Here is a 55620-nt window from a genome sequence, read left to right on the forward strand (position 1 = left end):
GCAGCCCGGTCTGGGCCGCCATCAGCCCGGACGTCGCGGTCTTGAGCGTCACGTTGAGCGACATCGTCTAGCTCTCCGCCCGGCAAAGGCTGCGCGACCCGGCGGATTCTGCCGGGAAAATCTTAGAAGGAACGCGGCGCGCGCCGGGAAAAGTTCTTTGTTATCAACGCCTGCTTCTGAGCCGTCGACGGGTGTCGCATGGTTAATCGCAAGGAGCGGGCCAACGGCCAGACTGTCATTCGAGATCGGCAGGGAACGCCCCAGCGGGCGCCGATCCGGCCCGGCAAATTCCGCCGCGGGGCCGTGCGGCACCTCGACCGGACCCGAAGTTTCTTCGCTGAAACAAGGGACTAGGAGAGTGGCGCGAAGGTTGCTGCGGCTGCCGTGAACGTCTTGGCGCAGCAGGCGCCGTGAACCGCTTCCTCGCAGGCCGACCTTGTCCGCGTCTCCGATCAACATGCTCGCCTTCGCCCCGCCGGCCGCCGCGCCGGCCGCCGGCGCCGCTGCGCCCGATGCGGGCGCGGTGTTCGAGGCGCTGATGGCGGCCCTGTTGGGCGAGACGCCGGTCGAAGCGGCCCCGGCGCCGGCGGCCCCGGCAGCCGTCACCGAAGCCGAGGGCGAGACCGAGGGCGATGAGGATCAGCCCGAGGGCGAGGGCGAAGGCCTGGCTCTGGAGGCGCCCGCCGCGGCCATGAGCGCGGCGATGGTCACCGTCCTGGCGCAGGCCCAGACGTCCCCCGCCGGGCCGGGCCTGCCGGCCGGCGACGCCCCAGCGGCCCCGGCGACCCACGTTGCACCGCAGGCCGGGCAGCCGCCGTCCGTCGCCGGCGAAGAGACGCCGGCCGAGGATGTCGAGATCGAGGCCGAGGCCCCTGCCCCGTTCGCCGGCGGCGAGGCCCTGGAGGTCGCGATCACCCCGAAGCCCCACGTCCGCACGCCGGGCCGGCCGACCGCCACGCCGGCCGCGGCGACTGCACCCCCGGCTCCGGACGCCGCGTCGGCCGACGCGTCCCCGCCGCCCGCGGCGAACGCCCAGGCGGCCGCCAAGGATTCGAGCGGCCCGACCCCGCCGGCGGCGGCCCAGGCCCTGGCGCACGCCGCCGCGCCGTCGCGGGTCGCCCAGGCGGCGCAGGCCGCGCCGGTCCAGGCCCCCGCCGCCAGGCCGGCCGAGGCTGCGCCGCGCGGCGACAAGGCCGCCAAGGTCGAGGGCAAGGTCGGCGATCGGGCCGAGGCCTTCGCGACCGCCGCCGGCCCGGTGCGCGGCGCGGCGCCGACCCAGACCGCCGACGCCGTGGCCGCGACGGACCGCCCGCAAGGCGCCGAGCTGGCCGCCGCCGAAACCGCCGAGCCTGAAGCCGCCGCGGCCGCCGACACCCCCGACGCGGTCGTCGTCGCCGAGGCCGACGCTCCGGCGGCGAGCACGCCGGCGACCGGCGCCCACACCGCCCCGACGCCGGTGCGCGGCTCGCCCGAGACGGTCGCCGCCCTGTCGGCGCAGATCCTCAAGAAGCTCGACGCGCGCACGACGCGGTTCGACGTCGAGCTGGACCCCCTGGGCCTCGGCAAGGTGGACGTGCGGGTCGAGATCGGCGCCCACGGCCGGCTGACCGCCGCCCTGTCGTTCGAGACGCCTCAGGCTGCGCAGGAGCTGAAGGCCCGGGCCGGCGAACTGCAGCGGGCGCTGGAGCAGGCCGGGTTCGACCTGTCGGGCGGCATGTCGTTCGACGTCGCCGGCGACCAGGGCCAGGCGCGCCAGCACTTCGCCGAGCCGTCGCAGGACAACGGCGCAGCGTTCCGCGGCCGGGCGTTCCGGGCAGCCCTGGACACCGCCGGCGAGGCGGACGCCGCCCCGGCCGGCCGGCTCAACCTGCGGCGCGGCGTCAACGCCGGCCTCGACGTGCGGATCTAGGAGCAGCCCATGGCCGTCGCCGGAATTGGAGCCCAGACCGACGTCACCGCCGGGGCGCGCACGCGCCTGGCGGAGAACTTCGACACCTTCCTGACCCTGCTGACCACCCAGCTGAAGAACCAGGATCCGTTGTCGCCGATGGATTCCAACCAGTTCACCCAGCAGATGGTCCAGATGACCGGGGTCGAGCAGCAGCTGCTGACCAACGACCTGCTGAAGCAGCTGGTCGGCAACACCAACTCGGGCATCTCGACCGCCGTCAGCCTCATCGGCCGCGAAGTGAAGGCGGTCAGCGACAAGGGCGTGCTGCAGAACGGCAAGGCCTCGTGGACCTACGATCTCGACCGCGACGCGACCGAGGTGAAGGTCGAGATCGTCGACGCCAACGGCAAGTCGGTGCATTCCAAGACGCTGTCGGGCGCCGACCTGAAGGCCGGCGACCACAAGTTCACCTGGGACGGCAAGGACCTGTCGGGCCAGCAGCTGCCGGACGGCGGCGACTATCGCATCCTGGTCAGCGCCAAGGACAGCGCCGCCGACACGGTGCCGACCACCATCTATGTCGAAGGCATGGTCGCCGGGGTCGAGCAGACCGACGGCCAGACCCTGATCACCGTCAACGGCGCGAAGGTGCCGTGGAACTACGTCACCAGCGTCAAGCTGCCTGAAGAGGCGGCCGAGGCTGAAACAACCCCGAACCCCAACAACAACCCCGCCGGCTGAAGTCCGGCGGACGCGACGGCCGAAAGGCGCCGTTCCGCATCCGCAGTACGCGGATCACCCAAAGAACAGAACGGAACGAACCAATGAGCATCAATTCCGCCATGCTGGCGGGTGTGTCCGGGCTGGTCGCCAACTCCTCGGCGATGGCCGCGATCTCGGACAACATCGCCAACGTCAACACCATCGCCTACAAGCGTAGCCAGGTGAATTTCGGCAGCGTGGTGACGGCCCAGATGGCCGGTCGCTACTCGGCCGGCGGCGTCACCGGCACGACGCGCCAGTACATCAGCCAGCAGGGCCTGGTGCAGACGGCGACCTCGCCGACCGACCTCGCCATCTCCGGCGACGGCTTCTTCGTCACCACCCAGAAGGCCGAGGGCATCACCAGCGCCGACGCGCGGCTGTTCACGCGCTCGGGCTCGTTCGCGGTCGACGCCGACGGCTATCTGATGAACGACGCGCGGCTGTTCCTGCAGGGCTGGCCGATCCAGTCGAACGGCACCTTCGACATCAACCCCTCGGATCTCGGCAAGCTGCAGCCGATCAACGTGCGCGGCCTCGGCTCGGCGGTCTCGCAGACCACCGAGGTGAAGATCGCCGCCAACCTGAACAAGGACACCACGGTGTCGGCCGCGGTCTCCGGCGGCACCTACGACGGCACGACGGTCGAGAGTATGGCCGACTACGCCGACGACCCGACGACCGGCACCCAGCCGGACTTCACGCTCGAGATGAACGTGATCGACTCGACGGGCGGCAACCGCAAGGTGGCCATGGCCTTCCTGCGCGGCAACGACCCGACCAAGCCGAACGTCTGGCACGCGGAAGTCTACGCCATCCCGGCCGGCGACATCGACAACGGCGCGGGACGGCCGGGCCAGCTGCTGGCCGGCGACATCGCCTTCAACCAGGACGGCACGATCAACCTCGCCAGCGCCGACACCACCCTGTTCACGGCCACCGGCGGCGTGCCGCGCCTGACGCTGAACGCCTCGGACTCGGCGACCGCGCCGCAGTGGGCCGAGGGCCTGGGGATCTCCGGCCAGACGGTCGACCTCGACCTCGACAAGCTGACCCTGCTCTCCGAGCCGTCGACCGTGCGGTCGGTGAACTCGGACGGGGCCGGCGTCGGCAACGTGGTCGGCGTCGAGGTGGACGAGGAAGGCATCGTCACGGCGGTGTTCGACAACAGCCAGGTGCGGAAGATCGCCAAGATCGCCATCGCCACCTTCCCCAACGCGGACGGCCTGCAGGCGGTGAGCGGCAACGCCTATCGCGCCTCGGGCGCGGCCGGCCAGCTGGTGATCAAGGAGCCGGGCATCGGCGCCGGCCGCATCGCGCCGTCGAGCCTGGAAGCCTCGACCGTCGACCTGTCGGCGGAGTTCACCGGCCTGATCTCGACGCAGAAGGCTTACTCGGCGTCTTCGCGGATCATCACCACGGCCGATCAGATGTTGGAAGAACTGATCAACATCAAGCGCTGATCAACCTCTCTTAATCTGAGTTAACACCCAAATTGTTAAGTCGTGTTTCAAAATCGTACACGGGGGCGAGCATGATTAGCTCATTATTTACTCTCGCGATTCAGCGGGCGTTAGCACCCACCGCCTACCTTCCCCATCAACAGTGATGGTGGGAAAGGCGTAAAGCCATGTTGCAACAACAGCAGCAGACGCGGACCAACAGCCGCGGTGAAGCCTATGTCATCGGCCCGACGGGCGCGCCGCTGACTCTGAAGGACCTGCCGCCGGCCAACACCGGCCGGTGGGTGATCCGGCGCAAGGCCGAGGTCGTGGCCGCCGTGCGCGGCGGCCTGATCTCGCTCGACGACGCGCTCGAGCGCTACGGCCTGACGGGCGAGGAATTCACCGCCTGGCAGGCGTCGATCGACCGCCACGGCATGGCGGGCCTTCGGACCACGCGTCTGCAACAGTATCGCTGAGCCGACCTTCCCCCGGACGGTTCGCGAAGTTCCGGCCCCGCCTCGATGAATGGCGGGGCCGTTTTCGTCAGGGCGGGCTCATCGCCCGGTCGGAGAGCTTGCGGACGGTGACGGCGATGCGCTCGCGCTCGCCCTCGGCGCGCTCGACGAGGAGGCGGGCGACCTGGGCGTCGTCGTGGAAGGCGTAGCCCTTGATGGCGTCGAGGATGGCCTTGGCCAGGTTGTCGAGGTCGATCCAGGGCGGGTCGCCGAGGTATTCCATGCGGATCTCGACGCTGAACTCGCCCCACGCCGGCCGCGAGCCGCGCCAGGCCTTGCGGAAGAACTCGTAGATCAGCGGCTTGTAGTACTTGGCCTGGGTGGTCAGGCCGTCGACCACCACCTCCATCGTCCCCTCGCCCTCGCGGGCCCGGACCTTGCCGTGATGTGTCCAGCCGTCGTCCATTGCGGCGTCCTTAGCCTTGCGCTCTCCCGCCGTCTCGTTAAACCGACCCCGCCCCGTTTGGCTGGAGACCGAGATGACCGCGACGCGCACCGAGACCGACACCTTCGGCCCCATCGAGGTCGCCGCCGACCGGTACTGGGGCGCGCAGACCCAGCGCAGCATCCAGAACTTCAAGATCGGCTGGGAGCGCCAGCCGATCCCGGTGATCCGCGCCCTGGGCGTCGTCAAGCGCGCCGCCGCCGAGGCCAACATGGCGCTGGGCCGGCTGGATCCGGCGATCGGCGCCGCCATCGTCGCCGCCGCTCAGGAGGTGATCGACGGCAAGCTGGACGACCACTTCCCGCTGGTGGTCTGGCAGACGGGGTCGGGCACCCAGTCCAACATGAACGCCAACGAGGTGATCTCGAACCGGGCGATCGAGATGCTGGGCGGCGAAATGGGCTCGAAGACGCCGGTCCACCCCAACGACCACGTCAACATGAGCCAGTCCTCGAACGACACCTATCCCACCGCCATGCACGTGGCGGCGGCGGACGAGGTGGCGCGGCGGTTGATGCCGGCGCTGGAGCACCTGCATGCGGCGCTGAAGGTGAAGACCGAGGCCTTCGCCCACATCATCAAGATCGGCCGCACCCACACCCAGGACGCGACGCCGCTGACGCTGGGCCAGGAGTTCGGCGGTTATTCGCACCAGGTCGCCATGTCGGTGCGGCGGATCAAGGAGACCCTCTACGGCCTCTATGAACTGGCGCAGGGCGGCACGGCGGTCGGCACCGGCCTGAACGCGCCGGTCGGCTTCGCCGAGAAGGTGGCCGAGCGGATCGCGGCGATCACCCACCTGCCGTTCGTCACCGCGCCGAACAAGTTCGAGGCCCTGGCCGCCCACGACGCGATGGTGTTCAGCCACGGGGCGATCAATTCGGCCGCCGCGGCCCTGTTCAAGATCGCCAACGACATCCGCTTCCTGGGCTCCGGCCCGCGTTCGGGGCTGGGCGAGCTGGCGTTGCCGGAGAACGAGCCGGGCTCGTCGATCATGCCGGGCAAGGTCAATCCCACCCAGGCCGAGGCCCTGACCATGGTCTGTGCCCACATCATGGGCAACCAGACGGCGATGACGGTCGCCGGATCGCAGGGCCACTTCGAGCTGAACGTCTTCAACCCCGTGATGGCCTACAACTTCCTGCAGTCGTGCCGCCTGCTGGCCGACGCGGCGGTGTCATTCGCCGACAACATGGTGGCCGGCATCGAGGCGCGGGAAGACAACATCAAGGCCAACCTCGAGCGGTCGCTGATGCTGGTGACGGCCCTGGCGCCGAAAATCGGCTACGACAACGCCGCCAAGATCGCCAAGCTGGCGCACAAGAACGGCACCACCCTGCGCGACGAGGCGGTGGGCGGCGGCTATGTCTCGAACGAGGAGTTCGACGCGGTGGTGCGGCCGGAGCAGATGATCAGCCCCGGCTGAGGCGGCCTTACTCGGCCGCGTAGACTTCGGCGTCGGCCCACAGGTGGGCGCGGTAGGCGTCGAAGCACTGCTGGCCGCAGATCAGGCGCATCATCGCGCCCTCCGCGAGATAGCGGGCGCAACCCGGATTCTCCTCGACGAGCGGAACCAGGGCCTCGGCGTTCCAGGCCTTGGAATGCTCGACGTCGAGCTGGGCGTGCAGGACGAAGTACTTGCGCTGTTCCGGCGGGCGACCGAGGCGCTTCAGCCCCTGCGCCACCGCGCCGACGCGGGTCGGGGCGGTGAGCTCGACGACGCCGAGCGCGCCGACCGAGTGGTAGGCGTATCGTCGGGTGGTCGCAAAAGCGGTCATGGTGTTGGCCAGGGCCAGGGACGGCCAACAGGTGCCCTCGATGGTCGGCGTCAGTTCCAGGCCGGCGACGGTTCTGTCGAGCATCGGCCCGTGCATGCCGCCCAGGTGGCCGCGGCCCATCTCGTCCCAGTAGTTGCGGGCCAGTTCGAGCTTCGGGCGGGCCGGCATCTTGACCTGGGTCATGGCGACGAGGTCATCGAACCCGGCCTCACCGGCCGCTTCCTGGGTCAGGAACCAGCGCATCTGCTCGAGGTCGGCCTCGGTCTCCAGCCAGGCGAACAGCGGATCCCACTGGCCCGGGCCCTTGTCCTTGAGCCCTTCGAACCAGGCGATGAAGCCGTGCGGGTCCTCAGGAACGTCCGCGACAAGCGGAGCGATCTGGGCGCGAAAGCCCTCGACGAAGGCGCCTTCGAGCCGCTGCATCCGGCAGTCGTCGCTGACCTCGGCCTCCCAGTCGTCATGGGGCGCGCCGACCGCCAGCCGGCGCCTGTTCCACTGCGCCAGGCCGACATGCAGCGCCTGAGCGTTGGGGAACTCCGGCGTAAACCGACCCGCACGCGCCAAACCGATACCCGAATACATATACGCACTCCCTCGTCGGGTCGAAGAAGCGTACGGCGCGCTAAGCGGTTCCGATTGCGTAGCTTTTGAGGCGGCGGGCCAACGGCCCGCGCCGGCGCGTCAGGCCCGGCGGCGGACCGCGAAGTCGGCCAGCTCGACGAGACCCGTGCGCCAGGGGCCGGCGGGCAGGTCGGCGAGGGCCGCCTTGGCGCTCTCGGCGTAGCGGGCCGCGAGGTCGAGGGTGCTGTCGACGGCGCCCGTCTGGCGCATCAGCTCGCGGGTCCGCTCGAAGTCGGCCCCGGTCTGCTCGCGCCGGTCGACGGTGCGGATCCAGAACTCACGCTCGTTCGGCGTGCGGGCCATCACGGTCAGCAGCGGCAAGGTGGCCTTGCCTTCGCGGAAGTCGTCGCCGGGGTTCTTGCCGAGGCCCGCGCTCTCGCCCGAATAGTCGAGCGCGTCGTCGACGAGCTGGAAGGCGATGCCGACATCCTGGCCGTAGCGACGCAGGGCCCTGCGGCCCTCGGTCGAGGCGCCGGCCGACACCGCGCCGGATTCGGCGGCGGCGGCGAACAGCTCGGCGGTCTTGGCCTTGATGATCTCGAGGTAGAGCTCTTCGGACAGGTCGAGGTCGTGGGCGCGGGTCAGCTGCAGCACCTCGCCCTCGGCGATGACGCGGCTGGCGCGGGCGAGGATCTCCAGGGCCGGCATCGAGCCGGCGCCGACCATCAGCTCGAAGGCGCGGGCGAACAGGAAGTCGCCGACCAGGACGCTCGAGGGGGCGCCCCAGATCAGGTGGGCGGCGACCCGGCCGCGGCGCAGCTCCGAGGAGTCCACCACGTCGTCGTGCAGCAGGGTGGCGGTGTGAATGAATTCCACGGCGGCGGCCAGCTTCAGGCAGGCGTCGTCGCGGGCCCCGGCGAGGCGGGCGGCGGCGACGGTCAGCAGCGGACGCAGCCGCTTGGCCGAGCCGGCGATCAGGTGGTCGGCCAGGGCCGGGATCACCGGCACCGGACTATCCATATGCTGGCGGATCAGCCCGTCGACGGCGGCCATGTCAGGAGCGGCGAGCGCGATCAGCGCGTCGAGCGACGGCGGCTTTTCGGCGACGGCCGTACGGGCGGCATCCACGCGGTTACTTTAGCTCCTGACGGCCGGCGGCGGGGCCTCCGCCGTTTGCCGGGACAATGGTGACGCGCTAGGGCGTGGTCAAGCGAGCCCGCCTTCAAGCACAGACTGGCCCGGACGGGAATGGACGAGATCACCGAAGCCGCCATCACGGAGGACCGGGTTCTGGGCGGCCGGGTGCGGCTGCGCCAGTCGGCGCGCGGCTACCGGGCCGGGGCCGACGCCGCCCTGCTGGCGGCGGCCTGCGGCGCGGGCCCGGGCGAGCGGGTGCTGGAGGCCGGCTGCGGGCCCGGCGGCGCCCTGCTCGCGGCGGCGGCGCGGGCCCCGGCGACCGCCTTCGTCGGCGTCGAGCGGGATGGCGCCGCCGCGGCCCTGGCGCGGGAGAACGTGGCGCTGAACGGGTTGGACAGGCGGGTCGAGATCGTCACCGGCGACGTCGCCCGGCCTTTCGCCAAGCTAGGCCTGGAGCGGTTCGACGTGGCGATGGCCAATCCGCCGTTCTTTGACGACCCCGGCGCGATGCGGGCGCCCTCCCCGGCCCGGCGCGGCGCGTGGATGGCCGACGATGGCCTCGGCGCCTGGACGCAGTTCCTGCTGAAGGCGACGCGGGAGCGCGGGCGGATCATCCTCATTCACCGGGCCGACCGGCTGGCCGACATCCTGGCGCTGCTGGCGCCGAAGGCCGGGTCGTTCCAGGTGCGGCCGATCCACCCTTTCGCCGACGCCCCGGCCAAGCGCGTGCTGGTGCGGGCGGTCAAGACCGGCAAGGCGCCGCTGCAGCTCCTGCCGCCGCTGGTGCTGCACGAGCGCGACGGCGGCCACCACCGGCCGGAGGTCGACGCGATCCTGCGCGGCGAGGCTGGGGTGGAATGGGGCTAAGCCGTTCCTCCTCGGCGGGCGGTCCCCTCTCCCGTGAACGGGAGAGGAAAGGGTCAGCTGATGCCCAGTCGGGCGCGATAGCCGTCGTGGACGATATCGTGCCACTCGGGGTGTTTGGTGATGTAGCCGGCCATGAAGGTGCAGAGGGGAATGACCTTCAGGTCGTGCGAACGGGCGTAGCCGAGCGCCGCCTTGGCGAGGGCCGAGCCGACGCCGCGGCCTTCGAAGGCTTCCGGCACCACGGTGTGCGGCAGGATGATCCCGTGGTCGACGAGGCTGTATTCGGCGAAGGCGGTGTCGCCGTCGAGGGTGACCTCGAACCGCTTGCTTTCGGTGTTCATCACGACGTCGGGGATCTGGGACATGAGGGCTCCGAGTTTGCGGCCATGTTGACCGTCATGGCGCCATGCGCCAAGCTTACGGCTGCACGTTCAACCCGCGAGAAGGAGGATCCGATGTCGAAGCCCATTGCCCGCAACGCCCTCCGCCGCGTCGACGTGCTGCCCGCCTGAGCGGGCGATCCTCTCTCCAATAAGCTGAGCGACAGGATCCTGCGGTCGACGCCGAACCGGCATTGCGACCTCATCAAGGATTCCAGAATTGCTCACTTCCTACGGCTGGACCGAACGGCGCCAGCATGACTTCCAAACCCACGCGGCGAACGGGTTGGTCCCCGGCCGCGTCATCGTCCAGCAGCGCGAGCGCTATCGCTTGGCCACCGAGGCCGGCGAGATCGACGCCGTCGCCGGCGGCAAGCTTCGCCACGAGGCGGAACTGCCGGTGGCCGGCGACTGGGTGGCCGCAAGTCCCCCGGCGACCGGCGCGGGGGGCGGCCCGGCGGTGATCCGCGGCGTGCTGCCGCGGACCAGCGCCTTCGTACGCCGCGCGGCCGGCCCCGGCGGCGGCGCGCAGGTGGCGGCGGCCAACGTCGAGACGGCGTTGCTGGTGGCCTCGCTGAACGCCGACCTCAGCCTGCGAAGGCTGGAGCGCTACCTGGCCATCGCCTACGAGAGCGGCGCCGATCCGGTCATCGTCCTGACCAAGGCCGACGCCTGTGACGACGTCGCGGCCCTGACAGCGGAGGTTTCGGCCATCGCCTTCGGGACGCCGGTGCTGGCGGTTTCGGCGGTGACCGGCGAGGGACTGGCGCAGTTGTCGGCGCAGCTGACGCCGGGACGCACGGCGGTGCTGCTCGGCTCGTCCGGGGTCGGCAAATCGACCCTGGTCAACGCCTTGGTCGGGGCCGAGCGGATGGCCACCAAGGCCATCATCGAGGCGGGCGCGCGGGGCCGACACACCACCACCCACCGCGAGCTCGTCCGCCTGCCGGGCGGCGGGCTGATCCTCGATACGCCCGGGATGCGCGAGCTCGGCCTGTGGGACGCCGAGGCGGGGCTGTCGGCGGCGTTCGACGACGTCGAGCAGCTGGCCGCCGGCTGCCGGTTCGGCGACTGCCGCCACGCGGGCGAGCCGGGCTGCGCGGTGCAGGCGGCGATCGCGGGCGAGCGGCTGGCCCCGGAGCGCCTGGCCAGCTGGCGCAAGCTGCAGAAGGAGGCGGCCTACGAGGCCCGGCGCGACGATCCCCTCGCCGCCCAGGCCGAACGCCGCCGCTGGGCCGCGATCCACAAGGAGGCGCGGGGCTGGATCAAGGCCAAGCGGGACATCGGGGATTAGCCGGGACTCCGCTTCTCCCGCTCCGCTTCGCGGGGATGAGGAGGAGATAGAAAAAGGCCCGGGAGCGATCCCGGGCCTTTTGAGCGTCAGCGGTGTTGCGCGGCCTAGTTGCGGGCCGTGTCGACCAGCTTGTTCTTGGTGATCCAGGGCATCATGGCGCGCAGGCGCTGGCCGACTTCCTCGATCTGGTGCTCGGAGGCGCGGCGGCGGGTCGCCTTGAAGGACGGCTGGCCGGCGGCGTTTTCCTGCATGAAGTCGCGCACGAAGCGGCCCGACTGGATGTCCTCCAGGACGCGCTTCATCTCGGCCTTGGTCTCGGCGGTGACGATGCGCGGGCCGGTGACGTACTCGCCGTACTCGGCCGTGTTGGAGATCGAGTAGTTCATGTTGGCGATGCCGCCTTCGTAGATCAGATCCACGATCAGCTTCACCTCGTGCAGGCACTCGAAATAGGCCATTTCCGGCGCGTAGCCGGCCTCGACCAGGGTCTCGAAGCCCGCGCGGATCAGCTCGACGAGGCCGCCGCAGAGCACGGCCTGTTCGCCGAACAGGTCGGTCTCGCACTCTTCGCGGAAGTTGGTCTCGATGATGCCCGAGCGGCCGCCGCCGATCGCCGAGGCGTAGGCGAGGCCAAGGTCCATGGCGCCGCCGGTCGCGTCCTGGTGGATCGCGATCAGGCAGGGCACGCCGCCGCCCTTCTGGTACTCGCCGCGCACGGTGTGGCCCGGGCCCTTCGGCGCGACCATCAGCACGTCGACGGTGGACTTGGGCTCGATCAGGCCGAAATGGACGTTCAGGCCGTGGGCGAACAGCAGAGCCGCGCCGTCGCGGATGTTCGGCTCGATCTCGGCCTTGTAGATGTCGCGCTGCAGCTCGTCGGGAGCCAGGACCATGAGGACGTCGGCCCACTTGGCGGCTTCGGCGACGGTCATCACCTTGAGGCCGTCGGCTTCGACCTTCTTGGCCGTGGCCGAGCCGGCGCGCAGGGCGATGGCGACGTTCTTGGCGCCGGAATCGGTCAGGTTCAGCGCATGGGCGCGACCCTGGGACCCGTAGCCTACGATGGCGATCTTCTTGTCCAGGATGCGGGAAATGTCGGCGTCGCGGTCGTAGTAGACGCGCATGAATCGTTCTCCTGAGACGTAAGAAGGCCATCCCTCGCGCACGGCGGGGACGGCAAAGCGCGGGCTTTCCAGCGGTTTTTTGCGCAAAGGTCAAGGGAACCCGCGCGGGCGGCGACGGATTTGCGCGCGCGCAATGTCGCGCCGGCCTCGCGGCGATGTCGCTTCGGGCCGCCAACCGTGGCAGTTGGGACGCATGATCGAGGTCACGCCCGCCATCTTCCTCCTCGACGACGAGGTCGCCTGGAAGGCGGTGCGCGCCTCCGGGCCGGGCGGTCAGCACGTCAACAAGACTTCGACGGCGGTGGAGCTGCGCTTCGACGTGCGGGCCTCGCCCTCGCTGCCCGAGCCGGTGCGGGCCAGGCTCTACCGGCTGGCCGGCTCGCGGCTGACGCAGGACGGGGTGCTGGTGCTGGTGGCCCAGGCGCGGCGCTCGCAGGAGCTGAACCGGCAGGAGGCGCTGGGCCGGCTGCTCGAGCTGATCCGCAAGGCCGCCGAGCCGCCCCCGCCGCCGCGCAAGAAGACCAAGCCGACCTACGCCTCGAAGCTCAAGCGGCTGGAGGGCAAGTCCAAGCGCTCGGGAGTGAAGGCCATGCGCGGGCGGCCGCGCGGCGACGACTAGCGGCGGGGCGGCCGCAATTTGGGGTCTTGAGGCTCTGGCGCCGTTTGGTCCCATTGGCGTATAGATTTGCCCTCATGCGTAGCTTCCGTCTGACCGCCGCCGTCCTTTCGACGCTCGTTCTCGGGGCCTGCGCCTCGACCCTGGGCGGCGCGCCGCCGGTCCGAGGCCCGGCCGGGCCGGCCGAGTTCCGCGCCGCGGACTTTGCCTGGGCGCAGAAGCCGGGCCGCAACGCCATCGCCGGTCATTTGACCTTCCGCCGCGGCCAGACGCGGTTCAGCTGCGCCGGCGCCGGCGTGGTCCTGACGCCGGACACTCCGTGGTCGCGCCGCCGGATGGCCGTGCTCTACGGACCGGGCGACCATGCCGCCCTGCCGGCCGACGAAGTCCGCGCCCGCACCCCCAATGCGCCGGCCGGCGACGTCGGGCCGTTCATCAAGCGCACCACCTGTGACGCCAACGACCGCTTCAGCTTCGCCGGCCTGCCGGACGGCGGCTGGTTCGTGATCACCCTGGCCCGGCCGGTCGGCCAGCCGCAGGCCGAGGGCTACGCCCTGATGCGCCGGGTGTCGACACGCGGCGGCCGCACGACCCAGGCCGAGCTCTGATCACCCGACTGCGCGAGCGCCTCAGCCCGATCCGGGTGCTGCTGGCGCTCGGGGGATTGAGCCTGCTGCTGCTGGTTTTCCTGACGCCGCCGTTCCAGACCCCGGACGAGCAGCAGCACCTGTTCCGCGCCTATCAGCTCAGCGAACTGGACCTGACCCCGAGCCGGGTCGGCGGCGAGATTCCGACGTCGCTGGGGGACCTGTCGGCCGACTACCTCGGCAGCCGGGCCCTGCACCCGGCCCCGCCGCCGCGCGCGCCGCCGCTACGGGTGACCCTGGGCGAACTCGACCGGCCGCTGGCGGCGGAGCGGACGACGTTCGCGACCTTCCTCGGGACCTATCTGCCGACCGTCTACCTGCCGCAGGCCCTGGGCGTGGCGGCCGGCAAGGCGGCGGGGCTTGGCCCGCTCGGCCTGCTCTATGCGGCGCGGGCGGCGAACGCCCTGGCGGCGCTGGCGCTGGTCGCCCTGGCCCTGCGGATCGCGCCGACCGGCCGCGAGGCGCTGCTGGCCATCGCCCTCTTGCCCGGCTCGCAGATCGTCTTCGCCTCGGCCTCGCCGGATGCGGCGACCATCGCGGCGGCGATCGCCTTCGCCGCCCTCGCCTTCCGGATGGCGCGCGCGGTGCGGGCGAGCGCCGGAGCTTCCCTGGCCCTGGGGGCGGCGCTCGGCGCCGTGCTGGCCGGCAAGTTCGTCTACCTGCCGCTGCTGGTCGCCGGCGCCGCGGTCGTGTTCGACGGGCGGGCGGGCGCCCCGGCCGCGCGGCGGCGGGCGGCGCTGGTGCAGGCGATCGTCGCCGCCACGCTCGGCGTGCTGGCGGTGATCTGGTTCGTCGCCGCCGCGCCCGCCGGCGCCGCGGCCGGGACCGCCTCGGTCGGGCGGCTCGACGCCCTGGTGTCGGCCCCGCTCGGCTTTTTCGGCATGCTGGGGGCCAGCCTGACGGACCAGGCCGCGGACATCGTCATGTCGGCCCTGGGCGTGCTCGGCTGGCTCAGCCTGCCGCTTCCCAAGTGGGCTTATGCGGCGAGCGCGTTTGCCGCCGTCGCGAGCCTGGTCGCCGGGCGCAAGGCCGAGGGGATGGCGCCGCTCGCGGGCCTCGCCTGGTTGCTGCTGGCGCTCGCGTCGGTCGTGCTGATCGGCCTAGCCCTTTATCTGCAGTGGACAGCAGCCGGCGCGGCGCGGATCGGCGGCTTCCAGGGCCGCTACTTCCTGCCGCTGGCGCCGTTCGTGGCCCTCCCGGCCGTGGCGGCGCTGTCGCGGGTCGGCGGCCCGAAGCTCCGGGATGGCGCCTACGCGGCGCAGCTGGCGCTGCTGGCGGCGGGCACGGCGGCGATGTTCGCGACCCTGATCGGCGGGTTCGGCGTCCTGCGCTGAACCGACCGGCCGCGAGGCCGTTGATCTCTCCACGAAGGGCGACGAAGCCCTCAGGTGGGAGAGTCTTCCAATGCGTTCGATGATCTGCGCGGCCGCCGTCCTGGCGCTGGCCTCGCCAGCCTTCGCGGCCGAGCCGAAGCCGGCGGTCAAGGCCGCGTCGGCCGAGCAGTTCGCCAAGCCGGCGAGCGAGCGCGGGCCGATGATGGCCCACGGCTATTCCGAGCAGGCGCGGCGCATCGCCGACTGCCTGGCGACCTACCCCGGCTACGACCCCAAGCTCGACCGCGTCGTCGTCCGCCCGGGCGTCGTCCGCCGTTGCCAGCTCTAGGCCGGCAAGCTCGGCCCTAGGAACCCGGCAGGGTTCCTTCGGCGTTTCCCGGCCGCGCGAGGGGTGCGCCGAGGAGAAGAGAGCATGCGCAAGATGATCAGCGCTGCGGCCGCGGGCCTCGCCATTGCAGGCGGCGCGGCCATGATGAGTGGAGCGGCTGAGGCCCAGCCTTACGGCTACAACTACGGCTACGGCCAGCCCGGCTACTATGGCTACAACAACGGCTATGCGCCGTACGGGTCGTACGCCCCGTACTCGGGCTACAACAACGGCTACAACAATCGGTACTACGGCAACCGCGACCCGCTGAGCGCGGGACTCGCCGTGCTGGGCTCGGTGCTGGGCGGAAACGGCTACGCCGGCGGCTACGGCTATGGCGTGCCGGTCGACCGCTACGGCCCCGACCCGAACGGCATGATCGGCCCGGACGGGCGGCGGATCAAATGCAAGCTGCGGCGGAGCTACGACAGCTACTACGGCGGCTACGTCACCCGCCGCGAATGCCGGAGCCGGTGAACAAAGACGCCCGCGGCTTTCGCCGCGGGCGTTCCCGTCAGTGGACTTTCGCCTTGCCGATGACGACGCCGTCCTCGGCGCCGCGGACCTCGATCACCTGACCATCCTCCAGCTCGCCGGCCAGCAGCTTGCGGGCGATGGGATCGACCAACTCCTTCTGGATCACCCGCTTCAGCGGCCGGGCGCCGTAGACCGGGTCGTAGCCGCGCTCGGCCAGCCAGTGCAGGGCCGAGCCGTCGAGGTCGATGGCCATGCGGCGGTCGGCCAGCAGCTGTTCCAGGCGCTTCAGCTGGATGCGGACGATGTTGTCCATCTCGGCGCGGCCGAGGCGCTTGAAGAGGATGATCTCGTCGATCCGGTTCAGGAACTCCGGCCGGAAATGGCGGCGGACCACATCCATCACCGCCGGCCGCGCGGCCTCCACGTCATCGCCCTCGGCCAGGTTGGCCAGGTGCTCCGAGCCCATGTTCGAGGTCATGATGATGAGCGCGTTGCGGAAGTCGACCGTCCGGCCCTGGCCGTCGGTCAGGCGGCCGTCGTCCAGCACCTGCAAGAGGATGTTGAAGACGTCGGGGTGGGCCTTTTCCACCTCGTCGAACAGCACGACCTGATAGGGCCGGCGACGCACGGCCTCGGTCAGGGCGCCGCCCTCGTCGTAGCCGACGTAACCGGGGGGCGCGCCGATCATCCGGCTGACGGCGTGCTTCTCCATGTACTCGCTCATGTCGAGACGGGTGACGGCGCTCTCGTCGTCGAACAGGAACTCGGCTAGCGCCTTGGTCAGCTCGGTCTTGCCGACGCCGGTGGGGCCGAGGAACAGGAAAGAGCCGATCGGGCGGTTGGGGTCCTTGAGGCCAGCCCGCGCCCGGCGCACGGCGTCGGAGACGGCGACCAGCGCCTCCTCCTGGCCGACCACGCGGCCGCGCAGCTTGTCCTCCATCTGCAGGAGCTTGTCCCGCTCGCCCTCCAGCATCTTCTCGACCGGCACCCCCGTCCAGCGTGAGACGACGGCGGCGATCTGTTCGGGATCGACCACCTCCGGGGCCATGGCGTCGTCGCGACCCTCGGCGGCCTCGGCTTCGGCGAGGCGTTTCTCCAGCGACGGGATCTCGCCGTAGGCGATCTCCGAGGCGCGCTGCAGGTCCCCGCGGCGCTGGGCGCCGACGAGTTCTGCGCGAAGCCGGTCGAGCGCCTCACGGGCCTGGGCCGCCGAAGAGACCTTGTCCTTCTCGGCGCGCCAGCGGGCGGTCATGTCGGCGGACTGCGCCTCGAGCTCGGCCAGCTCCTCCTCGAGCCGTTCCAGGCGGGCCCGGGAGGCGGCGTCGGTCTCCTTCGACAGGGCCTCGCGCTCGATCTTCAGCTGCACGGCGCGGCGGTCGATCTCGTCGAGCTCCTCGGGCTTGGAATCGACGGCCATGCGCACGCGGCTCGCCGCCTCGTCGACGAGGTCGATCGCCTTGTCCGGCAGAAAGCGGTCGGTGATGTAGCGGTTCGACAGGGTGGCGGCCGCGACGATGGCGGCGTCGGCGATGCGCACGCCGTGGTGGACCTCGTACTTCTCCTTGAGGCCGCGCAGGATCGAGATGGTGTCCTCGACGGTCGGCTCCTGGACCATCACCGGCTGGAAGCGGCGGGCCAGAGCCGCGTCCTTCTCGACGTGCTTGCGGTACTCGTCGAGCGTCGTGGCGCCGACGCAGTGCAGCTCGCCGCGAGCCAGGGCCGGCTTCAGCAGGTTCGAGGCGTCCATGGCGCCGTCCGACTTCCCGGCCCCGACCAGGGTGTGCATCTCGTCGATGAACAGGACGATGGAGCCCTCGGCTTGGGTGACCTCGTTCAGCACCGCCTTCAGCCGCTCCTCGAACTCGCCGCGGTACTTCGCGCCGGCGATCAGGGCGCCCATGTCGAGGGCGTGGAGCTGCTTGTCCTTCAGGCTCTCCGGCACGTCGCCGTTGACGATCCGCAGGGCCAGGCCCTCGACGATGGCGGTCTTGCCGACGCCGGGCTCGCCGATGAGGACCGGATTGTTCTTGGTGCGGCGCGACAGGACCTGGATCGTGCGACGGATCTCCTCGTCGCGGCCGATGACCGGGTCGAGCTTGCCGTCGCGGGCGGCCTGAGTGAGGTCGCGGGCATAGCGCTTCAGCGCGTCGTAACCTTCCTCGGCCGAGGCGGAGTCGGCGGTCTTTCCCTTGCGCAGGTCGGAGGCGGCGGCCTCCAGCGCCTTGGTGTCAGCGCCGGCGGATTTCAGCGCCGCGGCGGCCTCGCCGCCCTCCTTGGCGATGGCGATCAAAAGCCGCTCGGTGGTGACGAAGGCGTCGCCGGCCTTCTTGGCCCCGGCCTCGGCGTCGGCGAAGACGCGGGCGCTTTCGGGTTTCAGGTAGAGCTGGCCGGAGCCGCCCTCGACCTTGGGCAGCTTGCCGAGCGCGGCGTCGACGGCGCGATCGGCCTCGTCGGGCCGGCCGCCGGCGCTCTGGATCAGGGCGCGGGACAGGCCGTCCTTTTCCTCCAGCAGCACCTTGAGGATGTGCTCGGGCGCGAGCTGCTGGTGACGGCGGGCGAGCGCCAGGCTCTGGGCCGACTGGATCGCCTGCTTAGCGCGGTCGGAATAGACATCGATATTCATCAGGTCCCCTCGTAGGCGGATGGGCCTTAAGGCCGCCTTCGTGGAAGCACGGCCCCAGCCTCGCCTGATCTAGTGTGGCATTGGGGCCACACAAGGGGGTTCAGGTCAAATGCTCTACCCTAGGGGTTTCGCCGGGCAGGTGTAGACGCGGGTGACGTAGCGGACCTGTTCGCCGGCGGTCCAGATGAGGTGTTCGATGCCGGTGATCTCGTGGACGAGGCCGGGGTTGGAGCCAGGGACGTCCAAGGGCTGGAGGCGGTCGCCGCGGGCCATCGGCGTGAAGGGATCGTCGCTGTCGATCTTCCAGATCAGGTCGTCGGCGCCGCCGGGGCCGTAGAGCTCAAGGCTGTAGCGCTTGAGCTGGTCGGTGTGAAAGCGACTGGTCATGGCCGGACAACGCCGACCGCGCGGCCTAGTTCAGCTGCGGCTTCTTCGGCGGCGCGGGCGGCAGGGGGGCGACGGGGACGCCGTCCTCCACCAGCTCGCGGACCTCCTTGGACGTCGCCTGACCGTAGATGCCGCGCTCTTCGGAGCGGCCCTCGTGGATGGCGCGCGCTTCGGCGGCGAAGGCGTCGCCGACGTCGTCGAAGTTCTCCTCGACGTGGGCGCGGACGCGGCCCATGGCCTCCATCATCATCGCCTGCATCTGGGCGGGCGTCTGGGTCGGGGCGGTCTTCTTCGTCCCGGCGACGGCGGGGGCCATGATCTGCTTGGTCACGGCGCGGGTGGCGCAGATCGGGCATTCCAGCAGGCCGCGGGCCTGCTGGTCGTCGAAATCGGCGGAGGAGCCGAACCAGCCTTCGAAGGCGTGGGCCTGCTCGCAGACAAGGGCGTAGCGGATCATGCCGGCGACTTGGGGAGGGTGAAGTCGCGGGCGTTGGCGAGAGCCGGAATGGCGGCGCGGGCTTTGGCGACGGCAGCGAGATCGAGGTCGGCGAACAGCACGCCGGGCTCGTCGTGGTCGAGGACACCGAGGATCTCGCCCCATGGACCGACGGCGATCGAGCGACCCCAGGTGCCGCGGCCGTCCTCGTGGAAGCCGCCCTGGGCGGGCGCGAGGACGAAGCTGCCGGTCTCGATGGCGCGGGCGCGCAGCAGGATCTCCCAGTGCGCCTCGCCGGTGGGGCGGGTGAAGGCGGCGGGGACGCAGAGCACCTCAGCGCCCGCGAGCGCGAGGGCGCGATGCAGGGCCGGGAAGCGGACGTCGTAGCAGATGGTGAGGCCGAGCTTGGCCCCCGCCGCCTCGGCGACGACGGCGCAGGCCCCGGCCTCGTAGGCCTCGGACTCCCGGGCCGTCTCGCCGGTGGGCAGGTCGACGTCGAACATATGCAGCTTGTCGTAGGTGGCGACGATCTCGCCCGACGGGGTGATGAGGAAGGCGCGGTTCGCGGCCTTGCCATCCGCGCGCCTGACCAGGGCCGAGCCGATCAGGATCCAGACGAGGTGGCGACGGGCGGCCTCGCGCAGCCCCTGAATGACGGGATCGTCCTCGGCGGGGCGCAGTTGGGCGAAGAGCTGCGCCTTGTCGCGCTGGAGGATGTTGGTCCCCTCCGGCGTGGCGATCAGCTGGGCGCCGCCGGCGACGGCCTGTTCGACCAGCGGCAGGACATGCGCCAGCGCCGCCGCGTGGGTGGCGGGCGTGCGGGTCTGGATGAGGGCGACCTTCAGCGTCATCGCCCCTCACCTAGTGCGGGCGGGGCGGTCGGGGAAGAGCGGGCGTTACGCCGCGTCGCGAAGCAGGGGGTCGAGCCGGCCTTCGCGGTCGAGCGCCAGCATGTCGTCGCAGCCGCCGATGTGCTGGTCGCCGACGAAGATCTGCGGGAAGGTCGCCCGGCCGGACCGCTGCATCATCTCGGCCTTCTTCTCGGGATCGAAGGCAGCCTCGATCTCGGTGAAGTCGACGCCCTTCTTCTCCAGCAGCGAGACCGCGCGGATGCAGTAGGGGCAGTAGGGCTTGGTGTAGATGGTGACGTGGGCCATGGGGCTCTAACAAAAACGGTTGTTGCCGGGTTTCATATGGTGAGTCCCTCGCGGGCTTGAACCCGGGCCACCACGGCGACGGCGACGTGCGCCGCGCCAGCGGCCTTGAGGGCGCGGGCGCAGCCCTCGGCGGTGGCCCCGGTGGTCATCACATCGTCGACCAGCAGGATGCGGCGGCCCTCGACCTGGCGGCGGCGGCTGTCGGGGACGTGGAAGGCGCCGGCGACGTTGCGGCGCCGGCCGCCGCCCGACTTGCCGCCCTGGGTCGCGGTGGCCCTGGTACGGACCAGGGCGTCGGGCAGGAAGGCGAGGCCGGTCATGGCGCAGAGCGGCCGGGCGATTTCGGCGGCCTGGTTGTGGCGGCGGTGCAGCAGTCGCATCGGGTGCAGCGGCACCGGCGCGACGGCGTCGGCCTCGTCGAGCAGGTCGCCGGCGGCGCGGGATATCCAGCGGGCCATCAGCGGGGCGAGGTCGAGGCGGTCGGCGTGCTTGAGCTTGAGGATCGGGTCGCGGGAGACCTCGTCGTAAAGGCAGGCGGCGCGGGCGGCGTCGAAGGCGCGCGGTTTGGCCAGGCAGGCGGCGCACGGGGCGCCGATGTCGTACTCGAACGGCGCGCCGCAACCGTGGCAGACCGGGCCGTCGAGGAAGTGGATGCGGCTCCAGGTCTCGGCGCTCAGGCCGCCGCTGGCCGAGGCGGCGCCGTCGAGGCTCAGCGGCGGGAAGATCAGGTCGAGGGCGCCGCGCCACAGCGCCTTTGCGCGCGGGCCCGGTTTCAATCGCTCGGCGAAACCGCCATCTTCCGCGGCCATGTCCGCCCCGCCCCGCATTTTCGACCGCACCCTGCACCGCCACCGCCTGGACCGGGCGGCCCGGGACTTCGGCGCCGCCGACTTCCTGCACCGGCGCGCCGCGCTCGACCTCGCCGAGCGGCTGGAGCCGATCATGCGCGACTTCCCGCTGGCGGTCGAGCTTTCGGCCCGGCGGGGGGCGTTCGCCGAAGCGCTGGCGGAGAGCGAGGCGGCGGGGCGGGTCGGGCTGCTGATCGAGGCGGACCTGTCCGGGGCGATGCTGGCCGGACGGCCGGGCGCGCGGGTCGTCGCCGACGACGAGCGACTGCCGTTCGCGGCGGAGAGCCTCGACCTGGTGGTCTCGACGCTGGGGCTGCACTGGACCAACGACGTGGTCGGGGCGCTGATCCAGGCGCGGATGGCGTTGAAGCCGGACGGGCTGTTCCTCGGGGCCTTCCTCGGCGGATCGACCCTGACCGAGCTTCGCCAATCCCTCGTCGCCGCCGAGGCGGAGATCCTCGGCGGGGCCGGCAACCGGGTCTCGCCGTTCGCCGACGTCTCGGACGCGGCGGGGTTGTTGCAGCGGGCCGGCTTCGCCCTGCCGGTGGCGGACGTCGACCGGGTGCGGGTCACCTACGACCACCCGATCAAGCTGCTCTACGACCTAAGGCGGATGGGCGAGACCAGCGTGCTCGTCGAGCGTCACCCGCGCAAGCTGACGCGGGCGCTGATGAGCCGGGCGTTCGAGATCTACGTCGAACGGTTCGGCGACGCGGACGGCCGGGTCGGCGCGACCTTCGAGATCGTTACTTTGACCGGCTGGGCGCCGCACGAGAGCCAGCAGAAGCCCCTGCAGCCCGGGTCGGCGAAGATGCGCCTGGCCGATGCGCTGGGGACGGTGGAGCACAAGCTCGGGCGGGAGTGACCGCCCCTAGAGCCCCAGCCGTCCCGCAACCTCCTCTCCGATGGCCAGGGACGAGGTGAGGCCGGGGCTTTCGATGCCGAACAGGGCGACGAGGCCGGGGATCCGGTGGACGTCGGCGCCGTCGATGCGGAAGTCGCTGTGCGCGTCGTTCGGGCCGTGGATCTTGGGACGGATGCCGGCGTAGTCGGGGCTCAGGCTGTCGTCGGGCAGACCGGGCCAGAATTTGCGGATGTAGCTGTAGAACCCCTCGGCGGCGTCGGGACTGACGCTGTAGTCGAGGTCGTCGACGAAATTCAGATCCGGACCGAACACCGCCTGGCCGCCGAGGTCGCGGCGGTAGTGGGTGCCAAGGGCGCCGGGGATCGGCGGCGGGTAGATGAGGCGCTGGAACGGCGCCTTGCCGGCGAGCCGGAAGTAGACGCCCTTGCCATAGTGGGCCGGCGGGATCAGCTCGGCCGGAAAGCCATCGATGTGGCCGGCGACGCCCTGGGCCGAGAGGCCCGGGGCGGTGACGAGATAGCGGCAGGTCAGGGTGGCGGGTTCGGCCCCGCCGGCCCGGACCTCGAAGCCGCCGCCAGCCAGCGGCCGGGCGGCCTCGAAGGGCGTCGAGAGCACCACCGCCCCGCCGGCCTGTTCGATCTCGCCCTGCAGGGCCAGCATGTAGGCGTGGCTGTCGAAGACGCCGCTCTGCGGCGACAGCAGCGCGCCCTCGCAGGCCAGCTCCGGCTCCAGCGCCAGGGCCTCGGCCTTGGAGAGCTTGCGCATGCCCTCGACGCCGTTGACCTCGGCCTGCTCGAAGATGGCGTCGAGGCGGGCGACCTCGTCCGGCCTCGTCGCCACAACCAGCTTGCCGCAGCGGTCGTAGGCGACATGGTGGGCGTCGAGGAAGGCGTAGAGGGCGCGGCGGCCTTCGACGCAAAGCCGGGCCTTCAGCGAGCCGGTGGGATAGTAGAGGCCGCCGTGGATGACCTCGGAATTTCGCGAGGAGACCCCCTGGCCGATGGCCGCCTCCTGCTCCAGGACGGCGACGACGAGGCCGCGCTTGCCGAGGGCGTACCCGCAGGCGAGGCCGACGGCGCCCGCCCCCACCACTACGGCGTCGAAATCGAAATCGCTCATGCCTCACGGCTAACGCGCGAGACGGGCAAACGCTACCGCACGGCGGCTATTGGCCGACGGCTTCCTGGGCGGACGCGGCCTTGGCGCCGGTCGTGCGCTCGCCGGAGGTCATGGTGACCGGCGCGGCCGGGTTGTTCACGAGGTTCAGCGTCTCGCGGATGTAGCTGGCGTGGGTGACGATGCCGATCTCGAGGCGCTCGTTGTTCAGCTCGACCTGCTGGGTCAGGAGGCCGGCGATGAACTTGGCCTCGCCTTCGGCGCCCGGGCGACGGCGGGAGTTGTCGGCCATGAACACCGGGCCGCCGGAGTTGCCGGGGAACACCGAGAAGTCGAGCAGGAAGGTCGGGAACACCTTGGCCGGGGCCACCGGGAAGGAGGCGACGCGGCCCGAGCGCAGGATCGGGAAGCCGGCCTGGTTGGCCGACAGGCCGCGCGGGAAGCCCAGCGCCATCATCTCGTCGCCGGCGCCGACATGGAAGCGCGCGAAGGTGTCGTCGGCGGCCAGATAGTCGGCCGGGATCGCCGCCTTGGCGAACTCCGGCGGCGCCGTGATGGCGATCGCGGCGACGTCGCGCGTCGGGTGGCGGGTCCAGATCGGCGCGCCCTTGGCGTCGCGGATGGTCAGCGGCTGGGGTGAGTAGTTCCAGCTGCCGTCGGCGTTGGAGATGCGATAGCCGATCCGGGCGTTGGCCTTCGGCATCTTCTCCAGGACGTGGTTGGCGGTGACCAGCACGACGCGCGGCTTGCCGTCCGGCGAGGGCGAGGAGATCAGGAAGCCGGTGCCGACCGTGCGCGTGCCATCGCCGAGCGGTTGCTCAAGCTGAACCGTCGCATGGATCAGATCGACAGAGAGATCCACGTCCATGGATACCCCGACCAGAATTGAAGCCGAACCCCTCGCGTCTGCGCGCGATCTCGATGGCCTGTGTAGTGAATCAGACTCCGGGTGGGGCGCCAAGCGGAGAGGTCATGGTGAAGGCGCGTTGAAACGACGCGATGCCGAAGGCCCTCTCCCTACCCTCTCCCTCTCCGCTTCGCGGGGGGAGAGGAGGTGAACGCGGAGATCCCGCCTCCTCTCCCCCGAGCGCAGCGAAGAGGGGGAGAGGATAAAGGAGAGGGCCAGCCTTGAGCCCGCCGCCTGCGCGGGTCATCTAGCGGTGATGAGCCTTCCCGCACCTCCCAAAGCCAAGAAACAGACCGTCACGCTGGAGCAGCTGGGCCGCGTCCGCACCGACGACTACGCCTGGATGAAGGACGAGAACTGGCAGCAGGTGCTGCGCGATCCGAAGGTGCTGCGGGCCGACATCCGCGCGCATCTCGAAGCGGAGAACGCCTACACCAAGGCGATGCTGGCCGACGCCGAGGCGCTGCAGGCCGAGCTGTTCGCGGAGATGAAGGGGCGGATCAAGGAGGACGACAGCAGCGTCCCGGCGCCGGACGGGCCTTGGGAATATTACGCCCGCTACGTGACGGGCGCCGAGCATCCGGTCCACGCGCGCCGCCTACGCGGCGGCGGCGAGGAAGAGGTGCTGCTGGACGAGGAGGCCGCCGCCAAGGGCCATGCCTATTTCCACGTCGGCGCGGCGAGCCACAGCCCGGACCACGCGCTCTACGCCTACGCCGTCGATACGCAGGGATCGGAGTATTACGAGATCCGCGTCAAGGACCTGGCGAGCGGCCAGGAGGTCGGCACGCCGATCGCCAGCGCCTATGGCGACTTCACCTTCTCGCCGGACAGCGCCTTCATCTTCTGGATCTGGCGCGACGAGCAGGCGCGGCCTTCGAAGGTGTTCCGCCGGCCGTCCGGCGGCGGCGAGGACGTGCTGGTCTACGAGGAGACCGACGAGGGCATGTTCCTGGGCGTCGGGACCAGCTCGGACGACAGCCACGTCCTGATCCACGTCGGCAACCAGGAGACCACGGAAATCCGGCTGATCCCGGCCGGCGATCCGACGGCGGAGCCGCTCGTCGCCGAGCCGCGGCAGGTCGGCGTGAAGTACGAGATCGACCATTGGAGCGACCGCTGGGTGATCCGCACCAACGCCGACGGCGCGGTGGACTTCAAGCTGTGCGTCTCGGAGGCGGCGGTCCCGGCGCGGGCGACCTGGCGCGACTGGATCGCCCATCGGCCGGGCCACTACGTCACCGGGTTCGCGGCCTACGCGAACCACCTGGTGCGGGCCGAGCGGGTCGAGGCCCTCGACCGGCTGGTGGTCACGGCCAGGGACGGCGCCGAACACGTCGTCGCCTTCGACGAGGAGGCCTATGCGCTGAGCCTCGAGGCGGGGCTGGAGTACGACACGACGACGACCCGCTTCGTCTACCAGTCGCCGACGACGCCGCGGCAGTGGTTCGACTACGACATGGAAAGCCGGGCGCGGACCTGGCGCAAGACCCAGGAAATCCCCTCCGGCCACGATCCGGACAGGTATGTCGCGCGCCGGCTGCAGGCCACGGCGGCGGACGGCGCGCAGGTCCCGATCACGGTGCTGATGCGCAAGGACACGCCGCTCGACGGCTCCGCCCCGGTGATGCTGTACGGCTACGGCTCCTACGGCCATGCGATGGAGCCGAGCTTCTCGATCCGCTCGCTGAGCCTGGTGGACCGGGGCTGGATCTGGGCCATCGCCCACATCCGCGGCGGCTCGGACAAGGGCTGGGGCTGGTTCCTGGACGGCCGCCGCGAGACCAAGACCAACACCTTCACCGACTTCGTCGCCTGCGCCGAGCACCTGATCGCGCAGGGTTATGGAGCGAAGGGCCGGGTCGCGGCCTATGGCGGCTCGGCCGGCGGCATGCTGGTCGGGGCGGCGGCGAACCTTCGGCCCGACCTCTGGGGCGCGGTGATCGCGGCGGTGCCGTTCGTCGACGTGCTCAACACCATGAGCGACACCTCCCTGCCGCTGACGCCGCCGGAATGGCCGGAGTGGGGCAATCCGATCGAGGACGCGGACTCCTACGACCGGATCGCCGGCTACAGCCCCTACGACCAGGTGAAGGACGCGGCCTACCCGCCGATCCTGGCGACCGGCGGCCTGTCGGATCCGCGCGTAACCTATTGGGAGCCGGCCAAATGGGTCGCCAGGCTGCGCGACCACCAGCGGGGCGAGGCCCCGATCCTGCTGAAGATCAACATGGAGGCCGGCCACGGCGGCGCGTCGGGGCGGTTCGATTTCCTGAAGGAGATCGCCCTCGACTACGCCTTCGCGGTCTGGGCGTTCGACAAAGGCTGGGCCAAGGCGTGAACATCCGCGACGCGACGGCGCAGGACGCGGCGACGCTGGCGGCGATCTACGGCCACCACGTCCTGACCGGCGTCGGCACCTTCGAGGAGGTCCCGCCCGACGCCGCGGAGATGGAGCGCCGGCGGGCCCGGGTCGGCGAACTCGGCTTGCCCTATGTGGTGGCCGAGGCGGCGGGACAGGTGCTCGGCCTCGCCTACGCCGCGCCGTTCCGGCTGCGGGCCGCCTATCGCTACAGCGTCGAGGACAGCGTCTATGTCGCCCCCGAAGCCGTGCGGCGGGGCATCGGACGGTTGCTGCTGGCCGAGGTGCTGGCGCGCTGCGAGGCCCTCGGCGTGCGGCAGGTGATCGCGGTGATCGGCGACAGCGGCAACGCCGGCTCGCGCGGGCTGCACGCGGCGCTCGGGTTCGAGCCGGCCGGCGTCGCGCCGGGCATGGGCTGGAAGCATGGCCGCTGGGTCGACGTGGTGTTCATGCGCAAGTCGCTGAACGGCGGAGACCGCACGCCCCCGGACGGGCCGGGGCTAAGCCTCTAATCCCGCGCGCGCTGGTCGAGGATGTCGCGCACCCGCACGGCGAGCTGATCGAAGGTGAAGGGCTTGGTGATCAGCTGGACCCCGGGGTCAAGGCGGCCGTGGTGGACGATGGCGTTGCGGGAGTAGCCGGTGGTGAACAGCACCTTCAGTCCCGGCCGTAGTGCGCGGGCCTCGTCGGCGATGGCGCGACCGCTGCGCCCCGGCAGGACAACGTCGGTGAACAGCAGGTCAATCCGCGCGTCGCTGGCGAGGATCGGTATGGCGTGGTCGGCGTCGGGAGCCTGGATAACGACGTAGCCGAGCTCCTCCAGGATCTGGATGCTGTAGGCGCGGACGTCGTCGTTGTCCTCGACCACCAGGACGGTTTCGCCGTCGCTGCTGCGGGGGGCCAGGACCTCCGGCGCGGCGTCCTTGCGGCCAGCGGGCGCGTGGAAGCGCGGGAAGTAGAGCCGCACGGTCGTCCCCTGGCCCTCCTCGCTGTAGAGCGTGACGTGACCGCCCGACTGTTTGACGAAGCCGTAGACCATCGACAGGCCGAGCCCGGTGCCGCGGCCGACCTCCTTCGTCGTGAAGAACGGCTCGAACACTCGGGCGAGGGTCTCCGGAGGCATGCCCGTGCCGCAATCGGTGACGGAGACCATGACGTACTGGCCGGGGATCACCTCGCTGTCGTGGGCGGCGTAACGTTCGTCGAGGTCGGTGTTAGCGGTCTCGATGGTCAGCTTGCCGCCGCCGGGCATGGCGTCGCGGGCGTTGACCGCCAGGTTGATGATGGCGCTTTCCAGCTGGTTCTGATCGACCTCGACGGTCCACAGGCGGGAGGCGAGCACGCCTTCCAGTTCGATCTGCTCGCCGAGCGTCCGGTGCAGGAGCTCGGTCATGTCGCGGACCATGACGTTGAGGTCGAGCGGCTTGGGGTCGAGCGGCTGTCGCCGGGAGAAAGCCAGCAGCCGGCCGGTCAGGCCGGCGGCGCGCTGGGCGCCCTGCAGGGCCATGTCGAGCGCGCGGGTCATCCGCGCCTCGTCGCCGGGCCGGCAGCGCCGGATGGTGTCGAGGCCGCCGATGATCACGGTCAGCAGGTTGTTGAAGTCGTGCGCCACGCCACCCGTCAGCTGGCCGACAGCCTCCATCTTCTGGGCCTGGCGCAGGGCCTCTTCGGCCTTGCCACGCTCGGCCACCTCTTCGGCGACACGTTCCTCGAGGCGGGTGTTCAGGGCGTGCAGCTCGCGCTCGGCGCGGCGCAGGTCGGTGACGTCGATGATCACCCCGGCCAGCAGCCGGGCGCCGTCGGCGCGGGTGTGCAGATCGCCGAGCGCGACGACCTCGCGCCGGTCGCCCTGGCCCACGACGCGGTACTCGGCGCGGTAGGGGGCCCCCTGGCCCACGGATCCAGCGATGGCCTGCTGGACGGCGGCCCGATCATCCGGGTGGATGCCGGCGATGAAGGTGGCGAGCGGCAGGCCGGCCGCCTCGGCCGAGGCCGGATCGACGCCGTACAGTTCGGAGATCGGGCCCAGGACGGCGACGCGGTCGGTATCGATCTCCCACTCGAAGACGCCGACCCCGCCCGACGACAGGGCGATGGACAGCCGCTCCTGGGTGATGAGGAAGCGCTGCTCGCTGGCCCAGATGGCGCGGTCGGCCTCGCGTCGCACGGCCGCCATCTGGATGTTGGCGTTGACGCGGGCGAGCAGCTCGCGGGCTGCGAACGGCTTGACCAGGTAGTCGTCGGCGCCGGCGTCGAGCCCTTCGACCTTGGCCTCCTCGCCGGCCCGCGCCGACAGCATGATCACCGGCACGCCGCGGGTCGCGGGCTCGGCGCGGATCGCCTGAAGCAGGCCAAAGCCGTCAAGGCCCGGCATCATCACATCGGTAAGCAGCAGATCCGGCGGGGCGGCGCGCGCGGCGGCCAAGGCGGCCTGGCCGTCCGCGACGCCCTCGACCGCATAGCCCTGCGCTTCCAGAAGCCGGCTCACGTAGGCGCGCATGTCCGCGTTGTCGTCGGCCAGCAGGATGCGCTTCCCGACGCCCGCCTCGCCGTGGTCGGGCGCGAGCGCGCCAAGGCCGGGGGTCGTGAGCTCGCCCGCCGCCTCGAGCCGCGGCGCCTCCTCGGGCAGCCAGCGGAGGGCTTCCTCGAGATATTCGTGGGCGCGGGCGAGGCCGGCGGCCGCGGCGGCGTCCTCGCGGATCTGGTCGGCCGGCAGGTGGCCGCGGCCGAGCGGCACGGTGATGGTGAAGGTCGTCCCCTTCCCCACCTGGCTTTCGGCGCGGATGTCGCCGCCGTGCAGGCGCACGAGCTCGTGGACGAGGGCGAGGCCGATGCCGCTGCCCTCGAAGCTGCGGCCTTGCGCGCCCTCCACGCGGTGGAAGCGCTCGAAGAGGCGCGGCATCTCCTCGGCCGGGATGCCGATGCCGGTGTCGGCGACAGTGACACAGGCGCTCTGCTGGTCGTCGGACGGGGCGACCGTCACCCGGATCGCGCCTTCGAGCGTGAACTTGAAGGCGTTGGAGAGAAGGTTGAGCAGCACCTTCTCCCACATCTCGGGGTCGATGAAGGCGGGCTTGCCGAGCGGCGCGACCACCACCTGGAAGGTCAGGCCGGCCTTCTCGACCGCCGAGCGGAAGCTGGAGGCGACCTCGGCGGTGTAGGCGGCGAGGTCGACCGGGGCGTAGGCCGCGCGCACCCGCCCGGCTTCGATGCGCGAAAAGTCGAGCAGGCTGTTGACCAGCCGGAGCAGCCGGGTGCCGTTGCGGTGGGCGAGCGCGACCTGAGCCTGCATCTCGCCTGCGTCCATGCCGCCGGCGATCACCTCCTCCAACGGCCCGAGCATCAGGGTAAGCGGGGTGCGGAACTCGTGGCTGACGTTCGAGAAGAAGGCGGTCTTGGCGCGGTCGAGCTCGGCGAGGGCCTCAGCCCGGCGCCGCTCCTCCTCGTAGGCGTCGGCGCTGGCGATGGCGGCGGAGATCTGGCCGGCGACGAGGCCGAGGAAGCCGCGGTAGTCGTCGTCGAACTGGCGGTGCGGATTGAGGCCGACGACGAGGACCGCCTCGCGGCCGGTGTCGCTGCTGGCCGCGACCGGCAGCGCGACGGCGTCGGAGGAGGCCAAGTCCCAAGAGCCGGTGGCGACGATGCCGCGCGGGGCGAGCGGCAGAACCTGGAGCGTGTGTCGGCTGGCCACCTCGCCGATCGGCCAAAGGCTCGGGTCTTCGAGGGCGATGGCGAGCGGCGCGCCCGGCGAGCCCGGCGCAAGACCGGTCGCGGCGGCGAGCTCGGCCTGAGCCCGGCCCGGCTGGATGACGTAGAGCAGGGCGAAGGTCAGGTCCCGCGGATTGCGCCCGAGGGCGGTGATGGCGCTGTCCGCGGCCTCGCCCCAGGCGCGGGCGTTGACGGTCTCGGCGGCGAGGTCGCGCAGCATGGCGACCTGGCGGTCGCCGATCACGCGCTGGGTGTCGTCGCTGTTGGCGCAGATGATGCCGCCGGGCAGGCCGTCGTCGCCGCGGACCGGGCTGTAGGAGAAGGTGTAGTAGGTCTCTTCCGGATAGCCGTTGCGCTCCATGATCAGGAGCTGTTCCTCGACGAAGGTCCCTTCGATGCCGCCCATGGCGGTGGCCAGCATCGGGCCGATTTCGGGCCAGATCTCGCGCCAGACCTCCCGCGTCGGCCGGCCGAGCGCCCAGGGGTGTTTGCCGCCGATGATCGCCTTGTAGGGGTCGTTGTAGAGGTAGATCAGGTCTGGGCCCCAGCCGATCCAGATCGGCTGGCGCGAGGTCAGCATGATCGAGACGGCCGTCTTGAGGCTCTGCGGCCAGGTCTCCGGCGGCCCCAGTGACGTGTTCGCCCAGTCGTGATTTCGGATCAGCGCTCCGAGTTCACCTCCGCCCGCGAGAAAGCTCAGCGCCGCGGGACCCGCTTGCGAGCGGGGCGGAAGGGTGTCGGTCATCTGTTGATTGGCGTCCAACGACTTGGGGCCAACCGATCTAAACGCAATTGTTAGTGCGCGCTAGTGTCGCAACGACAGTTTTCACAACCGTCAATGGCAGCGCTTGTTCTTGTCCGCAGCGCGGCGGCTCAGGCGAAAGACTTCCGGCGCGGCAGTGCGGCCGCGCGGCGTCGGGATCCGAGGTTTTCGTGAGATCGAGGAAGTGGCTGGGGAACTAGGACTCGAACCTAGAATGACGGTACCAAAAACCGCAGTGTTACCATTACACCATTCCCCAGCAGGAATGGGCGGGGGCGGCCCCCGCGAGAGGCGGTGAGATAGCGCACGAGTCCGCGCGATGCAACGGCCTCATGACCTGTTCCATGGCGTCTTGCGAGCCCCGAAACACTCCCCTATAAGCCCCCTCCTCAAGTCGGAGTGTGGCTCAGTCTGGTAGAGCACCGCGTTCGGGACGCGGGGGTCGCAGGTTCAAATCCTGCCACTCCGACCATCTTCTCCCGCCGCCGGCCCGGCGCGGGATCCTCTCCTGAAAATCGCATCGACACAGGCGCCCGACGACGACGCCTGGGCGGGCGACGGGAGATGCGGCCTTGGATCACGACCACACCCTTTTTCACCGCGACGACGTCGTCGCCTTGCGCCACGACCTCGCCCTCAGTTTGCGGGCGGCGGCGCATCACGGCCTGGGCGAAGGGATCTGCAACCACTTCAGCGTGATGCTGGGCGGCAACAGCGGGCTGTTCCTGATCAACCCGCACGGCCTGCACTGGGCGGAGGTCGGACCCGACGACATCGTCCTGGTCGACGAGCGCGGGGAACGGGTCGCCGGCGCGCACGGCGTCGAGCGGACGGCGATGTTCATCCATGCGGCGGTCCACAAGCTGGCCGGCAAGACCTGCGTCCTGCACACCCACATGCCCCATGCGACGGCGCTGACGGTCACGCCGAGCGGCAAGCTCAACACCAAGCTGTCGCAGAACGCGATGCGGTTCCACCGCCGGGTGGCGTTCGACGCCGACTACAACGGTCTGGCCTTCGACGAGACGGAGGGCGAGCGGATCGCCGCGGCCCTGCAGGGCGCCGACGTCGCCTTCCTGGCCAACCACGGGGTGGTGGTCTGCGGCGAAAGCCTCGCGGCGGCTTATGACGACCTCTACTACCTAGAGCGCGCCTGCCAGCTCGAGGTGCTCGCCCGATCGATGGGCGGCGGGCTGGCGGAGGTGAGCGACCAGGTCGCCGAGGCCACCGCGGCGCAGTTCGCGCGCGATCGCGACCAGTCGCGGCTGTTCTTCGAGGCGCTGCGCCGCGAGCTTCCGCTTCCCTAGGTCGCGGCGGGGAGCTGGGTCAGGCTCCAAGCCGCCCCGGCCACGGCGATGCTGACGGCATAGGGCACCACCGCCCTACCCCCGACGGCGCGGCCGCTTCGGCTGAGCGCCCAGACGGCGAGTCCCTGCACGAGGCTGGCGGCGGCGAAGGCCAGGAAGAAGGTCGACAGGGTGTGAAACGGCAGCCAGGCGCAGCAGGCGGCCAGCAGTTTCAGGTCGCCGCCGCCGAGCGCGCCGCGCAGCCACAGGACGCCGGCCGCGAGACCGACGATGGCCACCGTGGCGAGACGGCTGACCAGATCGCCAAGGCCGTCGGGCGGCGCGAGCAGCAGAGCGGCGGCCGCCAGCAGGGCCGGCAAGGCGTTCGGGATGCGGTAGCTGCGGACGTCGGAAATCGCCGCCGCCGCCAGGATGGCGTTGAACACGACGAGGGCGACGGGCGTCATCGGTCAGCCCGAGGCGAGCAGCTGGCGCACGATGCGGATGATCAGCGGCGTGAAGATGACGTTCATCAGCGCCGGGAAAATGAACAGCACCAGCGGGAAGGCGAGCTTGACCGGCAGTTCCGAGGCGCGCCGCTCGGCGTCGAGGTAGCGGGCCTGGCGGGTCTGTTCGGCGAACACCCGCATCGTCTGGGCGACGCTGGCGCCGAGGGCCTCGGACTGCACCAGCATGGTGACCAGCGAGCCGATCTCCTCCGAGGCCGAGCGGGTCGCCAGCCGGTTCAGGGCGGCCGAACGGCTGGAGCCGGCCTGGATTTCCGACAGGGTGATCGACAGCTGCTCGCTGATCACCGGGTGCAGCTCGCGGAACTCGGTCTCGACGCGCTGCATGGCCGAGCTCAGGGTGCCGCCGGCCTCGAGGCAGACGACCATCAGATCGACGGCGTCGGGCAAAGCCAGGGTCAGGGCGCGGCGGCGCTCGGCGATGCGGCGACGCAGCAGCAGGTTGGGCAGATAAAGGCCGGCGCAGGCGGCGGCCATGATCGCCAGCAGGCCGACGGCGAAGGCGTCGGAGCGGAGCAGGAGCACGCCGGCCATGGCGGCAAGGCCGAAGCCGAAGGCCGTCGCCACGCGGATGGCGAAGAAGGCCTCGACGGCGTGCTGGGCGTAGAAGCCGCCCTGCACCAGGCGGGCGCGCAGGGACTCGCGCTCGACGCCGTCGAGACCGCCGCGGCCGGCCACCTCGCCGATCCGCGTGAGGGCGTCGATGACCGCGCGCGACGCCTGGCCGTCGCGGCCGGCGCCGCGGACCACGCGGGCGAGGCGCAGGTTGCCGGGGGCGTAGCTCAGGGCGATCAGGCCGATGGCGACGCCGAGGATGAGCAGCGACAGGGCCGCGGCGCTGATGATGAACAGCAGGTCCATTGCAGGCTCCTCAGATCTTCAGATTGACCATGCGCCAGATCATCGTCGCGCCGATCGTCAGGGAGACGGGCGCGAAGGCGATCATCGGCCAGAACAGCGGGTCGTCGGCGACGTCGGTGAAGAAGCTCGGCCGGACCAGCATCAGGAAGGCGGCCAGCGCGAACGGCAGGCCGGTGACGACCCAGAAGCTCATGCGGCCTTCGGCGGAGATGGCGTGGACCTTGCGCCGCAGATGGTCCTTGGCGCGGATCGCCTCGGCCAGCTTGAGGAAGACTTCGGCGAGGTTGCCGCCGCTTTCGCGGGTGACCTGCAAGGAGGCGGTGAACAGGCGCAGCTCAGGCAGCGGAAAGCGCTGGAGCATGTTGGCGAGGGCCTCGTCGCGGTCGAGGCCGTAGGTCATCTCCTCGATGACCATGCGGAACTCGGCGCCGATCGGCGCCGGCATCCGGTCGCCGACCACCGTCATCGCCGTGGTTACGGGATGGCCGGCCTGGAGGCTGCGGGCGATCAGGTCGACGGCTTGCGGCAGCTGGTGGAGGAAACGTCGGCGCCGGGCGCCGATCATGGCGCGCAGGACGAGCCAGGGGCCCGCCGCCGCCGTCGCGCCAGCCGCCGCCAGGCACAGGAGCCGCGGGGCCCCGGCCATCGACAGTGAGACGAAGAGCGCCAGGAAGACGCCGATCACCGCGAGGGCGAACCAGGCCGCGCCGAACGGCGCGTCGGCCTGGTCGAGGCGGTCCTTCAGGCCCGGGAACCAGCGCGCGAGGGCTTCGGAAACCTGCGACGGCGACCGCGTCGCCGACTGCTGTCGCGCGCGGGCCCGGGCCTTTCCGAGCCGCCGGGCGACGTCGCGCTCCTCGCCGAGGCCGGAGCGGGCCAGGCGACCGATGCCTTCCACCGCCAGCAGCACGGCGACAAAGGCGGCGGCGTAGACGACGAATTCAAGCAGCCGGATCATTGCAGGCCCTCCCCGCCTTCGGCGAGGACCCCCGGGACCGGCAGGCCTTGGGTGGCGAAGGTCTCGAAGAACCGGGGCCGCACGCCGGTCCATGCGAAGTGGCCCAGGATGCGGCCGTCGGGGCCGACGCCGGTCTGCTCGAAGCGATAGATCTCGTGCATGGTGATGACCTCGCCCTCCATGCCTTCGATCTCCTGGATGCTGACGACCCGGCGCGAACCGTCGCTGAAGCGGCGGACCTGGACGACGACGTCGAGGGCGCTGGCGATCTGGGCGCGGATCGAGCGCGGCGCGAGGTCGAGGCCCGCCATGCCGATCATCTGCTCCACACGCGCCAGGGCGTCGCGCGGCGTGTTGGCGTGCACGGTGGTCAGCGAGCCGTCGTGGCCCGTGTTCATCGCCTGCAGCATGTCGAAGGCCTCGCCGGACCGGATTTCGCCGAGGATGATCCGGTCGGGCCGCATGCGCAGGGCGTTCTTGACGAGATCGCGCTGGGTGATCTCGCCGCGCCGCTCGACGTTGGGCGGCCGGGTTTCCAGGCGCACGACGTGCCGTTGCTGCAGCTGCAGTTCGGCGGCGTCCTCGATGGTGACGATGCGCTCGGCGTTGCCGATGTTCTGGGACATGGCGTTGAGCAGCGTGGTCTTGCCGGTGCCGGTGCCGCCGGAGATCAGAATGTTGAGCCGCGCCTCGACGAGGCCCTTGAGGAGCTCGGCGGCGGGCGCGCTGAGCGTGCCGTTGGCGACCAGGCGGCCGAGGTCGAAGGGTTTGCGGGCGAAGCGGCGGATCGACAGGATCGCGCCGTCGAGGGCGATGGGCGGCACGACGGCGTTGACCCGCGAGCCGTCCGGCAGGCGGGCGTCGACCATCGGCTGGGACTCGTCGACCCGGCGGCCGACGCGGTCGACGATCCGCTCGATGACCCGCATCAGGTGCGGCTCGTCGGCGAACTTGACGGCGGTCAGCTCCAGCCGGCCGTGGCGCTCGACGAACACCTCGCTGGAGGTGTTGACCAGGATGTCGGAGACGTCGGGGTCGCGCAGCAGCGGCTCGAGCGGACCATAGCCGAGCAGCTCGTAGAACAGGTCCTCGTTCAGGCGGCGAAGCTCGGTCTCGCTCATCGGCCGGGCGTCCTCGCGCAGGGCGGCGGCGAGGCGTTCGGAGATCTCGGCGCGGACCTCGTCGGTCGGACGTCGGTCGAGGCCGGCGAGGTTCATGGACTCGATCAGCCGCCGATGCATGTCGGCCTTGAGCTTCAGATAGGGCTCGTCCGGCTCCGCCTGGGCGCGGCCGGGGGCGGCGGTCGGGACCACCTCGAGGGCCGCGATCGGCGCGGGGCCCGGGGCCGGCTGCGGGGTCTGGGTGAAGGACAGTCTCATGCCGCCGCTCCCATGGCTTCAGGTTGGGTGTGCTTGTGCGAGGAGGAAGAGTGGAACGCGGGCTGGGCGACCTTGGCGGCGAGGCCGCGCAGCTCGCGGGCCAGCCGGGCGTTGGGGAAGGCGTCGACCAGCAGCACGCCACGGTCGAAGGCGCGGGCGGCGCTGGCGTCGAGGCTGAGCACCGCATCGACCGGACGATTGAGCGACTTCGCGATCCGGCTCGGCTTCTCGAAGGCGTCGACCATGTTGGCGAGCTTGTTCATCACGAAGAGGGCCGGCGTTTCGATGGCCGCCGCCTCCAGCCCGTCGAGGATGCGCTTGACGCCGATGGCGCCCTGCACAGTCGGCGGCGCGACGAGCACCAGGCGGCTGGAGTCGCGGAGGATCTGGATCGTCCAGTCGGTCCAGGCGACCGGCAGGTCGACGACGGTGAAGTCGTGCAGCTGGGCCGACTGGGCGACGATGCGGGCGGCGAAGGCCGGGCTCAGCGCATCGAGGGGCACGACGTCCGGCGGCGAGGCCAGCAGCCGCAGGCCCGAATTGTGGTCGACCATGGCGCTCTGCAGCAGCCGGCCGTCGAACCTCTGTTCGGCGCGCAGGACGTCGACGACGGTGCTGCGCGGCTCGAGGTCGAGGGCGAGGTCGGCGTCGCCGAACTGCAGATCGAGATCGAGCATCGTCGAGGTCCGCCGCGGCGCGCCCTTGCGCTCCGGCCGCCCGAGCAGGGCCGCCAGGTTCAGGGCCACGGTCGTCGCCCCGGCCCCGCCGCTGGCCCGCAGGACGGTGATCACTTCGCCGCGCCGGCCCGGGTCCGGCCCGGCGGCCTGGAGGATGTCGTGCAGGGCGCTTTCGAAGGCGTCAGGGGCGAAGGGCGCGGTGAGGACGTCGGCGGCGCCGGCCCGGAACAGGCGGCGCACGGCCTCGGGATCGGCGACCCGGGTCGCGGCGATGACCTTGCCGTCGCCAGCGGCGGCGGCCAGCCGGGCGAACCGCTCGGTCGACTCGATCGAGCGGACGTCGACCTCGACGATGAGGGCGTCGCAGGCCACGACCTTGCCGTTGAGGGCGCTCGGCTCGGCGCTCGGAGCCTCCTCGACCTCGACATCGGGCCGGCGCTTCAGCGCGCTCTCGAGGCTCAGGCGAAGTTCGTCGCCCATTCCGGCGAGCAGGATTTTGCGAGCCTGGGTCATAGGCCGGGTCCTTCTTTCTGGTCTTCGGCGAGGAAGGTTGACGCGAAGCTGGGCAGGGTGATCGGCCCGAGGACGGCGGCCGGGGTCCAGAAGCGGACCAGGGCGTCGACGGCGATCAGGTTGTAGGTCAGGCCGGTCGTCTCGACGGTGATCAGCGGCACCGCCCGGCCGCGGCCGACGAAGCCGACGGTCGAGCCGCGCAGGCGGACGGTGACGTTGGCGGGGGTGATGAAGGGGGCGTATTGCTGCATCTGGGCGACCAGCGCGGCCATGACGCCGGCGTTGCAGCCGCCGCCGCCGGCGCCGCTGCAGGTCTGGGTCCAGGCGGCGGCGCCGGCGATCTGGGAACACCGGGTCCCCGGCGCCTGGGTGGTGTTGACGAAGCAGTCCGGCACGACCGCGGTGTAGAGCTCGGTGGTGACCGGGGCCGAGCCGGCCACCCCGTGCCGCGTCGAGAGCCAGCGGGCCCCGACCGCGGTCGCCTTCTCGGCGGTGTGGTAGCGCCAGAAGACCATGCCGAACTCCAGCAGGCCGAAGGTCAGCAGCAGCATCAGCGGAAAGACGAGGGTCATCTCGACCAGGGCGCCGCCCCGGTTGTCGCGGAGGAGTTTGCGCAGGCCGGCCATCACGACACCTTCAGTTCCTGCGAGGAGACGGTGATGGTGATCGGCGTGAGGCTGAACGACCGCAGCATGCCGATGTCGGCGTAGGGCGCGGCGATGGTCACGGTGATGCGGGGCAGGTCCGCCCCGTTGAGGCGCGGATTGGGCAGGCACTGCGGGGCCGGCACGGTGATGGTCGCGGCCTGGGTCCAGCCCTTGAAGCGCGGCGTCGTCCCGCCGACCGAGCCGTTGATGGCCAGCGCCTTGGCCGCCGTGACGTTCGCAGTCCAGGCGGCGTCGGGGGCCGGGCACGGGTTCGACGGAGCCCGCGCCAGGTAGTGGGCGGCGTCCCGTGCGCCCTTCTGCATCACGGTGTACTGGCGCAGCGCCTGGCCGAACTCCGCCAGGCCGCAGGCGAGGCTGATCAGCAGCGGGGCGAGCAGGCTGAATTCGACAAGGGCGGCGCCCCGTTGATCCTTGCCCAGACGTGTCAGGTTCGCGTGCTTGGGCATGGGTCACCTGTAGAGCTGCACTTCTTCGTGCACGACGGTGGGATCCGTCTTGGAGGTGACCAGGGCGACCGGCTCGACGTAGAGCGTCTTGGTGCTGGTCCCCTTGGCCGGGCCGATCATGAAGGTCTTGAGGTAGGAGACCGGCTTGTTGGCGTCGCAGTTGTAGATGGCGAGGTAGAGAAGCCGCCGCTCTTCCGGGGTCGTCGGGATGCCGGCCGGGGGCTTACCCGCGACGGGGATTTTCCCGGCGGCGCGTTCGGCCTGGTAGACCGCGTAACGGGTGGTCGGCGGGCCGGCCGTGGTGGTGCATCCGGCCGGCTTTGGCAGTCCATCGGCGGCGTGGCGCGCCGTCCAGTAGGCCTCGCAGTTCCAGCCGCTGGCGCCGGCGTTCGGGGCCCCCGGCACCTCGGACGAGTAGTTGCTGAAATCGATGACGTCGATGTCGGCGGGGGGATCGTTCTTGGTCCCGAGGCCGAAGCGGACGTTGACGCCCTCCTGGGCCTTGTTGGTCTTGTTGCCGGGGGCCGGGTCCATGCCGTCCGAGACGCAGAAGCTCGGCTGGGTGGCGGCCAGGGTGTCGGCGACGCAGCCGGCGCTGTTGCCGCAGGTCGACAGGAAGCCTTTGTTCCCGCCGTAGCTGCTCCAGGCGTCGAAGGCGACGCCGGGCGTCCAGACGATCGTGCTACAGGCCATCATCACCGGCGAGTTGGCGCACAGGGCCTGGCGGAAGCCGGCGACCGCCGAGCGCTGGATGGTCACGGTGTTCTGCGCGGTGAGCGCCGCCAGGAAGGTGTTCTGGTGCACGACCTGCTGGGTGGTGACCTGGATGTAGGCCGACTCCGAGTCGGTGGTGGTCGCATAGGCCGTGGTCGCGGCGGCGTCGCTGGCCGGCAGGCCGTTGAGGCAGACCGGGCTGCCGGCGGCGATGGTGACGGGCGCGGAGCCGCCCTGTGCGAAGCGCTGGCGGTTGGTCACCGACGTCGCCTGCGCCTTGGCACGGGCGCAGGCGCCCGACAGGCGGTCGAGCTGGGAGGCGCCGGCCCGGGCGGCGGCGTCGGCGGCGGCCTGGGCCTCGGCGTGGGTGACCATGGCGCGCGAACCGTCGAGGGCCAGGCCGATCAGGCCCATCAGGGTCGCCGTCGTCAGGCTGACGTAGACGATGACGTTGCCGCGTTGATCGGCCCCCAGCTCGCGAAGGCGCCGAGCCAGGACCGACGGCCGCCGAGAAGGATGGGGGCCCATGGTCGTCACCGCGGCGGCGGGCTGCCGCCGGCCTGGCCGGACGTCGCCGAGGTGGCCTGGGTCTCGGGCTTCTTCACCTCGCCCTTCTGGTAGCGCATCGTCGCGGCGACCCCGACGGCGCCGGAGCTTTCCGGCGGCAGATCGGACATCGGGCTTCGGACGATCTGGGCGTCCATCGAGGCGAGCGCCTGGCCGAAGGTCGGCGACATCGGCGCGTCGATGCTCTCGACGCAACCGCCAAGGCCGAGAAGGCAGGTCAGCGTGGCGATGAGGGGTCGCATGCGCATGGTCGGCTCCTTACCGATGGGTGGCGGACGCCGCCGCCGGGCTGATCAAGGAGGTGAAGTTGAGGGCCAGGGGCGAGACCGCCGGCTTGGCGACGGAGGGTGGCGCGGCGCTGGCCGCCACCGGCCTGGCCGGAGCGGTCGGAGCCGGCGCGGGCCGGCGCAGTGGCGACGCCGCCGCACGGCTCGGCTTGAGCGCCGCCTGGCGAACCGGGGCCGCGAGCGGGGCCAGCGGCCCGACGGCGACGGGCGCCACCGCTGGGGCCGGCCTTTCGGCTGGGGCCGCGACGGCGGGAGGCGGCGCCACGGCCTGGCCGGCGACCGCGGTCGCCGCCGGCCCGCGGGCGGCCGTCGGCAGCGGCCGCGGCTGGTCGGTGGCGCCGCCGAGGAACAGGTCGGCCTCGCTGGGCCCGCGACGCAGGTCGGTCGGGACGACGAGATTGCGCCGGTCGGTCGGCTGGGCGAGGTGGGCGGTCACGATGATGACCACCTCGGTCTCGTTGTTCTGGTAGCCGGTGGACCGGAACAGGGCGCCGAACACCGGGGCCCGCGAGATGCCCGGCAAGCCGCGCAGGCTGTCGCTGAACTCGCGGCGGATCAGGCCGGCGATGGCGAAGCTCTGGCCGTTGCGCAGCTCGACCGTCGTCTTGGCGCGTCGGGTCGTCAGGCCGGGGATCCGGAAGCCTTCCAGGACGACGCTGTTGGCCGGGTCGAGGGCGCTGACTTCCGGCGCCACGGCGAGGTTGATGGTGTCGCCGTAGACCGTGGGGGTGAAGCCGACGCTGACGCCGTACTGCTTGTACTGGATGGTGATCAGGTTGCCGCCGTTCTGGCCGGCCTGGGGCACCGGGACCGGAAACTCGCCGCCGGCGAAGAACACCGCGGTCTCGCCGGAGAGGGCGACGAGATTGGGCTCGGCGAGCGTGGAGGCGAAGCCCTTGCGCTCGAGGGCCTCGAACAGGCCCTGATAGCTCCAGTTGCCCTTCGCCTCGCGGCCCAGTAGGGCGGCGATGGCCTCGCTGGCCCCGGACGGCGGGGCGATGGTCAGCGAATGGTTGGGGTCCCAGAGCGCCGACAGGTTGGTCAGTCCCAGCTGCTGCAGGGCGCTGCGCTGGACCTCGGCCACCCGGACGGAGAGCATGACCTGCTCGGCGCCACGGATGCTGGTGAGGTTGACCACCTTGCCCGGCGCGTACTGCTCGGCGAGGGCGGCGGCGCGGGCGGCGGCGGCCGAGGACGAGGCCGTGCCGGTCAGCACCAGGCCGTCGCCGCGGACGCTGAGGTCCAGCGCCTCATCGGGGATGACGTCGCGCATGGCGCGGCGGGCGCTGTCGACATCGTAGCCGACCCGCACCTCCAGCGTCGCCAGGGGCATGCCGCCGGCCCGGGGCATCACGGTCAGGCTGGTCGCGCCGGCCCCCGAGCCCATGACGTAGATGGTGCGCTCGCCCAGCGGGATGACGTCTGCGACCTTCGGATTGCCGACCAGGACCTGGCCGATCGGCTGGCTGAAGCGGAGGATCCGCGAGCCGCCGGCGGCGACGGCCACCTGGCCGCCGTATCCGGCTTCGTCGGGGGTGACGTTCTGGACGGCCGCGCCGATCGGGGCCGAAGCCGGTTGAGCCAGGACCGTCTGGGCGCCGGCTGCGTCGGAGGCGATGATCGCCGTCGTCGCGAGCAGGGTGGTGAGAAGCTTGGCCAGGCCTTGGCGGCGGGCGTAGTGGGCGGATCTCATCGACGTCTCAGGCGCGTGGCCTGTCCCTGTTGGAGTTGTCCTGCCTCAGCCAACCTGCGGCAGACGGACGAGCTCGATGTCGGCTCCCCGGATGATCTTGATGGTCGGACCCGAGGGGGCGGCCGGGGCGCGCCGGACCCGCGGGCGGGCCGGTGCGGCGGCGGCCGTCTTGCCGAGGGCGAGGTCGGCGACCCGGACGGTGGCCGGGGCGAGTTCGTCCTCGCCGGCCAGCGGGTCGGCCGTGCCGCGCAGGGCCAGCGACAGCACGCCGACGTCGGCGGCCAGGGCCAGCTTCTGCGCCTGCTCGGGGGTCACCTCGATCGTCGCGGCCTTGGCGACCACGGGGTCGTTCTTGTTCTCGTTGGCGAGTTGGTCGACGGCGAGAACCCGGATGCTGCGCAGCAGGACATCGGTCCGCCGGTCGCTGGGCTCGGTCACGCCGGCGCCGTCGCCGCGGGTGATCAGGACGTCGACGAAGTCGCCCGGCAGGACGAAGCCGGCCACGCCGAAGACGTCGTTGACGCGAATGGTGGTGGCGCGCATGCCGGTGCGGATGACGCCCGACAGCGTCGCCCGGCCGCCGGGGCCGGAGACCCGGCTGGCGAGCAGCGGTTCGTTGACGGCGATCGGGCCGAGCGCCACGCGGCGCTGGGCGGTCACCTCGGCGATGGTCTTGAACGAGCCCTGCGGCTGAGCCGCGCTCGGCCAGGCCTGGACCCGCAGGACCTCCGGGCTCAGCACGTCGCCGAAGCCGAGCGGCCGGGTGGCGACCACGACCGTGGTCTGGTTGAGGCGCTGCTCCGGTTGCGGGCGCGCCGAGGCGATCTGCCTCAAGCCCCAGACGGTCAGACCCGCGAGGACCACGGCGACGGCGAGAAGGACGAAACCGATGTTGCGCATCTTGGGGCTCCGAATTGAGAAGAAGCGGGAGGCGGGCTGGGGGGCGGGCCCGCCTCCCAAAAGCGGCCTACGGGAGAGCCAGGCCGAGGTTGGCGACCAGGCCAGTCCAGCGACCAGTCACCCAGGTGCCGATCACGCCGACCGCGACCACCGCCACGGCGGTGATAAGGCCGATCAGGATCGAGTATTCGATCAGAGCAGCACCGCTCTGATCTCGTCCGAGACGGTCCTTGAGGTTTTCGATCTGCGAGGTCGCAGCGATGTAGGTCTTCAGCACGTCCACACTCCTTGGTTGAATTTTGCGATTGCTATTCAACTCACCGACCCCTGCTGGATCGATGTGCGGACGGTAGGGCGCGGCTTTGGCCGGCAAGGACGGCGCAGCCTGCGGAAAACGACCGATCATCAGCGAAAAAACGCTGTTTTCACTTATGTTTTTTGCAGAGACGCGTGGCCGGAGAAGTTTTTTTGAATCCGCATTGCAAGCCGCTGTCTGCCATATGTTAAGTGCGGCTCTACTCTATCGATGACTTCGCCTGCACTTGCGGCGCAACTAAGCGCCACAAGACGACGCGGGGCGCAGTTGCGATGAACAAACTCCAGCAGAATTGGCCGCCGGCCCTCCTCATGGGGACGACAGGCCTGCCGCTCGACCTTCCCGGCCTGAGCGAGGTGGACGAGCGGCCGTCGGCGTTCGTCGCACCGGACCACATCGGGTATCGAGCGCTGCTCGGCGCGGCGATGCGGGCCGGTCCCGATTGCCGGGACCTGGGTTGGGGCGAGACCGGCGGAGCTCTTCGGCTCCTGCATCGTGAAGGCCTGAAACAGATGCCGCTGCGCCTGGCCCGCGGGGCCGATCCGCGAGCAGGCTGGGGCCTCGTGGACGCCATTACCCCCCTGGCGCTCGATGTCCTCACGGTGCTGATCGACCGTCTGCAAGCGCGCAACGTCGAGGCGGTTCTGATCGGCGCGAGCGAAATCCTGAGCGCCAAGCGGCGTCACTACTGCGGCGGCGAGCTCCTGGCCGTGCAGGCGCAGGTCGGGCGCGAGATTCTCGCCCTCGGCCAACTGGAGCTCGGCGACAGCGGGCCGCCGGCCCTGCGGGTGACGGAACTGCCCGGCAGCGAGAGGTTCGTGGTCGCCCTGGATCCGGATCTGCGGGCCGCGTGGCGCGAGGCGGCCTCCCATCGCATCGACGGCCGGATCCTCGCCTTCGACAACCGCGCCAACCGCGGCGCCGACCTGCTGGCCAAGAAGATCGGCCTCTATTTCAGCGCCGCCGGCGCGTCCGTGCGGCCGGTCCGCCGGCCGGTGCGGTCCATCCTCCACGCGATCGGCGGCGACGCCCAGCTGAAAGGCCGGGCCGGGCGGCTGGCCGACCGGTTCGAGGAAGCCCTGCTGCGGCTCAGCGAACGGCGGGTGTTCGCGATCCGGCGCTGCGGCGCCGACGCGCCGCCGCTGGAGGATCGCAACAAGGGATGGATCAAGGCCTGGCTGAAGACCGAGGTGGTCGTCGCGCCCTTGGGCCCGGGCGGCGACGGCGCGTCGGTCTCGAACGGCGCCGGGCAAGGCCTGTCGCGCCGCTGAGGCGCCGGCTGGAGGCTGGATAATGGGCAGCCCGCATGGCGTGACGGTCGTCAGCGGGCTGCAAGTTGGGGCTGGATGGGCGAGACTTTGCCGCCTCGGCTTATGTCAATCAGCGGGACGCGAGAATGATGGTCGGCTGGACCTGCTCATAGAGCGCGGTGACCATCGGCCGATCGATTTTGACCACGGCCTTTCCGGTCATCTCACGCCGGCATCTCAGGATGAGATAGCTGCGGCCCAGGTCGCGCAAATCCCGCTCGCCGCAGAAGACGCGGGCGGCGCGGTCGACGCGGCTGAGAACGGTCGCCGCTCCCGCCATCGAGGATGTGTTGACGTCACTGATCTTGACGACCATGCGGTCGTCTTGCGCCTGAGCGGCGGACGCACCGAGCAGCAGGACGGATGCTACCGCGCTGAACACCATCTTGGGCATCGTGAACCCCTTTTGGATGGATTGTTTTGCGGGCGCCGCCCCCGTCAAAGGCGACGCGTCTATATACGCCGATCAGGCTTCGGCGGCGTTCACGAACCGGTGTTATGTCGACCATCTGACATGTGCGCGGCCGGCGCCGCTTCGGCGGCGTACGCCTCGCGCAGCTCGCGCTTCAGCACCTTGCCGATGGCGCTGCGCGGCAGGGCCTCGACGAACCGCAGGTCGGACAGCCGCTGGTGCTTGCCGAGGCGGGCGTTGACCTCGGCGCGCAGGGCGTCGGCGGCGACCGCGGCCTCAGGGCGGAGGGCGACGAAGCCGACCGGCGTCTCGCCCCATGCGCGGGAGGGCACGCCGACGACGGCCGCCTCCAGCACGGCCGGATGGCGCGTCAGCTCGGCCTCCACGTCGCCCGGATAGATGTTGAAGCCGCCGGAGATGATCATGTCCTTCTTGCGGTCCATGAGCACCAGGAAGCCGTCGGCGTCGAACCGGCCGACGTCGCCGCTGCGCAGGTAGCGCAGGCCGTCGGGGCTGCGCCACTCGATCTCCGCGGTCTTGGCGGGCTGGTTGTGATAGCCCGTCATCATGGCGCCGGAGCGCCCGACCACCTCGCCGACGCCGCCGGGCTCGACTTCCGCGCCGTCGTCGCCGATCAGCCGGACGTCGTGGCCGGGCAGCGGGCGGCCGACGGTGTGCAGCTTGTCCGGATGGGCGTGGGCCTCGAGCGCACAGGTGCCGCCGCCCTCGGTCATGCCGTAGAACTCCACCAGCCCGCCGGGCCAGCGGTCCAGCACCCGGCGCTTCAGCTCCGCCGGGAACGGGGCCGAGGTGGCGAACTTCATGCGGTAGGCGGTCAGGTCGAAATCGTCGAACCGCGGGTGGTCCATCAGCCGCTGGTACTGCACGGGCACCAGCATGGCATGGGTGACGCGATGGGCCTGCGACAGCGCCAGGAATTGTTCGGCGTCGAACTTTGCCATCAGGACGACGCAGCCCCCGGCCGCGATGGTCGGCAGAAGCGACACCAGGGTGGTGTTCGAATAGAGCGGCGTCGACAGCAGGGTCACCGCATCGTTCGGATAGACCGCCCGCCGCATGTGGGCCCAGCGCATGGCGTGCGGCTGGCGGATGCCCTTGGGGACGCCCGTCGTTCCTGACGAATAGATGATGTTGAAGGTGTCCTCCGGAGCGATGTCGCGCCGGACCGGTTCCTCGTCGGCCAACCAGTCATCGAACGGGACGCCGGCGTCGGAGCCGTCGAGGCTGACTCGGCGGGCCGCGACCGCGCCGAGGGCGGGGCCGAGGTGGTCGGCGACCTGACGATCCAGGAACAGGACCTTGGCCCCGCTGTCGGCGAGTTGGGCCAGCAGGCTGTCGGGGGTCGAAGACGGCGCGAGCGGGGCGACGACGCCGGCGGCGCGCAGGGTCCCGAAGAACGCCTCGAGATATTCGACCCGCGAGGCGGCGCAGATCGCCGCGACCTCGCCGTGGCCGACGCCGTCACGCTGGAGGGCGGCGGCGACCCGATCCATGCGCCGGTCGAGCTCGGCGTACGATACCGTCCGCGCGGGATCGATCGCGGCCGGCCGCTCGCCCTGCGTCTGCGCCCGGACCCGGATCAGGTCGGGCAGCGTGCCGAAATCAAGCGCCAGCAACTCGGCAGGGGTCATCAAGGTCTCCGGGACACGTCAGCTCAAGCGGCCGCAAGGCATAGCGGCTGACGGGCCGCAAGTCAGGAACCGCTAGGCCGACTCGTCGGCCGCGCGACGTTTCAGGGCCGTCTTGTCGATCTTGCCGATCGGCAGGAAGGGCAGGTCCGCGTCGACCCGCACCAGCTTGGGCACCTTGTAGTTGGCCAACCGCTCCCGGCACCATTGCTCCAGGTCCTGCGGCGTGACCGCCGCCTGGGGAATCACATAGGCGACGCCGACCTCGTCCCACAGCGGATCGGGGCGGCTGACCACCGCGGCCATGGCGACGGCGGGGTGAGCCTCGAGCACGGCCTCGACCTCGCGCGGATAGACGTTGTAGCCGCCGGATTTGTACATCTCCTTGATGCGCCCCACGATCCGGTAGCGGCCGTCTGGACGCAGGACGCCGAGGTCTCCGGTGCGGAAGAAGCCGTCGGGCGTCAGGACCTCGGCCGTGGCGTCGGGCCGGCCCCAGTAGCCGAGCATCAGATAGGGCGAGCGGACGAGAATCTCGCCCGGCTCGCCGGCCGGGGGCGGCGCGCCGTCCGGCCCGACGAGGCGCACCTCGGCCTCGGCGAAGGCCGAGCCGACCGAACCGGCCAGCGCCTCGCGGTCGCGGGTCGGCTCCAGCAGGGCGATGCCCAGCGCCTCGGTCATGCTGTAGTTGGTGGCCATCGGCCGGCCGAACTGCAGCAGGATGTCGACCAGATCCTGGGACATGGCCGCGCCTTCCCAGATGATCAGCTGCACGCTCGACAGGTCGAAGGCGCCGAAGTCGGGGACGGAGAGCTGGAGCTGGAAGACGCTGGGCACCGAGCCCCACAGCGTCACCTTCTCGCGGGCGATGAGCTCCAGCGAGCCGCGCGGGTCGAAGTGCTCCATGAAGATCATCGAGCCGCCGCCGACGATCACCGGCAGGGAGATGTCGGCGACGCAGCCGACGTGGTTGATCGGGAAATAGTTCAGCGAGCGGGCCGGCTCGACGTGCCAGACCTCGTCCTGGTCATGGGCGAAGCCGGACAAGGCGGCATGGCTCAGGAGGGCGCCCTTCGGCGCGCCGGTCGAGCCCGAGGTGTAGACGATGAGGCAGGGGTCCTGGCCGCCGACTCCTGCACGGGCCGCGTCGAGGCCGGCGGCGACGCCAGCGCCGGCCGCCAGAAAGGCGGCCATGTCGAGGGCGCCCGCCACCGGCGGATCGCCGGCGAACACGACGCAGGTCTCGATCGAGGGAGCGGCCTCGCGCAGGGCCGCGATGTCGGCGGCGTAGTCGCGGTCCTCCACGTGGCTGCGGGCGATCAGCACCTTGGGCCGGCTGTCGCGGACGACGTGCTCGAGCTCGGCGCGGCGGTATTTGGGATTCAGGCCGACCCAGATCGCGCCGATGGCGGCGGTGGCCAGGAAGGCGACGAGGTACTCCGGCCGCGGGGTCTGGAGGGTGGCGACCCGGTCGCCCTTGCCCACGCCGGCGGCCAGCAGGGCGGCGGCCAGGGCGTCGATCTCGGTCGACAGGCGGGCGTAGGACCACCGCTCGGCCCCCAGCACGCAGGCTTCGAGATCCGGGTCCTGCGCGGCGTGCCAGGCGACGTATTCGTCAAGACGAGTGAGGCGCGGCGCCTGCATGACGGCTGGTCCACATGGAAAGAACTAGAGGGATGAGGGCGAGGAGCGCGAGCACAGTCGGCGCGATCATCAGGAACAGCGGAATCGACCCGTGGCCGCCCCGGGTGGCGCCGATGGCCAGGCCGGTGATCGCCGGCCCGCAAGCAAGACCGAGCTTCTCGGTCGCCGTCCACGCGCCGGTGAGGACGCCCTCGGCGCCGCCTTCGCGATCGACGTAGTCGCGGATGAGGTGGGCGGCGGCGACGAACGGCAGCACCTGCAGCGCGGCCATGGGCAGCCCCGCGATGGCGAAGCCGACGATCATCAGCGGCCACGGCAAGCCAGCCAGCGCCGCCGCGCCGATCCCGACCTGGGCCGCGGCGTAGAGGATGGCGGCGAAGCACAGGACGCGGCGCTCCTCGAACCGCCGGCCGAGCCAGCCCCAGACCGGGACGGTGAAGGCGGTCGTCAGGATCGAGGCGCCAAGGGCGATCCCCACGTCGGCCTGGCTGCGGCCCAGCGCGCCGACGATCAGATAGGGACCGGCGGCCGACACCGCCCCAATGGCCGTGAGCAGGATGAGGAAGGCCAGGGTCAGGAGCCGCAGCGGGCGGTCGCCGAGCGGCAGGCGGCGCGGGTCGGAGGGGCGGGCCTTGGCCGTGGTCGCGGGCCGGGCCGGATCGTGCGGCCCGAGCATCATCAGCGGCGCGAGCATCGCAAGCCCGGCCGCCGCGCCGATCAGGAGCGACATCGTCCCGTAGCCGGGGCGGCCGCCGCCGAAGGCTTCGACCAGCATCGGGGCGACGGCGGCGCCGGCGAGGATGCCGACCATCAGCAGCGCCATGCGCGCCGAGATCAGGCGCGAGCGGGCGCCGGCGTCGCGGCCGATCTCGGCCGGCAGGGCCGTATAGGGGACGGCGAACAGCGAATAGGTGGTCGCCAGGGCGAAGTAGGCCAGGCCAATCCAGACCGCCGTCGTGGCCCCCGCCCCGGGAGGCGGATGGAACAGGGCCATGATGGCCAGGGCGACGCCGATGGCGCCGGCGGCGATGAACGGCCGCCGCCGGCCCCATCGGCTGTGGGTGCGGTCCGACCAGGCGCCGACGAAAGGATCCCAGAGGATGGCCCAGGCCTTGGGGGCGAAGACGATGGCCGTCGCCCAGGCGGCGGGCAGGCCGACGATTTCGGTGCAGTAGAACAGCAGCAGGACGCTCGGCACGGTGCTGAACACGCCGGTGCCGAACGAGCCGAAGGCGAAGCTGGCGACGGACAGCGGGCCGAGGTCGCCGCGTTCACGCCCCGCCCCCGCGACGGCCTCGCGCACGTCGAGTGTCCCTGAACGCTCGATCATCGATCGCCTCCCGACGGTCGGTTCAAGGTCCGTCGAACGCGACTTACGAACCATTTTTTTCATTGGCCAGGCGACGATCGTCTTACCTCAGGACAATCGCTGTCGCATTCGACAACCGGCAGAGCTCAGTAACGGCGCCGATAACGCGTCGCCTTTCCGAATAATTGAGGTTGAGCTCATGTTCCGGGACGTGTCAACGTGGTCCGCACCGAGGCGACAATCGGGCGAGGGAAGGTTCGGGATGAAAATCAGATCTGGGATAATCGCCGCGGCGCTGGCCGCCGGCCTTTGCAGCTCGGCGGCGGCGCAGCCGCAAGCCCCGGAGGCGCGCCTGCAGGCGGCCATCGAGGAAATCGCCCGCTCGGACAAGACCATCCCCGGCGTCATCGCCGCTGTCAGCGCACCGCGCTGGGGCCTGGAATGGCAAGGCGCGACCGGGGCCCTGGCCATCGGCAAGCCGGAGCCGGTGAAGACCACTGACGCCTTCCGCATCGCCAGCGTGACCAAGGTCTATGTGGCGGCGACCGCCATCCGGCTGATCGAGCAGGGCAAGTTCGGCATCTACGACCCGATGTCGCCGCTGATCTCCGACCAGACGCGCAAGCTGCTCAAGGACGACGGTTACGACGTCGACGCCATCACCGTGTTCCAGCTGCTGACCCACACGAGCGGCCTCTATGACAACAGCACCTCCCCGGCCTTCGCGGCGGCGGTGATGAAGGACCCGGGGCACAAGTGGACCCGTGAGGAGCAGATCGCCTTCGGCATGAAGAACGGCGAGCCGGTCGCCCCGCCGGGCCGCGACTACAACTATTCGGAGCTCTCGTACCTGGTGCTGGGCGAGATCATCGAGCGGGCGACCGGCAAGCGGCTGGCCGACGCGGTGTCCTACGAGCTGCAACTGCCGGCGCGCGGGCTGAGCTCGACCTATTGGGAAACCTACCAGCCGGCTCCGGCCGGGGAGCGGCGGGCCCACCAGTACGTCGGACCGCTCGATGCGCGCGTCATCGACGCCTCCATGGACCTGTTCGGCGGCGGCGGGCTGGTCTCGACCGTCGGCGACCTGGTGCGCTTCGTCCGGCCGCTGCTGCAGGGCGACATGTTCGACAAGAGCCCGACCCTGGCCATGGCGCTGCAGATCCCGCCGACCGCCAATGGCAAGCTCGCCCACGCGCCCCTTCTGGGAGCCAGCCGGTTCGGCAAGCGGATGTGCTGGTCGCATGGCGGGTACTGGGGCGTCTCGATGGTCTATTGCCCCGACATCGACGTGGCGATCGCCGTCGCTTGGAACCAGGCCGACGGGGCCGCCGGCTGGCGCGGCGCTTCGGTGGCCATGTCCAAGGCGATCGAAGACATCGAGCGCGCCCAGCGGACGAAGTAAGGGCTCGCGAGGCGGCGGCGGCGCCAAGCCAGGAGGTGCATTCGGCGCCCAAACGGTGCAATCTTGGCACCGATTCCAGGCTGGGCCGGGCCGCTCAGGCCCGCGTCCGGGCTTGTTTCGGGGGCTTGCGTAATGTCAGTCTTGGAGACAATCCCGTTCCGCGCCCGCGCAAGTCGGCGAGCCGCGGGCTTTTTGTGAGCGTTTTTCTCGATATGAAGCCGACGCCTCCGTGAGAGCCTCCAGAAGCGCCAAGAGCAAGAGCGCGAGCCGCCTGTCGTACGTGAATTTCCTGGAGCGGCGGTTCGAGACGGACCCGCCGCCTCAGAAGGGGCAGCGCACGCGCGAGCGCCTGAAGATCGCCACCGCCAAGGTGCTGAGCGCCAAGGGCTACCACGGCCTGCGCACCAACGACGTCACGGAGACGGCCGGCGTCGCCGAAGGCCTGTTCTACGTCTACTTCAAGGACAAGACCGAGGCGTCGGCGGCGGTGTTGGGCAGCTTCCTGGAGGACTTCGTCGGCGACCATTTCCGCCAGGCTTCGGGTTATCCGAGCGCGATCGAGGCGATCCGGGCGACCAACCGCATCTGGTTCGCCCTGTGCCGCGCCAACACCGGCCTGATGCGCTGCCTGCTGCAGCTGGGCGATGAGATCCCGGCCTTCGCATCCCTGGGCCAGACCTCCAACCACAACTGGTATGTCCGCATCGCCTCCAGCGTGACGCGGCACTATCCGGAGGGGGCGGTCGATCCCCGGACGGCGCTGCTGGCCGCCTATATGCTGGGGGCGATGATGGACGAGCTGGCCCGCAAGCTGTTCATCTATCCGCAGGCCGAGCTGCTGGCGCTGCTGCGCGAGCTCGACGCCGACGACGACGCCGTGGCGGACGCGGCGACCGTGCTGTGGGCCCGGCTGCTTTATCCCGGCCAACCGCTGCCCGAGAACCTGCCGCCGGTCGCCGATCTCCTGGCGCGGTCGCTGTCGGGCGGGGCGGCGATTCTGCCGGCCGAGCCCGCGCCGCAGGCCTGAGACCCGGCGGTGCTTGATCCGCACCGCCTGGAACCTTGAAAACGGCTACCTCAGCGATCCTGACGGGGTATTGGCTTTGTGGAACAGGTCCCACACGCGGCGCGAAAGCGGCGACGGCGACCTGACGAGAAGGAGGAAGCCGATGGGGCGCTGGGGCGTCGAGAACCCGAATATCCTGCCGCTCGCAGGCCAGGATATCCGCACGCTGCTCACCCTGCAGGTCGAGGCCCGGCCGGATGCGCCGTACCTGATCTGGGCGCCGTTCACCGGCGAGCACCGGACCTGGACCTACGCCCAGTTCGTCGAGCGGGTGAAGCGGGTGGCCGGCGGGCTGCACGCCCGCGGCGTGCGCGCCGGCGACCGGGTGCTGATCCACCTGGAGAACTGCCCCGAGACGGTGTTCGCCTGGTTCGGCTGCGGCTGGCTGGGCGCCGTCGGCGTCACGACCAACGCCCGCTCGACGGCTGACGAGCTGGCCTATTTCGCGAGCCATTCGGGCGCCGTGGCGGCGATCACCCAGCCGCGGTTCGCCAGCCTGCTGCGCGGCGCCTTCCCCGGCGCGGCATGGATCGCGGTGACCGACACCGACTGCGGCGAGCCGCCGGAGACCGCGACCGAGGCGGCGGATTCCTTCGCCCGCCTCGACGGCGACCCGGACCAGATCCCGCAGCGGGCGCCCGACCCGCTCGCCCCCTTCGCCATCCAGTACACGTCCGGCACGACGTCGCGGCCCAAGGCGGTGCTGTGGACCCACGCCAACGCCCTGTGGGGCGGCCGCACCGGGGCGAACGTGCAGGGGCTGACCGCCGCCGACCGTCACCTGGTCTCGCTGCCGCTCTATCACACCAACGCCCAGTCCTATTCGCTGCTGGCCAGCCTGTGGGCCGGGGGCGCCTGCATCGTCCAGCCGCGGTTCTCCGCCTCGCGGTTCTGGGACAACTCGGTGCGCCACGGGGCGACGTTCGCCTCGGTGGTGCCGTTCTGCACCCGCGCGCTGATGGAGCGGCCGGTCCCGCCGGACCACCGGTATCGCCTGTGGGGCAACGGCATCTGCTCGCCGCCGACCGACGCCAAGTTCGGCATCAAGACCATCGGCTGGTGGGGCATGACCGAGACCATCACCCTCGGCACCGTCGGCGACGTCCATTTCCCCAACCCCTCGATGTCGATGGGGCGGGCGGTCCCCGGCTATGAGTTCCGCGTGACCCGTGACGACGGCCAGCCGGCGCAGCTCGGCGAGACCGGCGACTTCTTCATCAAGGGGGTGCGCGGCGTGACCCTGTTCGCCGAGTACTTCAACAACCCGGAGGCCACCGCCAACGCCTTCGACGCCGACGGCTACTTCATCACCGGCGACCGGGTGACGGTGGGGCCCGGCGGCTACTTCTTCTTCGCCGACCGCGCCAAGGACATGCTGCGCGTCGGCGGCGAAAACGTCGCCGCCTCGGAAGTCGAGATGGCGATCAACACCGTGCCAGGCGTGCTGGAATCGGCGGTCGTCGGCCGGCCGCACCCGATGCTCGACGAGGTGCCGGCCGCGTTCGTCGTGCCGCTGCCGGGGGCCCCGGCGGATCTGGCCGACCGGATCATCCAGGCGACCCGCGAGAAGCTGGCGGAGTTCAAGGCGGTCCGGGAGGTCCACCTGGTCGACGCCCTGCCCCGCGGCACCCTGGAGAAGGTCAACAAGGTCGAGCTGCGTACGCGGCTGAAGGAACTGCAGCCCTGAACACCCTGGCGAGGGCGTGCAGCCGCCGGGAAACTGAGGCGATCCTCATTTTACTGGCGGATGTGGCCTAAAAGCTTCACCGTGGTCGGGGGACCTCTCCGAGGGAAGTTCGGCCCGGTTCGGTAGGTCAGACCTGCGAATACAACCAGTGGTGTCATGCGCGCACCAAGCGGGGCACGTTTTGCATCGCCTCCAGCTCCACCCTTGTGGTCAGATCGGGGCAGTTCCTGCGCCGTCTGCGCCCTACACCATCTTCGGAGATCCTATGCTGGCTCGCTCTCGCCTGACTGCCCTGTCGCTTGGCCTCCTGCTCGCCGGAGCCGCTCCCCTGTCCGCGTCGGCCCAGGCGCCGGCCGCCGCGCCCTCGACGCGGATCATCAAGATGGAGACGGACGGCTCGACCCTGCCGGCCAAGCGCGAGCTGACCACCGGCTCGATGAAGATCGTCGCCGGCACCTATGCGCCGCGCGAGAACGGCGCGGTGGTCGGCTACTCCGACGTCCATGGCAAACAGTACTCGATCGGCACGCCGCGCTCGGCGGAAGTGATCCACGTGGCCCGCGGCAGCATCGTTTCGGTGACCGCCGACGGCACCGAGCGCCTGGTGGAAAAGGGCTATATCGGCTTCATCCCGCCGGGCCTGACCAGCACCGCCAAGGATGCCGATCGCTACGTCCACCAATACATCGTCTTCCCGTTCGACGAGGCGCGTCTGAAGGATAAGCAGGTCCGAACCACCCTCGATCCGACCGCCATCCCGGAAGGCGACTTCGTGAAGGGCCCGACCGGCGGCGTCCATGAGCTGATGGACAGCGGCCGCGGCGGCAAGGTTCTGGCCTGGCGCCCGTCGGCGAGCGGCCGCGTGCAGTCGGCGCCGGACACCCGCTACGTCGCCATCAAGACCGGCTCGATCGAGTTCAAGGACGGCGACCGCACCATCCGGGCCGGCGGCGGCGACACCCTCTACATCCCGCGCGGCGCGACCTACAGCTGGACGGCGAGCGGCGCGGCGGCGATCGTCGTGGCCATCGCCCCGGCCGCGTCCTGAGTTAAAAAGGGCGGGCTTCTGCGCAAGCCCGCCCGCTTCCCTCGCGCGACCGACGTCAGCCGAGGGCCGCTTCCGGCGGCACCCAGAGGGTCAGCCATTCGGCGACCAGCGCCGGCTTCGAGGCGCCCTCGATCTCAATCCGGCAGTCGAAGGTCGCGACGACGCGACCCTTGTCGTCGACCCGCTTGCCAAGCGGCCGGAAGACGCCGCGCACGCGGCTGTCGACCATCACCGGCGAGAGCAGGCGCAGGCGGTCGAAACCGTAGTTCAGATAGAACCCCTGGCTGAGGTCGCTGACCGGCTCGTTGTTCATCGCCGAGTGCATCAGGTGGGTGAGCAGCGAGACGGTGAGGAAGCCGAAGGCGATGGTCGCCCCGAACGGTCCGCGGGCCGCCCACTCCGGATCGACGTGCATCGGATCGGGATCGAGCGTCGCCTCTCCGAACTTCGAGATCAGCGCCTGGTCGACGAGCACCCAATCGGAGACGATTTCCCCCTCTGGCGCGTCGTCCAACGGTGACTGAGCTTGTTGTTTTGACATCGTCCGAATTCTTTCACGTGAGGTCGGTGTTGGGCCGCGGGGCCGGTCTGCGGAGCGGCGTCAGAGGCCGAAGGCCACCCACTGTGGCGGGGCGTTGCGACCGCCGACGGCGACGAGGACGTACTGCTTGCCCTTGACCATGTAGGTCACCGGCGCGCCCGTTGTTCCCGAACCGGGCGGCAGGTCGAGCTCGACCAGCATGGCGCCGGTCGCCTTGTCGTAGGCGTTGAACTTGGGCGCGTAGCCGTTCTGCAGCGCCGCCAGATTGACCGCATCGCTGCTCTGGCCGGCGAAGACCAGGCTGTCGGTGACGGCGACCGCCGCGCGGGCGGGGATGCCGAGGTGCCCGAGGCCGAGGCCCTTCAGCGCCGGGTGATCGGTCGGCCCCTGACCGATCGGGGTTACCCAGCGGATGGAGCCGGAGGTCATGTCGACCGCGGTGATCCGGCCGTAAGGCGGCTTGACCAGGGGCAGGCCCTGGGGCCCGTCGACGTGGAACAGGTTCGGGGCCGGCGCGCTGGAGCCGTCGGCGTTCGGCTTGGCCGCGTAGTTGGCGACGGTCGTGATGGTGGCGCCGAAGTACACGCCGGTCTTTGGATCGAAGGCGCCGGTGTTCCAGTTGCCGCCCCCGTCGGTGCCGGGCAGCACCAGGACGCCGAGCTTGCCGCCCAGCCCCACCGTGCTCGGCGGGGCGTAGAAGACGCCGGGGTTGTACTTGCGGAAGATCTCCAGCGCCTCGGCCTTCAGGGCCGGGGTGAAGTCGATGAGGTCGCTTTCCGTGACGGTGACGCGGTCGAGCGGCGCGGGCCGGGTTGGGACCGGCTGGGTCGGCGACAGCGCCTCGCCCGGAAGGGCGGAGGCGGGGACCGGCCGCTCCTCGATCGGCCAGACCGGCTCGCCGGTGCGGCGGTCGAAGGTGAAGAGCAGCGGCATCTTTCCGGTCTGCAT

The 55620-nt window shown here is 70.8% G+C and carries 53 protein-coding genes and 2 tRNA genes (1 of these 55 only partly in view); 22 read left to right on the plus strand and 33 right to left on the minus strand.

Translation table 11 applies throughout. The annotated features are described in order from the left end of the window. Positions 1 to 436: 436 nt before the first annotated feature. The 4 genes from ACILRF_RS00005 to ACILRF_RS00020 all read left to right on the plus strand — a co-directional run bounded on the left by ACILRF_RS00005 (position 437) and on the right by ACILRF_RS00020 (position 4574). A complete protein-coding gene (locus ACILRF_RS00005) occupies positions 437 to 1909 on the plus strand; it encodes a flagellar hook-length control protein FliK (protein ID WP_395670203.1) in 1473 nt (490 codons plus the stop codon). 9 nt (positions 1910 to 1918) lie between these two features. Continuing rightward, a complete protein-coding gene (locus ACILRF_RS00010; RefSeq protein WP_395670204.1) occupies positions 1919 to 2632 on the plus strand; it encodes a flagellar hook assembly protein FlgD in 714 nt (237 codons plus the stop codon). An 83-nt stretch (positions 2633 to 2715) separates the two neighbouring features. Continuing rightward, positions 2716 to 4116: a flagellar hook protein FlgE gene (locus ACILRF_RS00015; protein WP_395670205.1), complete on the plus strand. Its 1401-nt coding sequence runs from the start codon at positions 2716 to 2718 to the stop codon at positions 4114 to 4116. Positions 4117 to 4283: 167 nt separating this feature from the next. Next, positions 4284 to 4574, plus strand: coding sequence for a DUF1153 domain-containing protein (locus ACILRF_RS00020; RefSeq protein ID WP_395670206.1), 291 nt, complete (start codon positions 4284 to 4286; stop codon positions 4572 to 4574). A 67-nt stretch (positions 4575 to 4641) separates the two neighbouring features. Here the strand turns inward: ACILRF_RS00020 and ACILRF_RS00025 are convergent, their stop codons facing one another. Next, positions 4642 to 5019, minus strand: a complete 378-nt coding sequence (locus ACILRF_RS00025; protein ID WP_395670207.1) for a RusA family crossover junction endodeoxyribonuclease — start codon at positions 5017 to 5019, stop codon at positions 4642 to 4644. A 73-nt stretch (positions 5020 to 5092) separates the two neighbouring features. Here ACILRF_RS00025 and fumC point away from each other — a divergent pair, with 73 nt between their 5' ends. After that, a complete protein-coding gene (gene fumC, locus ACILRF_RS00030; RefSeq protein WP_395670208.1) occupies positions 5093 to 6484 on the plus strand; it encodes a class II fumarate hydratase in 1392 nt (463 codons plus the stop codon). Positions 6485 to 6491: 7 nt separating this feature from the next. Here fumC and ACILRF_RS00035 read toward each other — a convergent pair whose 3' ends face one another. Both ACILRF_RS00035 and ACILRF_RS00040 read right to left on the minus strand, forming a co-directional pair. Beyond that, on the minus strand, positions 6492 to 7418 hold the full coding sequence (locus tag ACILRF_RS00035; protein ID WP_395670209.1) for an iron-containing redox enzyme family protein: 927 nt from the start codon (positions 7416 to 7418) through the stop codon (positions 6492 to 6494). 99 nt (positions 7419 to 7517) lie between these two features. Continuing rightward, positions 7518 to 8525, minus strand: coding sequence for a polyprenyl synthetase family protein (locus ACILRF_RS00040; protein WP_395670210.1), 1008 nt, complete (start codon positions 8523 to 8525; stop codon positions 7518 to 7520). Between the two features lie 120 nt (positions 8526 to 8645). Here ACILRF_RS00040 and ACILRF_RS00045 point away from each other — a divergent pair, with 120 nt between their 5' ends. After that, complete coding sequence (locus ACILRF_RS00045; protein WP_395670211.1) at positions 8646 to 9401, plus strand: tRNA1(Val) (adenine(37)-N6)-methyltransferase; 756 nt, start codon at positions 8646 to 8648, stop codon at positions 9399 to 9401. A 53-nt stretch (positions 9402 to 9454) separates the two neighbouring features. Here the strand turns inward: ACILRF_RS00045 and ACILRF_RS00050 are convergent, their stop codons facing one another. After that, a complete protein-coding gene (locus ACILRF_RS00050; RefSeq protein WP_395670212.1) occupies positions 9455 to 9766 on the minus strand; it encodes a GNAT family N-acetyltransferase in 312 nt (103 codons plus the stop codon). Between the two features lie 235 nt (positions 9767 to 10001). Here ACILRF_RS00050 and rsgA point away from each other — a divergent pair, with 235 nt between their 5' ends. After that, the gene (gene rsgA, locus ACILRF_RS00055; protein WP_395670213.1) at positions 10002 to 11075 is read left to right on the plus strand and encodes a ribosome small subunit-dependent GTPase A; all 1074 of its coding nucleotides are present in this window, start codon (positions 10002 to 10004) and stop codon (positions 11073 to 11075) included. Between the two features lie 104 nt (positions 11076 to 11179). Here rsgA and ilvC read toward each other — a convergent pair whose 3' ends face one another. Next, a complete protein-coding gene (ilvC, locus tag ACILRF_RS00060; RefSeq protein WP_395670214.1) occupies positions 11180 to 12199 on the minus strand; it encodes a ketol-acid reductoisomerase in 1020 nt (339 codons plus the stop codon). 193 nt (positions 12200 to 12392) lie between these two features. Between ilvC and arfB the strand changes: the two genes are divergently transcribed. The 5 genes from arfB to ACILRF_RS00085 all read left to right on the plus strand — a co-directional run bounded on the left by arfB (position 12393) and on the right by ACILRF_RS00085 (position 15640). Continuing rightward, the gene (gene arfB, locus ACILRF_RS00065; RefSeq protein WP_395670215.1) at positions 12393 to 12818 is read left to right on the plus strand and encodes an alternative ribosome rescue aminoacyl-tRNA hydrolase ArfB; all 426 of its coding nucleotides are present in this window, start codon (positions 12393 to 12395) and stop codon (positions 12816 to 12818) included. A gap of 74 nt (positions 12819 to 12892) precedes the next feature. After that, positions 12893 to 13423: a hypothetical protein gene (locus tag ACILRF_RS00070; RefSeq protein WP_395670216.1), complete on the plus strand. Its 531-nt coding sequence runs from the start codon at positions 12893 to 12895 to the stop codon at positions 13421 to 13423. A 56-nt stretch (positions 13424 to 13479) separates the two neighbouring features. Then, positions 13480 to 14796 (plus strand): DUF2142 domain-containing protein, encoded by a 1317-nt coding sequence (locus ACILRF_RS00075; RefSeq protein ID WP_395670217.1) that lies wholly within the window; start codon positions 13480 to 13482, stop codon positions 14794 to 14796. Positions 14797 to 14866: 70 nt separating this feature from the next. Beyond that, the gene (locus ACILRF_RS00080; protein ID WP_395670218.1) at positions 14867 to 15124 is read left to right on the plus strand and encodes a hypothetical protein; all 258 of its coding nucleotides are present in this window, start codon (positions 14867 to 14869) and stop codon (positions 15122 to 15124) included. 84 nt (positions 15125 to 15208) lie between these two features. Then, on the plus strand, positions 15209 to 15640 hold the full coding sequence (locus tag ACILRF_RS00085) for a hypothetical protein (RefSeq protein WP_395670219.1): 432 nt from the start codon (positions 15209 to 15211) through the stop codon (positions 15638 to 15640). Positions 15641 to 15677: 37 nt separating this feature from the next. On the opposite strand, the gene clpB is transcribed toward ACILRF_RS00085, so the two are convergent. The 6 genes from clpB to ACILRF_RS00115 form a co-directional block, all read right to left on the minus strand. Continuing rightward, on the minus strand, positions 15678 to 18263 hold the full coding sequence (gene clpB, locus ACILRF_RS00090) for an ATP-dependent chaperone ClpB (protein WP_395670220.1): 2586 nt from the start codon (positions 18261 to 18263) through the stop codon (positions 15678 to 15680). A 114-nt stretch (positions 18264 to 18377) separates the two neighbouring features. Then, the gene (locus ACILRF_RS00095; RefSeq protein WP_395670221.1) at positions 18378 to 18650 is read right to left on the minus strand and encodes a hypothetical protein; all 273 of its coding nucleotides are present in this window, start codon (positions 18648 to 18650) and stop codon (positions 18378 to 18380) included. 25 nt (positions 18651 to 18675) lie between these two features. Continuing rightward, entirely contained in the window at positions 18676 to 19107 is a 432-nt protein-coding gene (locus ACILRF_RS00100) for a DUF1178 family protein (RefSeq protein ID WP_395670222.1), read from the minus strand. Next, positions 19104 to 19937, minus strand: coding sequence for a carbon-nitrogen hydrolase family protein (locus ACILRF_RS00105; RefSeq protein ID WP_395670223.1), 834 nt, complete (start codon positions 19935 to 19937; stop codon positions 19104 to 19106). The genes ACILRF_RS00100 and ACILRF_RS00105 overlap by 4 nt, the downstream gene beginning before the upstream one ends. Before the next feature lie 45 nt (positions 19938 to 19982). Then, on the minus strand, positions 19983 to 20243 hold the full coding sequence (gene grxC / locus ACILRF_RS00110) for a glutaredoxin 3 (RefSeq protein ID WP_395670224.1): 261 nt from the start codon (positions 20241 to 20243) through the stop codon (positions 19983 to 19985). Positions 20244 to 20275: 32 nt separating this feature from the next. Continuing rightward, on the minus strand, positions 20276 to 21052 hold the full coding sequence (locus tag ACILRF_RS00115) for a ComF family protein (protein WP_395670225.1): 777 nt from the start codon (positions 21050 to 21052) through the stop codon (positions 20276 to 20278). Between ACILRF_RS00115 and ACILRF_RS00120 the strand changes: the two genes are divergently transcribed. Then, on the plus strand, positions 21051 to 21956 hold the full coding sequence (locus ACILRF_RS00120; protein WP_395670226.1) for a methyltransferase domain-containing protein: 906 nt from the start codon (positions 21051 to 21053) through the stop codon (positions 21954 to 21956). The genes ACILRF_RS00115 and ACILRF_RS00120 overlap by 2 nt on opposite strands. A gap of 6 nt (positions 21957 to 21962) precedes the next feature. Here the strand turns inward: ACILRF_RS00120 and ACILRF_RS00125 are convergent, their stop codons facing one another. After that, positions 21963 to 23075: an NAD(P)/FAD-dependent oxidoreductase gene (locus ACILRF_RS00125; RefSeq protein ID WP_395670227.1), complete on the minus strand. Its 1113-nt coding sequence runs from the start codon at positions 23073 to 23075 to the stop codon at positions 21963 to 21965. A 46-nt stretch (positions 23076 to 23121) separates the two neighbouring features. Then, positions 23122 to 23940: a trypsin-like serine peptidase gene (locus ACILRF_RS00130; protein WP_395670228.1), complete on the minus strand. Its 819-nt coding sequence runs from the start codon at positions 23938 to 23940 to the stop codon at positions 23122 to 23124. Between the two features lie 295 nt (positions 23941 to 24235). On the opposite strand from ACILRF_RS00130, the gene ACILRF_RS00135 reads away from it, so the two are divergent. Then, a complete protein-coding gene (locus ACILRF_RS00135; RefSeq protein WP_395670229.1) occupies positions 24236 to 26320 on the plus strand; it encodes a S9 family peptidase in 2085 nt (694 codons plus the stop codon). Further along, positions 26317 to 26853 carry a GNAT family N-acetyltransferase gene (locus ACILRF_RS00140; RefSeq protein WP_395670230.1) on the plus strand — a complete coding sequence of 179 codons (537 nt, stop codon included), beginning with the start codon at positions 26317 to 26319 and terminating at the stop codon, positions 26851 to 26853. The genes ACILRF_RS00135 and ACILRF_RS00140 overlap by 4 nt, the downstream gene beginning before the upstream one ends. On the opposite strand, the gene ACILRF_RS00145 is transcribed toward ACILRF_RS00140, so the two are convergent. Both ACILRF_RS00145 and ACILRF_RS00150 read right to left on the minus strand, forming a co-directional pair. Then, the gene (locus ACILRF_RS00145) at positions 26850 to 30794 is read right to left on the minus strand and encodes an ATP-binding protein (protein WP_395670231.1); all 3945 of its coding nucleotides are present in this window, start codon (positions 30792 to 30794) and stop codon (positions 26850 to 26852) included. The two genes, ACILRF_RS00140 and ACILRF_RS00145, sit on opposite strands and share 4 nt — an antisense overlap. A 203-nt stretch (positions 30795 to 30997) precedes the next feature. After that, positions 30998 to 31071 (minus strand) — tRNA-Gln (locus ACILRF_RS00150). A gap of 136 nt (positions 31072 to 31207) precedes the next feature. Between ACILRF_RS00150 and ACILRF_RS00155 the strand changes: the two genes are divergently transcribed. Together ACILRF_RS00155 and ACILRF_RS00160 are read left to right on the plus strand one after the other, a co-directional pair. Next, positions 31208 to 31284, plus strand: a tRNA-Pro gene (locus tag ACILRF_RS00155). 100 nt (positions 31285 to 31384) lie between these two features. Then, positions 31385 to 32119, plus strand: a complete 735-nt coding sequence (locus tag ACILRF_RS00160) for an aldolase (RefSeq protein ID WP_395670232.1) — start codon at positions 31385 to 31387, stop codon at positions 32117 to 32119. On the opposite strand, the gene ACILRF_RS00165 is transcribed toward ACILRF_RS00160, so the two are convergent. The 12 genes from ACILRF_RS00165 to ACILRF_RS00220 all read right to left on the minus strand — a co-directional run bounded on the left by ACILRF_RS00165 (position 32116) and on the right by ACILRF_RS00220 (position 42694). Continuing rightward, entirely contained in the window at positions 32116 to 32565 is a 450-nt protein-coding gene (locus ACILRF_RS00165; RefSeq protein ID WP_395670233.1) for a prepilin peptidase, read from the minus strand. The two genes, ACILRF_RS00160 and ACILRF_RS00165, sit on opposite strands and share 4 nt — an antisense overlap. A gap of 3 nt (positions 32566 to 32568) precedes the next feature. After that, positions 32569 to 33486 (minus strand): type II secretion system F family protein, encoded by a 918-nt coding sequence (locus ACILRF_RS00170; protein ID WP_395670234.1) that lies wholly within the window; start codon positions 33484 to 33486, stop codon positions 32569 to 32571. Between the two features lie 10 nt (positions 33487 to 33496). Further along, positions 33497 to 34444: a type II secretion system F family protein gene (locus ACILRF_RS00175; RefSeq protein WP_395670235.1), complete on the minus strand. Its 948-nt coding sequence runs from the start codon at positions 34442 to 34444 to the stop codon at positions 33497 to 33499. After that, positions 34441 to 35823 (minus strand): CpaF family protein, encoded by a 1383-nt coding sequence (locus ACILRF_RS00180; protein ID WP_395670236.1) that lies wholly within the window; start codon positions 35821 to 35823, stop codon positions 34441 to 34443. The genes ACILRF_RS00175 and ACILRF_RS00180 overlap by 4 nt, the downstream gene beginning before the upstream one ends. After that, complete coding sequence (locus ACILRF_RS00185; protein WP_395670237.1) at positions 35820 to 37013, minus strand: CpaE family protein; 1194 nt, start codon at positions 37011 to 37013, stop codon at positions 35820 to 35822. Before ACILRF_RS00185 ends, ACILRF_RS00180 begins: the two co-directional genes overlap by 4 nt. Then, complete coding sequence (locus tag ACILRF_RS00190) at positions 37010 to 37639, minus strand: TadE/TadG family type IV pilus assembly protein (protein WP_395670238.1); 630 nt, start codon at positions 37637 to 37639, stop codon at positions 37010 to 37012. Before ACILRF_RS00190 ends, ACILRF_RS00185 begins: the two co-directional genes overlap by 4 nt. Then, complete coding sequence (locus ACILRF_RS00195) at positions 37639 to 38127, minus strand: TadE/TadG family type IV pilus assembly protein (protein ID WP_395670239.1); 489 nt, start codon at positions 38125 to 38127, stop codon at positions 37639 to 37641. The genes ACILRF_RS00190 and ACILRF_RS00195 overlap by 1 nt, the downstream gene beginning before the upstream one ends. A 3-nt stretch (positions 38128 to 38130) precedes the next feature. Continuing rightward, the gene (locus ACILRF_RS00200) at positions 38131 to 39369 is read right to left on the minus strand and encodes a pilus assembly protein TadG-related protein (RefSeq protein ID WP_395670240.1); all 1239 of its coding nucleotides are present in this window, start codon (positions 39367 to 39369) and stop codon (positions 38131 to 38133) included. Between the two features lie 5 nt (positions 39370 to 39374). Further along, entirely contained in the window at positions 39375 to 39656 is a 282-nt protein-coding gene (locus ACILRF_RS00205) for a hypothetical protein (RefSeq protein WP_395670241.1), read from the minus strand. Positions 39657 to 39666: 10 nt separating this feature from the next. Next, entirely contained in the window at positions 39667 to 41388 is a 1722-nt protein-coding gene (locus tag ACILRF_RS00210) for a type II and III secretion system protein family protein (protein WP_395670242.1), read from the minus strand. A 45-nt stretch (positions 41389 to 41433) separates the two neighbouring features. Further along, complete coding sequence (gene cpaB / locus ACILRF_RS00215) at positions 41434 to 42288, minus strand: Flp pilus assembly protein CpaB (protein ID WP_395670243.1); 855 nt, start codon at positions 42286 to 42288, stop codon at positions 41434 to 41436. 67 nt (positions 42289 to 42355) lie between these two features. Continuing rightward, entirely contained in the window at positions 42356 to 42694 is a 339-nt protein-coding gene (locus ACILRF_RS00220; RefSeq protein WP_395670244.1) for a Flp family type IVb pilin, read from the minus strand. A 182-nt stretch (positions 42695 to 42876) separates the two neighbouring features. On the opposite strand from ACILRF_RS00220, the gene ACILRF_RS00225 reads away from it, so the two are divergent. Then, on the plus strand, positions 42877 to 43875 hold the full coding sequence (locus ACILRF_RS00225) for a hypothetical protein (protein ID WP_395670245.1): 999 nt from the start codon (positions 42877 to 42879) through the stop codon (positions 43873 to 43875). Positions 43876 to 43984: 109 nt separating this feature from the next. On the opposite strand, the gene ACILRF_RS00230 is transcribed toward ACILRF_RS00225, so the two are convergent. The 4 genes from ACILRF_RS00230 to ACILRF_RS00245 form a co-directional block, all read right to left on the minus strand. Further along, complete coding sequence (locus tag ACILRF_RS00230; RefSeq protein WP_395670246.1) at positions 43985 to 44308, minus strand: UrcA family protein; 324 nt, start codon at positions 44306 to 44308, stop codon at positions 43985 to 43987. An 89-nt stretch (positions 44309 to 44397) separates the two neighbouring features. Then, positions 44398 to 45978 carry a class I adenylate-forming enzyme family protein gene (locus tag ACILRF_RS00235; protein WP_395670247.1) on the minus strand — a complete coding sequence of 527 codons (1581 nt, stop codon included), beginning with the start codon at positions 45976 to 45978 and terminating at the stop codon, positions 44398 to 44400. Between the two features lie 72 nt (positions 45979 to 46050). Beyond that, on the minus strand, positions 46051 to 47619 hold the full coding sequence (locus ACILRF_RS00240; RefSeq protein ID WP_395670248.1) for a class I adenylate-forming enzyme family protein: 1569 nt from the start codon (positions 47617 to 47619) through the stop codon (positions 46051 to 46053). Beyond that, positions 47591 to 48949 carry an MFS transporter gene (locus ACILRF_RS00245; RefSeq protein WP_395670249.1) on the minus strand — a complete coding sequence of 453 codons (1359 nt, stop codon included), beginning with the start codon at positions 48947 to 48949 and terminating at the stop codon, positions 47591 to 47593. The genes ACILRF_RS00240 and ACILRF_RS00245 overlap by 29 nt, the downstream gene beginning before the upstream one ends. 241 nt (positions 48950 to 49190) lie before the next feature. Between ACILRF_RS00245 and ACILRF_RS00250 the strand changes: the two genes are divergently transcribed. The 4 genes from ACILRF_RS00250 (at position 49191) to ACILRF_RS00265 (ending at position 54131) form a co-directional block, all read left to right on the plus strand. After that, the gene (locus ACILRF_RS00250) at positions 49191 to 50330 is read left to right on the plus strand and encodes a serine hydrolase domain-containing protein (protein WP_395670250.1); all 1140 of its coding nucleotides are present in this window, start codon (positions 49191 to 49193) and stop codon (positions 50328 to 50330) included. A gap of 229 nt (positions 50331 to 50559) precedes the next feature. Then, a complete protein-coding gene (locus ACILRF_RS00255; RefSeq protein WP_395670251.1) occupies positions 50560 to 51357 on the plus strand; it encodes a TetR/AcrR family transcriptional regulator in 798 nt (265 codons plus the stop codon). A gap of 142 nt (positions 51358 to 51499) precedes the next feature. Next, positions 51500 to 53083, plus strand: a complete 1584-nt coding sequence (locus ACILRF_RS00260) for an AMP-binding protein (protein ID WP_395670252.1) — start codon at positions 51500 to 51502, stop codon at positions 53081 to 53083. 265 nt (positions 53084 to 53348) lie between these two features. Further along, positions 53349 to 54131, plus strand: a complete 783-nt coding sequence (locus ACILRF_RS00265; RefSeq protein ID WP_395670253.1) for a hypothetical protein — start codon at positions 53349 to 53351, stop codon at positions 54129 to 54131. A 55-nt stretch (positions 54132 to 54186) separates the two neighbouring features. Here ACILRF_RS00265 and ACILRF_RS00270 read toward each other — a convergent pair whose 3' ends face one another. Both ACILRF_RS00270 and ACILRF_RS00275 read right to left on the minus strand, forming a co-directional pair. Then, positions 54187 to 54645 (minus strand): MaoC family dehydratase, encoded by a 459-nt coding sequence (locus ACILRF_RS00270; protein ID WP_395670254.1) that lies wholly within the window; start codon positions 54643 to 54645, stop codon positions 54187 to 54189. A gap of 87 nt (positions 54646 to 54732) precedes the next feature. Further along, positions 54733 to 55620: the final stretch of a PQQ-binding-like beta-propeller repeat protein gene (locus tag ACILRF_RS00275; protein WP_395670255.1), read on the minus strand. The gene runs 1056 nt beyond the window's last position; 888 of the gene's 1944 nt are visible here — the last part of the coding sequence; its start codon lies beyond the right edge, outside the window; it ends in the stop codon at positions 54733 to 54735.

The sequence above is a fragment of the Phenylobacterium sp. genome (genome assembly GCF_044236515.1).
Lineage (GTDB): Bacteria > Pseudomonadota > Alphaproteobacteria > Caulobacterales > Caulobacteraceae > Phenylobacterium.

Coding starts and splice junctions, on each gene's coding strand:
- ACILRF_RS00010 (WP_395670204.1), top strand. CDS start 1,919: ATGGCCGTCGCCGGAATTGGAGCCCAGACCGACGTCACCGCCGGGGCG.
- ACILRF_RS00015 (WP_395670205.1), top strand. CDS start 2,716: ATGAGCATCAATTCCGCCATGCTGGCGGGTGTGTCCGGGCTGGTCGCC.
- ACILRF_RS00020 (WP_395670206.1), top strand. CDS start 4,284: ATGTTGCAACAACAGCAGCAGACGCGGACCAACAGCCGCGGTGAAGCC.
- ACILRF_RS00025 (WP_395670207.1), bottom strand. CDS start 5,019: ATGGACGACGGCTGGACACATCACGGCAAGGTCCGGGCCCGCGAGGGC.
- fumC (WP_395670208.1), top strand. CDS start 5,093: ATGACCGCGACGCGCACCGAGACCGACACCTTCGGCCCCATCGAGGTC.
- ACILRF_RS00035 (WP_395670209.1), bottom strand. CDS start 7,418: ATGTATTCGGGTATCGGTTTGGCGCGTGCGGGTCGGTTTACGCCGGAG.
- ACILRF_RS00045 (WP_395670211.1), top strand. CDS start 8,646: ATGGACGAGATCACCGAAGCCGCCATCACGGAGGACCGGGTTCTGGGC.
- ACILRF_RS00050 (WP_395670212.1), bottom strand. CDS start 9,766: ATGTCCCAGATCCCCGACGTCGTGATGAACACCGAAAGCAAGCGGTTC.
- ilvC (WP_395670214.1), bottom strand. CDS start 12,199: ATGCGCGTCTACTACGACCGCGACGCCGACATTTCCCGCATCCTGGAC.
- arfB (WP_395670215.1), top strand. CDS start 12,393: ATGATCGAGGTCACGCCCGCCATCTTCCTCCTCGACGACGAGGTCGCC.
- ACILRF_RS00070 (WP_395670216.1), top strand. CDS start 12,893: ATGCGTAGCTTCCGTCTGACCGCCGCCGTCCTTTCGACGCTCGTTCTC.
- ACILRF_RS00080 (WP_395670218.1), top strand. CDS start 14,867: ATGCGTTCGATGATCTGCGCGGCCGCCGTCCTGGCGCTGGCCTCGCCA.
- ACILRF_RS00085 (WP_395670219.1), top strand. CDS start 15,209: ATGCGCAAGATGATCAGCGCTGCGGCCGCGGGCCTCGCCATTGCAGGC.
- clpB (WP_395670220.1), bottom strand. CDS start 18,263: ATGAATATCGATGTCTATTCCGACCGCGCTAAGCAGGCGATCCAGTCG.
- ACILRF_RS00095 (WP_395670221.1), bottom strand. CDS start 18,650: ATGACCAGTCGCTTTCACACCGACCAGCTCAAGCGCTACAGCCTTGAG.
- ACILRF_RS00100 (WP_395670222.1), bottom strand. CDS start 19,107: ATGATCCGCTACGCCCTTGTCTGCGAGCAGGCCCACGCCTTCGAAGGC.
- ACILRF_RS00105 (WP_395670223.1), bottom strand. CDS start 19,937: ATGACGCTGAAGGTCGCCCTCATCCAGACCCGCACGCCCGCCACCCAC.
- grxC (WP_395670224.1), bottom strand. CDS start 20,243: ATGGCCCACGTCACCATCTACACCAAGCCCTACTGCCCCTACTGCATC.
- ACILRF_RS00120 (WP_395670226.1), top strand. CDS start 21,051: ATGTCCGCCCCGCCCCGCATTTTCGACCGCACCCTGCACCGCCACCGC.
- ACILRF_RS00115 (WP_395670225.1), bottom strand. CDS start 21,052: ATGGCCGCGGAAGATGGCGGTTTCGCCGAGCGATTGAAACCGGGCCCG.
- ACILRF_RS00125 (WP_395670227.1), bottom strand. CDS start 23,075: ATGAGCGATTTCGATTTCGACGCCGTAGTGGTGGGGGCGGGCGCCGTC.
- ACILRF_RS00130 (WP_395670228.1), bottom strand. CDS start 23,940: ATGGACGTGGATCTCTCTGTCGATCTGATCCATGCGACGGTTCAGCTT.
- ACILRF_RS00135 (WP_395670229.1), top strand. CDS start 24,236: ATGAGCCTTCCCGCACCTCCCAAAGCCAAGAAACAGACCGTCACGCTG.
- ACILRF_RS00145 (WP_395670231.1), bottom strand. CDS start 30,794: ATGACCGACACCCTTCCGCCCCGCTCGCAAGCGGGTCCCGCGGCGCTG.
- ACILRF_RS00165 (WP_395670233.1), bottom strand. CDS start 32,565: ATGACGCCCGTCGCCCTCGTCGTGTTCAACGCCATCCTGGCGGCGGCG.
- ACILRF_RS00170 (WP_395670234.1), bottom strand. CDS start 33,486: ATGGACCTGCTGTTCATCATCAGCGCCGCGGCCCTGTCGCTGCTCATC.
- ACILRF_RS00175 (WP_395670235.1), bottom strand. CDS start 34,444: ATGATCCGGCTGCTTGAATTCGTCGTCTACGCCGCCGCCTTTGTCGCC.
- ACILRF_RS00180 (WP_395670236.1), bottom strand. CDS start 35,823: ATGAGACTGTCCTTCACCCAGACCCCGCAGCCGGCCCCGGGCCCCGCG.
- ACILRF_RS00185 (WP_395670237.1), bottom strand. CDS start 37,013: ATGACCCAGGCTCGCAAAATCCTGCTCGCCGGAATGGGCGACGAACTT.
- ACILRF_RS00190 (WP_395670238.1), bottom strand. CDS start 37,639: ATGGCCGGCCTGCGCAAACTCCTCCGCGACAACCGGGGCGGCGCCCTG.
- ACILRF_RS00195 (WP_395670239.1), bottom strand. CDS start 38,127: ATGCCCAAGCACGCGAACCTGACACGTCTGGGCAAGGATCAACGGGGC.
- ACILRF_RS00200 (WP_395670240.1), bottom strand. CDS start 39,369: ATGGGCCCCCATCCTTCTCGGCGGCCGTCGGTCCTGGCTCGGCGCCTT.
- ACILRF_RS00205 (WP_395670241.1), bottom strand. CDS start 39,656: ATGCGCATGCGACCCCTCATCGCCACGCTGACCTGCCTTCTCGGCCTT.
- ACILRF_RS00210 (WP_395670242.1), bottom strand. CDS start 41,388: ATGAGATCCGCCCACTACGCCCGCCGCCAAGGCCTGGCCAAGCTTCTC.
- cpaB (WP_395670243.1), bottom strand. CDS start 42,288: ATGCGCAACATCGGTTTCGTCCTTCTCGCCGTCGCCGTGGTCCTCGCG.
- ACILRF_RS00220 (WP_395670244.1), bottom strand. CDS start 42,694: ATGATCGGTCGTTTTCCGCAGGCTGCGCCGTCCTTGCCGGCCAAAGCC.
- ACILRF_RS00225 (WP_395670245.1), top strand. CDS start 42,877: ATGAACAAACTCCAGCAGAATTGGCCGCCGGCCCTCCTCATGGGGACG.
- ACILRF_RS00230 (WP_395670246.1), bottom strand. CDS start 44,308: ATGCCCAAGATGGTGTTCAGCGCGGTAGCATCCGTCCTGCTGCTCGGT.
- ACILRF_RS00235 (WP_395670247.1), bottom strand. CDS start 45,978: ATGACCCCTGCCGAGTTGCTGGCGCTTGATTTCGGCACGCTGCCCGAC.
- ACILRF_RS00240 (WP_395670248.1), bottom strand. CDS start 47,619: ATGCAGGCGCCGCGCCTCACTCGTCTTGACGAATACGTCGCCTGGCAC.
- ACILRF_RS00245 (WP_395670249.1), bottom strand. CDS start 48,949: ATGATCGAGCGTTCAGGGACACTCGACGTGCGCGAGGCCGTCGCGGGG.
- ACILRF_RS00250 (WP_395670250.1), top strand. CDS start 49,191: ATGAAAATCAGATCTGGGATAATCGCCGCGGCGCTGGCCGCCGGCCTT.
- ACILRF_RS00260 (WP_395670252.1), top strand. CDS start 51,500: ATGGGGCGCTGGGGCGTCGAGAACCCGAATATCCTGCCGCTCGCAGGC.
- ACILRF_RS00265 (WP_395670253.1), top strand. CDS start 53,349: ATGCTGGCTCGCTCTCGCCTGACTGCCCTGTCGCTTGGCCTCCTGCTC.